The organism is Psychrobacter sp. 78a-MNA-CIBAN-0178 (assembly GCF_040309625.1).
GTDB classification, from domain to species: Bacteria; Pseudomonadota; Gammaproteobacteria; order Pseudomonadales; family Moraxellaceae; genus Psychrobacter; species Psychrobacter okhotskensis.
Window position 1 is genome coordinate 1 of the sequence record NZ_JBEOOZ010000009.1, and the last position, 57,671, is coordinate 57,671.

Here is a 57,671-nt window from a genome sequence, read left to right on the forward strand (position 1 = left end):
TTAGTATGCCGTGCGCTCAACATGGCCATTAAGAACAAAAGACCAAGCCAAGGACTGATTGTTCATTCTGATAGAGGCAGTCAGTACTGTAGCCACGCGTATCACAAGATTATCAAGCAACAGCAGTTTAAAGGGTCAATGAGTGCTAAAGGTAATTGCTTCGACAACGCGCCAATAGAAAGCTTCTGGGGCACATTAAAGAATGAGCTGGTATATCACCAAGACTATAAAACAAGGTTTGCAGCCATCAGTGATATCATTGGATATATCGAGCTGTACTACAACCAAACAAGGATTCAAAAGGGCTTGGGCTATAAATCGCCAAGACAGGTGTGGTTTGACTTCTATCGTCAGGCTGCGTAATTAAAATCTCCCAAGTTTGGTTCTACGGATTTGACGACAGTGGTCAGACTGGGGCAAGTTGGGAAAACTAGCATTTAATAAGATTGGCGGTGACGGAGGAAGCCGAACAGTAATCGTAAGTAACTGATTTTAAATTGTTTTTATTTGTAGATGAAGGGTATAGACCAACTAATAGACCAACACCTTTCAAGTATTGGATGCAAAGCGAATAACAGAATTTATGCTTTGATAGATTGTAACTAAATATGTCTAAGATACTATTTAGTCTCAAATATATACTATCACTAAAAAATCACTTCTAATAGTGTAGGTTTCTTTTTCTATTTAACCGCTTAAAACTTCTGATGCTATTTGTCATTAATGATTTTTAAATAATGAAGTAGTATCCCTAATCATATAAACTAAGACCGTTTTTTCCCATCTTTCAGCTGTTTACAAACTTCCAGATTCATTTTTACAAATCCGTCCCAGTCATACAAATGAGATAGATATTTCTCGTGATAATCTTCGATACGACAAATGATCGGACGCTGTTCGTAGATAGTACAAAGTAGACTTTTATCATCGAGATGACGACATGTGCCATCACCTCGGTCCAGAGAATTAGTATATTCGCTTAAATGGACATTTTTGCAACATTGGCCACAAGCTGTACATGGGAATGAGGTTTTAGACATATATTCTACTCTCAACTAGAGTGTGTCATCAATTGGTACAGTCATCTTAGTATAAGTTAACCAATCATTCCGTTTGTGTTATCCGCTTGCTTTTTATTCCTGTACGATTGATTTTTATTCCTGTGTGCTTGCTTTTTATTCCTGTACGATTGATTTTTATTCCTGTGTGCTTGCTTTTTAGTGCCTCCTCACTTAGTTGATGACATAACTGTGGCTTTAACCCAGCTTTGTAATTTTTCAAAGCCACTAACTGTGTTAAAAGCGCTATTCTATAGTGATCTATATCAAGTTGAGAGTCGGGTCCATTCTCTATTTTAGAAAAACCATTATCGATACTAAAATTTATTTGAGTTAGTTTTGCAGAGGCACTACCGAACAGTCTGCCTTGCTCATCAAGAATTGGTGTATCAATAGCAACCTTAAGAACTTGAAGTATTTTTACATTGCGTAAAACTATCATTTTTGCAGCATCATTGTATTGTGAAAAGTCGGTTCCTTGTGTATCAATTACTTCTTCAAGTTTATTCAAGTTAAGACTTAGGTGTTTACATAAAGTAGAAATGATTGCCGTCGCTTTGTCAGCCACTGCTCTAATGCCGTTTGTTAATGCTACCGCTTTATCTATATCAGCCGCAAACTCTTTAGCTTTAGCAATGTTACTATGAGCATCATTCAACTTAGTTTTCGCTTTACTACCCATATACCAGCCAGCAATGAGCAGACCAGGCCCTGCTGTCAGAGCCTGAAGAGCCAGTACACCACCAGCAATACCCATACCGCCCGTGGCTAAAGACCCACCACCCAACCATGCGAGGGTTGCATTGGTTGCAGCTATACCACCAAATGAACTGATAGCTGTACCGGTACTTGCAGTTGCAAACATCATCGTACCATTATAGGCGCCAAAAGCAGTTAGAGCTCCTCCAAGAGCTCCACCGCCAACACCTAAACCAGAATCGATAACGAATGACAATTCTTGTTTAAGCTCTGCGAGTACGACATTGCTAAAATCTTTGGCGATTAAGTTGCCTAGATCACCACTATGTTGAAAATCGATATTTTTAATTTTCTCAAAAGTAGTTATGAAAGAGGTAATAACACCTGTGAAAGTTTCAGCTTTCTTTGCACCTAATGTCGCTAGAGATTCTTGACATTGTTCACGAGATCTCTCTAGATTACGTTCTGCTCGTTTTGCTATACCTTGAGCAGTAGCATTTGCTTCTGAAGATTTTTTATTATCATACAAAGCTTTGCCTGTTTTCCCTGCTCCTACTAAGCCTGCGGCTATACCGATTACTAATGGAATTGGCATGATATTTCCCTTTTGTTATATTTACTGACTAAATATTAAATATCAACAATTTTTTCAATAGATAAAAAATCTTTGATATGTTTGCTTTGTGTACATTGTTTTAAATGACTAATGGTTCGTCAGAGATCATAGCGGCTTCAAGTTCAGCCATATTCTTAATAGAAATTTTTGTCCCAAGTTCTTCAGCAAAGCGATTCATTCTTAAACAAAACTCTTCAGGATCAATGTCAGGTGAGTCTATAGCATCGAACATATCGTTACTGTATATTTCTAGCTCTTTAATACGGTAGGTAAATAATTCCTTAATTTTTAACTCATATTCTTTTGAAAGTAGTCTTGCGGCTTCACATTGCATTTCTATAAGCTGTCTACGTTCGGTTGATAACTTAGCATCTTTCAAAACACTGAAGAAGCTTTGATAAACTGTATTGGTCAGGGCGTAACCAACCATACCGCCAATTAATGCACCCAAAACTGGAATAGGTATGGCGACTTGACCAATAGCAGCAAACATAGAAGATGACATCATGCCAGTAACTGATAAACCAACTTCTTGAGCAAGCTCCGCTTCATTAAGCTCACCGATAGCATACTTCTTTATACTTTTACCCGTTGATAGGCAAGCGGTTACCACCATCGCTGGCATATTGCTTTTTGAGATATTACGTACTATTTCCTTTGACGACTGTGCCATGTAAGTTTTTATAGCAGTACCTGAAGCCGCTGTAGCATAGCCAGTTGCCCCTGAAATAAGAGTGTCTTTACTTGTAGCCAGTACAGCTTCTGAGAACTCTTTATCTCCGGAATAAACAGCTATAATATTATTTACAGCAGAAATAGAGCCACCAATAGCCACACCAAACTTTAAACCTTCAACACCAGCTCTATGACTTACCTTAGCGATATCCTTACGAACCATAGCTTTAGGGTCGAGCCTATATTTAATTGCTTCTTCAGTCGTTAATCCGGAATCCGTTATTTTCTTTTCTAAAGCTTCATAGTTCTTTGCTTGTTTTAATGCTTTATCGGCTAGCTCGGTTTTACCTAAACTTTTAAGAATCTCACTTTGCTCAGTAAGTTTCTGAGCTTCGCTTCGACATATGGCTTTCATCTCACTAACTTGTTCGGTTGGTACTTCAAGTTTATCAACGCTAAGATAACGTGAAAAATCTTTCGTTTTACCTTCTCCACAAGCGATACTTTTTAGTAGATTTTCTTTGTTCGTGACAAACTTCATCTGTGAAGTAATTTCGGTTTCATCTAACAACTCTACGATGTCAACTACACTATGATTCTTACCATAGCCTACAGTATCTTCACTTCTAGCAAAGCGAGGCGCTTCCTTATTGATAATAGCGTCAGCATTACGTTTTGAAACGCTGGCAACTTCAGCTGAATACCCTGCCTGCTGTTTTATGTTCTGTTCATAATAATCAGGATTTAATTTCCCTTCAGCTATACTTAGCAGGCTTCTATCAAATTCTTTAGCAGTTTCATGATCAATACCGCGAAGACCAGTTAAAAACTGACTACCTGCTGTACCATAACGTTGAATCAGTTCGTGCTCTGCGCTTGCGATTGCAATATTTCGCAAGTCAGAATCTATGCTTTCTTGCTGCTTATACTCCTTAACTACAGTATTCATTATCAACCTCTTAAGTATCAGTTACTTCTCTTGATTTAATGGAAATTAATAGTAAAGCAGTCATCTCAATCTTTCTTATGAAACTTTCTACATAGACACATAGCTTTTTAAAACTTTCTCCATTTGCTCCTGAACAGTAGAAGGGCTGATAATTTTGATATGGGGTAGCCAATATTGCACAATCGGTGTGACCTCACGTGGGTGTACCTGACGACAAGCCAGCAATAGATCGCCATTATCCAGCTTACGAATCAATTCTTGATTAGGTAGTAGGTCTCGTCGCTCAAAATACCCTGCTACCTTAGCACTGACCTGCAATACAATCTCATTGATGTGATTATCAAAAAATAAGCTATCTGTGTTTATTAAACCTGCTTTAATTTGCTCATCACAGTCAAAGGTCTTGTCAGTGACACACAGATTAGATATTTGGGTAAAACAAAAATTACGCGTTTGTGCATCATGTCTACCTATCACATACCAAATACCATTTTTATTAAGCAGATGATAGGGTTCAAGATGATAGTGTTTTTTCGCATTTTCACTATTTTGCTGTCTGACTTTTTGATAATCAAAAGTAATTATTCGGCAATCCCTAATGGCTTGATTGATGAGATTAAATTCTTGAGTTCGTGCTTGAATATTTTCATAGTCAAAACCTTTTATCACAATACTCTGATTTAGCTTGTCATAAAAAAACTGTCGGTCAATCTTAGGCAGTAAGTCTTGCACACTTGCAAAATTTGCAAAGCGTTTAATCTCAGTCAAGTTCAAATATCCAACTCGATTGGGTGAAAGCTGATAAAAAACTGGACCTGAGTCACTAAAGTCCAGCATGGCTAAGCGTTCTTGAAAATCGCGTTTAAGCGTACGGGTACAGACATGATAGTCTTGGGTGAGCGTGTCAATGTTGAGACGCTCACCGTTGTTTAGGCGGATAATAATATCTGATAGCCGATAAGCCAAACGTTCGTGTTTTTTACTGCCCATCAACGTATATATCCTGTTTTGTCGCTATATATTATTTTTTATTACACGATTGTAATTATCTGCTTTTATACATTGGTGTCAATAGAAATAAAACAAATATTCAGTTGTTCGTATCATTGAGCCTACTTTTTCCTTGGTTTATGTTAGCAAGTATAAATGGTAGTGATGACAGGTTGTGTCCGACAATAGGTTAATAACATTCAATAACACTTAAACCATAAAAAAGCTCTCAACTAGTGAGAGCAATTATGAAGGTATGAAATGCCTAAAAGAGAGGGTTCTTAACAGACGTTCTTACACACAGCTATATCGTGTTATGAGTGTCTCATATTAAAAAATTAGCATTAGTAGTCCAAATATATTTTTGACAATTAGTTCTGATCGGTATTTATAAGAAATTAGTCGCGATAGTTAAGTTGGCGGCTAGCAGTTCAAACTATTATTAATAGGGTTTAGCACGTCGATACAAATGTTCAAATTTTATTTGATATTGCTATACTGATGCCTAAAATGAAAAAAAACTAACGACACCGATTGACGTATAGTGACTCTTATCTATAGATTTGCTACTACAACCATTTTATTATTGATTAAGTGAGCTATTCATTATGAGCTTCAATGAAGATTCCCGTGTAAAAATCCCAACAATCCTGCACTTGATGAAGCTAGGTTATCAATACTTATCGCTTAAAGACGCTCAATGGGATATCGATACCAACATTTTCCCTGAACTTTTTCATGATGCGATGATGCGAATAAATAAGGGTGTTAAAGATGATGAGGTTAAACGTCTATTTGATGATGTGAAGTTGCTCTTAGACAATGAAGACTTAGGGAACGCTTTTTTTGACAAGCTATCTGAGCGTTCAGGTACGAAGCTGATTGATTTTGAAGATTTTAATAATAATAGCTTTCACGTAGTCACAGAGCTGACTTGTAAAAATGGCGACGAAGAATTCCGTCCTGATATCACCTTACTCATCAACGGTATGCCATTAGTATTTATAGAGGTCAAAAAGCCGCATAATCGAGAAGGTATTATCGCTGAGAGAAATCGTATCAATACACGATTTGAGAACCATAAGTTCAAACGGTTCGTTAATATCACGCAGTTTATGATTTTTTCAAACAACATGGAATACGTGGATGGCGACCCTGAACCATTACGAGGGGCGTTTTACGCCAGTTCTTCTTACCATAAACCGATATTTAACTACTTCCGTGAAGAAGAGACGTTTAACTACACGTCATTACTAAAACCAATTACTGAAGCTGATGAGCTTAGAGTACTAAAGGATAACAACTTAGAAGTTATTCGAAATAGTTCAGAGTTTCAAACCAATAAGCAGCCAGAACGTCCTACTAATAGAATTTGCACCTCTTTACTCAGTCGTGAGCGGTTAGCATTTATTTTGCGTTATGCGCTGGTTTATGTAAATGAGACTAAAGGATTAGAAAAGCACATCATGCGTTATCCGCAGATATTTGCGACTAAGGCGATTGGTAACAAACTCGATGAAGGCATTAGAAAAGGCATTATTTGGCATACACAAGGCAGCGGTAAAACTGCCTTGGCTTTTTATAATGTGCGCTTCTTAACAGACTATTTTCAAAAGCAACGAATAACACCTAAGTTTTATTTCATCGTTGATCGATTAGACTTACTACAACAAGCACAGCGCGAGTTTACAGCGCGTGGTCTAAGAGTTCGAACTGTTGACTCCAGAGATGATTTTGCGCGTGATATTAAGGCAACCAAAGCCATTCACAATGATGCAGGTGTGCCTGAGATTACAGTGGTCAATATTCATAAATTCAAAGACGATCCTAACGTTGCTTCAACGAAGGACTATAACGTTGATATTCAGCGAATATACTTTTTAGATGAGGTACATCGTAGCTACAATCCTAAAGGCAGTTTCTTAGCAAACCTAAAAGAATCAGATCCTAATGCTATTAAAATCGGTTTAACAGGTACACCGCTATTGGGTGATGACTACAACTCAAGAGCCTTGTTTGGTGATTATATCCATAAGTACTATTACAATGCCTCTATTGCTGATGGCTATACTCTGCGACTGATAAGAGAGGAGATATCTACCAGCTATAAACTGATCCTACAAGAAGCACTTGCTAAAGCTAAGGTGCTGGTAGGCGATGTTAAGGGTGAGGACATATATGCTCATTCTTGCTTTGTTGAGCCGATGCTTGAATACATTGTGTCAGATTTTGAAAAAAGCCGTGGGGCGCTAAATGATGCGAGCATCGGTGGCATGGTTATTTGTGATAGCGCACCGCAAGCCAAGCATATGTTTGAGCTGTTTAATAAACTCTATGCTCAAGACGAAGCGGCTACTGACAATCAAGCGTCAGACTCGAATATTAAAACCTTAGCAGAAATTCGTTATGCAGAAATAAAGGTAAAGTCTGCTCAACTGATTTTGCACGATGTTGGTACTAAAGAAGAACGTAAGGACTGGGTAGAGGATTTTAAGGCTGGAAAGATAGATCTTTTATTTGTATACAACATGCTACTGACTGGCTTTGATGCCAAGCGCTTAAAGAAGTTATACCTTGGGCGTATGGTTCGTGCACACAATCTTTTGCAAGCGCTCACTCGCGTGAACCGTACTTACAAAGATTTCAGATATGGCTATGTGGTTGACTTTGCAGATATCAGTAAAGAGTTTGATGCGACTAACAAAGCCTATTTCGAAGAGCTGCAATCAGAGTTTGGCGATGAGATGGAGAGCTACTCACACCTGTTTAAATCGCATGAAGAGATACAGCAGGAAATCGAGCATGTTAAAGATGTACTGTTTCTTTACGAGACGGATAACATGGAGGTATTCAGCGATCAGATTAGCCAAATTCAAGATAGAGAAACGGTACTGAGCCTTAAAAAAGTGCTTGCTGATGCTAGAAGTCTATATAATCTGGTTCGGCTCCAAGGTGACTATGAATTCTTAGAGAAGCTTGATTTTAATAAGTTAAACGTTCTTTATCGTGAGACTAGTCATCATCTCGATCTGCTTAATACTAAGCAGAATCTAGAGCAGGGTATAGGTACGAGCAATTTGCTTAATCAAGCTTTAGAGGATGTAATATTTAAGTTTACTAAAATAGGTCAAGGAGAACTGGTTTTAGCCGATGAGCTCAAAGGCACGCTACGTAAGACTCGTGAAGCAATGGCTAGTAACTTTGATCAACAAGATCCTAAGTTTATAAGTCTAAGGGAAGAGCTAGAGCGAATCTTTCAAAAGAGAAAGCTTAGTGAAGTCTCACAAGAGCAGATGAATGCAAATATTGATGAGCTTACTAAAATTCATAAACGCATAAAAGAGCTTAATCGTACTAATGAGCAGATGCGGCAGAAATACAAAGGTGATGCTAAATATGCGCGAATACATAAGCGGTTAACTGAGCCTCAGCAGACGGATATAAATAGTTCCGAACGCACCATACATGAAGCACTAATGGCCGTAAAAAACGATGCGGATGAAAAGGTACTTAATAGTAGTCAGATTGTTAAAAACGAAAGCTACTTTGAGGGGCAAATGATGCCCATCGTCATCAAACGTTTTATGCAAGACCACAAGATCAAACTAAAACCTGACAGCTCACGCTACATCAATAAGCTGGTTGTCTCAGAATACATCAATGAATATAACGTTGGAGCAAGACCATGGTAGAGCTTGAGTTTAAAGCGAAAACCCAAGAATTAATCGACAGTTTAAAAAGTATTTGTGCCAATTATGGTCTAGGTAATGATGGTAATGAGTTTAAAATCATTACCCAAATATTCTTATACAAATTTCTAAATGATAAGTTTGCTTATGAAGCTAAGAAGATAGATGACGATATTGCTAAGGCTGATAACTGGGAAAAATCGCTTAGTAATATGAGTGATGAAGACTATGAGATGCTACAGCTACAAATGAGTGCAGATACTGCTCGTTTAGAACCTCATCACTTTCTTAGTTATTTATTCAGCCAGAGTAACGCGCCTGACTTTGCTAAGCTATTCGATGACACGCTCATCGACATTGCTACTAAAAATAATGAAATTTTTGCGGTAAAAACAGATGGTGGTGCAAAGGTTGTCCTGTTCGAGCGCCTTAGTACATTTATTGCAGATGATTCTAAGCGTGATGATTTCTGTCGTGCAGTGATCAATAAGCTTATTGAATTTAGTTTTGAGCGTATCTTCGATCAAAAGTTTGACTTTTATGCTGGTATTTTTGAGTATTTAATTAAAGACTACAATAGTAACTCAGGCGGTAAATATGCTGAGTACTTCACACCTCATGCGGTTGCTCGTATCATGGCAGAGATACTAGTACCACAAGCACAGCGCGGCATAGTAAAGAATGTCACTTGCTACGATCCATCAGCAGGGTCAGGTACGCTACTGATGAACGTCGCTCATGCTATCGGTGAAGATCGCTGTACTATCTATACGCAGGACATCTCACAAAAGTCATCGAACTTGCTTCGATTAAACTTAATCTTAAATAATTTAGTGCATTCGATACCTAATGTGATTCAAGGTAATACGATCCAGCATCCTTATCACAAAGATGATGAGAAGCTTAAGAAGTTTGACTATATCGTCTCTAATCCACCATTTAAGCTGGACTTTAGTGACTATCGAGACGCATTAGATAGTAAAGAGAATAAAGAACGTTTCTTTGCGGGTATTCCAAAGATCAAGCCTAAAAGTGCAGACAAGATGGAAATCTATCAGCTGTTCTTACAGCACATCATTGTGTCGCTCAAAAAAGGTGGTAAAGCAGCTGTGGTTGTCCCTACTGGCTTTATTACGGCTCAGTCGGGTATTGATAGGAAAATACGAGAAAAGCTAGTCGATGGAAAAATGCTTGCTGGTGTGGTTTCTATGCCATCGAATATCTTTGCCACTACGGGTACCAACGTTTCTATTCTATTCATCGATGATAATAATGATGGCGATGTCGTATTGGTCGATGCGTCAAATTTAGGTGAGAAGATTAAAGAAGGTAAAGCTCAAAAAACAGTATTAAGTGCTGAGGAAGAGCAGCAGATTGTTAATGTATTTAATAATAAAGAGCAAGTCGATGATTTGTCCGTAACAGTCAGCTACGATGATATTAGGGCAAAAAATTATAGCCTTAGTGCAGGACAATATTTTGAAGTGAAAATTGAATATGTAGATATTACTGCTGAACAGTTCGCTGAAAAAATGCAAGGCTTTACTGATAATTTAGATGACTTGTTTAAGCAATCGCATGAGTTAGAATTAAAAATAAAAGAGCAGCTGGCGGAGTTAGCCCTTAATGAATAAAACCTTAGAAGATGCTTGCCATATTAGAACTGGCAAACTCAATGCAAATGCGGCAGTTGAAGGTGGGGTTTATCCATTTTTCACATGTGCAGAGTATCCAGACGAAATAGACCACTATGCTTTTGATGACAGTGTCGTATTAGTAGCAGGAAACAACGCTAGAGGCAACTTCCATGTTAATAGATACGAAGGTAAGTTTAATGCTTATCAGAGAACCTATATATTAAGTGCTAAAGCTGGCTATAATATTGATTTCATCTATTATGCTTTGAAACTTGAATTAAAGCGCTTACGAGAAAAAGCACAAGGTTCTCAAACTAAATTTTTGACTATGCCTATTCTAACTAGTATATCTCTTAGAAATATTACATATGACGAGCAGTATGATATTGCAAATAAGTTGATAGCGATCGATAACAAAATCGAACTCAATAATCAAATTAACGTTGAGCTAGAAGCCATGGCAAAGACGCTGTATGACTACTGGTTTGAGCAGTTTGATTTTCCTGACGCAGATGGCAAGCCTTACAAATCGTCTGGCGGTAAAATGGTTTATAACGAAACTTTGAAGCGAGAGATACCAGAAGGTTGGGACGTAAGACCTGTCTCAGAAATAATTGAGGTTAGAGATGGAACACATGATAGCCCTAAACCATCTGAAAAAGGTGAGTATCTAATTACTTCAAAACATTTGCAGCCTTCAGGTATCGATTTTTCAAATGCTTACTTTATTTCTTATGAAGACTTTGAAGCCGTGAATAAGCGCAGTAAAGTCGATGAAGGCGATTTCTTAATATCAATGATTGGAACAATAGGGTTGTCTCAATGGGTAATGAAAATACCGACTCCATTTGCAATAAAAAATATCGGTCTTTTTAAAACATCTCAATCTCCTGAGTATGCAGACTATATATTTGTATCAGTTACTTCATCCTACGGTAAGGCTTACCTTCAGCAAAACCAGTCCACTGGAACATCCCAGCCATACGTTACTCTTGGAACTCTACGAGGTATACCAATAACTATTCCTTCGAAAAAGGTTTTTGATGACTTCAATATAAAGGTGAAGCCTATTCATAAATTGTTGTATGAAAATGCTACTGAGAATCAGAAGCTAGTTGAGCTCAGAGACTGGCTACTACCTATGCTGATGAATGGACAGGTGACGGTTAAATCCTAAAAACTATATATAGGAATCAATTTGATGATAGAAGAGCCATGGTTCAATCGTAGCCATCATGATGCAATCTATAACAAGTACGAAAACTATTATCGGTTATTTGAAGCGTTATTGCATCCAGATGGTCATGAAGTTTTGAGCTACGAGCTAAAGAATAAGTCATTTTCAGCATATGAGCTTGAGCTGATATTAATGCTACGCCAAACCTTTGACATAGATCGGTCAGATACTGACTGCGTAATAAATAGCTTTAATCAACTGGCTGAATGGTTTCATAACCTAGATCATGCCATAGCTGACTGTGACTATCTTTTCATCCAAGCCTATATAGCGCTTATTTGTGACCAAGTTAGAGGTTATTCTATCGCTAGAAAATTTAAAAAACAAACTCAAGAAAACTTAAATAATTTAGCGCAATTCTCTGTTGATATGGCTGAGTTCTATAGCAATAGAAGCACACAATATGATGATATTTGTTTGCCTCATATCGCATTAGAAGAGTATGTAGAAAAGCGGAATCATAATTTATATGAGCTACTATATTCGCTAGGCAGCTTGTCTACCAACACTAAAGACAAGCTGATTAGTGACATTATTAATACCATCAAAAAAGACTATCTTCAGCAGCCGTCTCTAGATGACGATGGCTTTGCTAACCTTTATGAGTATTTAGGTTATATCAATTACCATGGTGGGGATCATTTCTTGTACCAGACGGCAATTGATGAGCTAGATAATGATATTCATTGTGAGGTCTATCACTTGTCTTTACCTGATATGGTTACGCTCTTGGAAGACCATATATATGAAATTGTTGATAATGGTGACATGCAGGATATTGATAGTTGGAAAGACTTTGAACGTGGCATAGTAGAGAGTCATGAATTTCATCAGTTGCTACGAGCAATAAAAGAGGAGTTTATGCGCGGTGTGCCTGAGTATTTTCCTGAATAAATGCTTAGGATAGAGTCATATTGCATTAGAGAAAGTATGACTCTGAAAGCTGTTTCGATCTCAGTCTGTCTTATACTTTAGGCAGGATATGAGCTTTAGTTATTTTTAAACCTGTCCATACTGACTAATCGGAGTATAAATGAGTAAACCTAAGGCTATAGTCCAAGCAAGTATAATTCATCAAATCATTAAGGAACCTCATCAGAGTACTGTAACTCCCCCATTGATTAGGCAAAAGCTTCACGCCGATACCGTACAAGTCTACAAATTAATTGAATTTTTTGATGAACAGTTAGAAAAAAATGGGCTGGCCCATTCTCATGTTGAGACTTTTGAAAGCCCTGATACTTTAGGAGAAGTACTATCTAATTATCTATGTATCGTAAATCTGAAGCAGGAAAATTTTAAAAAATCTACTAACGCAGTTTTTCCTAATATATTCGCTTGGGAACTATTAGTGTCTGTGCCATCTGAACCTAATGAAGATGGGTTGGTATTAAGGCAGGAGTCGTCAGCACAAACAAGATATAGACGCATCACTAACCATCTTACTAAGGCTTTGCATAATCATGTATATGCAGAATCTATGACTACTGGTGACCATCTACCAATGATTTTTTATACAAAAGATGGCTTTGAGTACCTTGATATTGCTCTGTTAAGCTTGACAGATGCAATTACCATAAACGAAGAAACAGGGGAAATAATAGATACAAATCATATTGACGCTTCTAACTTGAAGATTGCTTGTCGGATCAATGTTACAAAACTTCAAGAGCATAGGTATAGAAACTCAGACAGTACTTATCAGGCTAGTAATTACATAGCGTGGATTCAAAAAGGAACTAGTAGTAAAATTCCTGAATATATTCAAGATTTTTTACCTGTAAGAATTAGACTTGATAATACAGTAGCAACGACTAAGCTAATGAGAAGCTTAATTAACTATCTTAAACAAAGTTCATTTAGTGAAGAAGCCAAAAAGGAAGTTCAGAGTGAGATTCTTACGTTACTAAGTTATAAAGCTAAGCATAAAAACAGTGTTAATATTGTTGATGAAATAGATCCAATATTAGCTACTAAAAGTACATTATCTAATTTGATTATAAAAGTTGAAGATAGTTTTAAAGCTTTTAGGGAAAATAACGGCTATGCGGCATCTGATAAAGATAATAGTAATATTTTTGCTCCAGCAGCAGAACCACTTAGAAATTACGAAATGTTTTCATTCGATCTTGGTGAAGAGGAAGTCGTTAGAGTGAGCGGTAGCCGTAGCTTACTTGGTGAAGAAATTAAGCTTAAAGAAAACGATAATGATGGAGCAGTCATCGAGATAAGGGTTAGCCCAGAGAATCTACCAACAATTAGAAAGATATTTAAATAGAGGTTCAAATGAACCAGCTACGTGAGAAAGTCCTAACGTTAGTGAAGCGAAGTCAGAACGTTAAGTTCACCAGCAATCGAATCACTGCTGAATTTATTCTTGAAAATAATGAAGATATTAAGCTAATTAGAGATCTTGCAGCTGGAGTTTTTTCGCAAATTTTGAGATTTAAGAGCGATGACAATTGCGATGAAGTAGGGCAAAAGATAAACTATCGATTAACTACTGTTGACACTGGCGATCAATATGCTTCATATGAAAGCTATATCGAACATGCTCTTGAATATGAGAGTCATGACACTAGCCCTGATGAAGTCATTGTCTATCAAGATAAATATGATTTTAAGGATAAGAACGATGATACTTTATTGCCTACCTTAGAGTTGATTTTTAAATTTATTAACTGCTTGAAAGAACAGTATTATTGCAAAGACAAACAAATTGTTATTTTTGCGCAGACTCACTGTGAGATTCCAACTAGGCCTAGAGACGCTCATCGATACTTAGATACTGCTAAGCTTTATCTAAGCTCAATAAATACTTCTAAACCTAGCAGCTCAGAATCTGGCAATCTGTGTACTATAATTGAAAAATTTACTAGCTGGTTAAACGCAGATATCAATAACGATGATGATGAAGTCAAAAAGTCACTTCTAGTTCACGAAACTGAAAGAAATACTATTGTTGCAAGTATAGTTATTGATAGTCTAGTCGGTGTAGATAAAGAAGATAGGGTTTTTTCATTACTCCAAAATTTAGAAAGTACGTACCAGTCCGTACTTTCTAAATATGCTCTCTACCTAGATGACTTTAAATTTTCGAAATTTAATGACAAAATTACCGAGCATTCTGAGAAATTCCTTGAAAAAGCTAACGATATAATCACAAACCTACAAACACAGATTTTGGCTATACCTGTAACCATTGCACTTATTTCAATGGCAAAATTTAGTGAAAAAATTAATAGTCTTGTAATTGGTTCAATCTGCGTCTACTCCGTTATGGTATTGTACGCGACGCTTCAACAGGGCTACAATCTATGGCATTTGAGATGTCAAATTAATAGATTTGTAGCAGAGAATAAGATACCTGCTGCACTGCTCAATAAATGGAAGTCCGAGATTACCCCTGTTAAAGTCAAAATAATCACACATGCTGGATATCTGTTCTTAGTATTTGCTCTCATTATTTTTGTGATTGTGAACTGCTTAGATTATTTTTATAACTGGGAGATGATCACACCATTAGAGCAATTACTATCAAGCACTAACCCTCCATCAAAATAGAATAATCAATATAGACCGTTAGAGCTTAATGGTATATTGATTGTCACTTTTATTAACTGATTATATTTTTCACTATGCCCAATCATTACCAAAGCCTTGTCTTAAGTCTAACTCAGCAGCCAACCGAGCAAGAATGGCTTGAGTTTAAGCTTAACTTTCACAGTCCAGATGAGATCGGCAAGCGGATCTCTGCGCTTGCCAATGGCGCGTGTTTGGCTGGTAAGAAATTTGGTTATTTAGTTTTTGGAGTAGAAGACGGCACGCATCACGTTGTCGGCACAAGCTTTAGCCCGAAGGCAAAAAAAGCTAAAGGCAACGAAGACTTAGAGCATTGGCTGGTTAGCCGTTTAAGCCCTAAGATTCATTTTACAATTCATGAGCTACAGATTGATGGTAAAGCGGTAGTACTGTTCGAGATCCCAGTAGCCACCGATACGCCCATTAGTTTTTTGCATGAGCCTTATATTCGTATTGGTAGTTTCACAAAACTGCTTAAACAATACCCAGATCAAAGCCGTAAGCTGTGGCAAAACCGAGCGGATGACTGGAGTGCTGAGATTTGTCACGATGCAACGCTTGAAGACCTTGACCCTAAAGCCCTTGCTGTTGCCAGACAAGTCTTTGCTGATAAAAACAAACGTTTGGCTGAAGACATTCGAGAATGGGATGACATTACCTTTTTGAATAAAGCCAAAATTACCATTCGTGGTCAGATCACCAACACAGCGATTATTTTATTGGGACGTTATGAATCCACAAGCTTTTTAAGCCCAGCGCAAGCGCATATTATTGGATTTTAAAGGGCGTTGACGGTATCGAAAAAGACTATGAGCATTTTTCACCACCATTTTTGTTAGCCTTAGACGAGGTATATAAAAAAATCCGTAACCTCAATTATCGCTACATGGCGTCAGATTCGCTGTTTCCTGAAGAGGTGCAGCAGTACGACCCTTATATCATTCGTGAAGCTTTAAGTAATGCCATTGGTCATCAAGATTACCGCCTAGGCGGACGTATCACCGTAGTAGAAAAAGAAGACTCAACGCTAATTTTTCAAAACAGTGGTGCGTTTATTCCTAAGACTATTGAGAATGTCTTACTAAAAGATGCGCCTGAAGCGAGCTATCGTAATCCATTTTTGGTTAATGCAATGGTTAATCTAAATATGATGGACACCATCGGTAGTGGCATCAGAAAAATGTATCAGATTCAGTACAAGCGCTTTTTTCCTTTGCCAGATTATGACTTAACCCGTGAAAGAGTGCTCGTAAAATTCACAGGTAAAGTACTTGATCAAGAGTATGCCGAGCAGCTAGCGACAGTCGACAACCTCACACTACACGATATTATAGCGCTTGATAAAGTGCAAAAAGGGCAGGCGATCACTGAAAGCGAAGCTGATGCGCTACGTAAAAAGTCATTGATAGAAGGGCGCAAAAATAGCTATATTATCGCCGCTGATGTTGCCAAGCATACTGAGCAGCAAGCAGAGTATATGCAGATGCGCGGCTTAGATGACATGCATTATCAAAGCTTGATTATAGAGTATCTCAAGACATTTGAGCGGGGTAGACTAGCTGACTTTGATAAGATGCTTGCTAACAAGCTACCGCAAGTATTGGACGATAAACAGCGTAAGAATAAGGTGCGTAATCTATTGCAGAAGATGCGCCGTGATGGTCTAGTGACATCCGAAAATCAAACTTGGTATCTCGTAGGTAGCTAAACCTAGCTAGAAGCGGCTAAATGTAGCTAGACCTAGCTAAAGGCAGCTAGCTGGGCTATTTTAAAAGTAGCCTAAGAGCTATCTGAGTCTATCGTTTCGCCAATCTTCGGCTTACTTATAAATATTAATTATCTATAATCATTCCACTTGACGCAGCTTAGGCAGACTCCTAGTAAATGGTATAAATATAAAAAAATGCTGATCTCTAGGGAGAGGATTAGACCCTTATTGCATAAGGGATAGAGGGTTTAAATAGTCTTTTTTTAATTGAAGATAATCATAATTGTAATTGTTAAATAGCTTCAATAATTAATCTGCCTTTCTAAAAATATCAAAAAAATGCATTGATTATGCAATGTTGCACGGGCTACGTCATACTGCCGAACATGATCGTAATGAAGGTTTTTAGAAAAGTTTAAGATTGTATTATGACAGAGCCTAACAAAAATATTTTTCGATAAATTGTCAAAAACATGCTTGAAATAATAGCTTAATCATCTGATACTACTTTCTTATTTAGTGACTATAAGGAAAGTATGATGAGTGATCCATATGATGATCAAAACGACGATGAGGATGATCAAAACGAAGATCCTGAGGTTACAAGAGAAAAAGCTAAGATTGGTTTATTCGGTGATGACACTGATGCGCCAGATAATACCTTTGTTCATAAAAATCCGTAAAATTATTTAAAATCTTTGAGTGGCTATGCTTACGAAGCGTTCACTCGATATATTATTTAAGGTTTTTGGGATTGTTATGACTCAAAAATCCGTTCAGAAAAATCACCATAAAGAAAGGCGAGTCATTTAGAGTGATTCGCCTTTTTTATCCTTGATCAGTGAACCCTAGCAGATATCTTACCTTTAATCCAATCAGCCACCTCGCTCTCAACCCATGCTACGCGTCCCTTTGTCATCTTTACTTGAACAGGGAAGGTCGGATCGTAACGATTGGATTTTTTGTCGAGCATGTCGTAAATTGTAGTACTGCTAAGCGCTGTATAGTGCACTACCTGCTTGAGCGGTAGCATGCGAGGTGTCTGTAAAGTGCTAGATGTTGATACGTTTTGCTGTGTGTTCGCATTTAAGAATTGCATGATTAGCTCCTTTGTAAGTTGATGAGAATCTTTCTTCTCATACAGTTACGGAGTCCCATATTTTTTTACGGCATCCCATGTAGTCCAACTATTAGCCTTACATGAAGCAATAAAAGAAAGAGCTGAATGATCAGCTCATTCTTATGCTGCATATCTGGCTTGATGGTTTTAGCTCACCGCCGTCACGCTTTGCCGTAGCCCTTGCTCGATGCTAGTTACGTTATGAGTGGCTAACCCGTTCTGATAATTCCCCTGCTGACTATTGCTAACGTCATCTGTCTCCATGGGATAAAACTCTTCAGCCATATCAAGCAGACCATCGTTATCAATTTCAAAGGATGAATTGACGTAACCCTGTTTTGCAGCCTGTTCTAGCGCGGCTTGATCAAAGCCGTGTTCACTTAGCTCGGTATCAATCGCTCTGGCATGTTGTACCGCATCTTTAAGCGTTACCCCATCCCGCAGCGTTAAATCAACAAAGTAAATCGGCGTCCGATAGCTTTGCGTCGTGCTTTTACCTCTTAGGGTTAATTGCAGGGGCAAACACGACAGCTTATTGCCTGACACCGCAGCAAAGTAGCTCAGCCGTGCGGCTAATGTACGAATACTATTAAAGCCTGTAGTGCGAAAGATAAACGTACCTAGCTCATCGTCCTCAGACAGATTAACGTACAAGCGACCATATGGTTTACAAGCACCGCCTTGCGCTAATGGGCAACGATCAGGGGATGGGCAAGGCAGTGTTTCCACGCCATTGTTTGTACGGCGTAGGCACTGCTCACCGTCACCTACGCATAGTGGGCGTCCAGTTTGCCTATCAAACAAAGTGTATTCAGCTCTCAGGTTTAGCGTCGGATCATTAAACAACATGCGTACCGGTATGTGTCTCAGCTTACCGTCATTATTTGCGCGTAGCTTTTCATCGAGTGGATGGTTAATCCACCCGTCTTTATTTTGAACTTGGCTGGTAATAGTGAATTGATCGTCCTTAGCAGGCAGACGCTTACCGTCCTTTTGAATGACACGTCCAATGCTGATACGACCTAAAACAGGTGGGGTTATGGTGAGACCTTTAATCATGGTGATAGTCCTTATAGGTTTAATAAAATGTGTTTAGCCATAAAAAAGCCCACCGATTAGGGTGGGCAGTTATGCGCTTGTTTTGGTTAAGTGTAGTAGGTTTCGGCTTAATCGTTCAAGATGACGAAGCGGCGACTACCATGCTTAGTTTTACTAAATTTAGCTAACAGCTCAGGATGCGCTGTGATAACGGCCTTGCTATCCAAACCGATACTGTCTTTCGAGCGCTTCCAAGAAATAGCGCCCATCGAAAACACAGCGACCTCATTATCGGCAATCAGTGTTTGCAGCTGGTGCTTGACTTGATCATGGCGCTGCTCAAGATCAGCTATTGAATTACGGTAGTTAAGCAATTTATCAAACAGCTTATTCGCACCGTCATCCTCTCGCAAATCAAGCTTGCTTGAGGACTTAGGTGTTGGATAAAGAAGCTTTAATGCTCTCGCTGCTGATTCAGAATGATCAGGCGTTGGTGGGGTGCCGGTCTGCACATATTGCCAGAACTGACGCTCGTGCTCCATGATGGACTCAATCAAGCGCTCATCACGCTCAACCTTATAAATCTTAGCCTCGTGTCCACAAAGCAGCACGCAGATGTGCGCTGCCTGTTTGCCAGTGACCGCCAGCTGATGCTGCACTTGGCAGGTGACGTATAAGGGCACGCCATGCTTCCAGAGCTTGGCACCATGTTCACCAGCGGTTTTGCACTCTAAAATCTGTACCTCCTCACTACCAGTAATGGCATAGTCTAAATTTGCTAGCATGAATGGCTGCTCAGGATGCTGTAAAATAGCATTCACGCGGCGTACCTTATTGCCTGTATGTTCTTGATAGTATTTAGCGACCATCGGCTCTAAGGTCTTGCCCCAGTATAAAGGCGAGTAGCCTTCAATACTTTCATCGATATCTGAGCTCATGCGTCCGGTCTTAATCATCCATAGCTCAAGCATAGACAAGTACGGATGGATACCACAAGCGGCAGCGGCATCACTACTGCCAATGCCTTGTTTGCGTACTTGTAGCCAGTCCTCACGGCTTAAATCTTTAGTATTAACCAAGCGCTTAGCAGTCGTTGAAGTATTAGATTGGGCAGGTTTATCAGCAGTATCATTTTGCTTGGTTTTCACTACTGATGGTTTAAACTTCACGGTGGCACGTTTGGCTTGTCTTGGCTGAGTAGTGCTGTTTAGTGCGATCATGTTCATGGCAGATTCCTTAGATAAATTGATTATTGGTATTAAATGAAATAAGCGGCATAAAAAGCCACGCTCGAAGGCGTGGTTGATTGTATTGTCAGGTTTTAAATGTGGCTGGTTAAGCCAGCATCAGTAGCGATTCCTCTAGACCCTTTTGTTTAAGCTTAGCGCCAGAGCCAAACCAAGCACCGTCTAATCGATGGTCTCTCGACATCGCCCGTCTTTCATGATCAACGTATTCAGTGATACTGCACAGCAGACCGTAAGCCGTATCACGAGCCGCATCAAGATCAGCGCCACGCCCTTGACCGTTAAACATGTTCATCACCTTATTCATCGCTTTAGCATTAGGAACCGCATCCTTTTCTTTCTTAGCACTGTTAAATAAAATGAGGTCATCATCCTGATTGTTGAACACACGGCTGAGATAATTAGCTGCCTCTGCCTGAGTGACACGTCGCTCTGATAGCTGCTTCATCTCATAGTTAAATTCATCCCACTGGCTCACGGATACGCCTAATTGCTGTTTTACCTTATTGGCATCAAAGGTGGTGCTATGCGGTACTTTCACCACACCGCCATTGCCGTTCGCAAGGCTTATCGCTAAGGTGTTATTACACACCACGCGAATATTGGTGAACTGTGCTGTGGTGGCAAGCGTACCATCACAAGCGGTTGCTAATAGCAGATAGCCATGACTGACATCACCGCCACGTAGTGTTGCTGATTGACCCGTACGTGCGAGAGCCCAGAACTTACGTCCTTCTTTAAGCACCCCTGCGGTTTCTAACTCAAAGTCCGCTTGTTCAGTCAGGTCACGATAAAACTCTAAGATCTCATTAGGCTGTACTTCTTGGTAGCGTTGACTCACCACTGATAACGGTTCCAAGGTATCACTGCGATACAGTACCTTGTTATTGTCATAAGGCATGATCAGGTTTTGACCTTTATCATTGGTTGCCATATAGCTCACGTCTGATGACTCAATACGCCAGTCCATTCCCGCCTCACGTGCCCAAACCTCAATTGGCTGTTTAGGGGATAGCTCGTTTCCTAGTCCATGCCAAGGGGTTTCGCCAACGTATGCCATGCTCTCGATTAAATGTGCCATGATATTGCTCCTTGATGATTCAATAGAATAATTGAGTAAAGTTAAAATAAATCACTGAGTAATGAAGGAAGTCAGACGCTAAAGGTATGCTGACAGGTACTGCATGAATAGCGTGGCAGGACAGCCACTCTTAATAGTGGTGGCTGCATCAGTCTTTGTTGTGCCAGATTGATCAAGGTGGCAAGTGCGCCACCTGCAACCATCCCGATCATGGGATTGATCCTGTAATACTTGCAGACGCTAACCCCAAGACTGACTAACAGCTTGGGTGAGCAAAGATGCTCTGACATGCTTTGCATACTGGTATCCGTATTTTCTATAACGTGTGCTGAGTGACATCTCGGACAGATGGGTTTCATAATATCTCCTTGATAGTGGTGCATAAAAAAGGCCTGCGATTAAGCAGACCTTGATGATACGTTTAGGGTTAGATGGATAAGAAAGCGGTGGCTCCTTATCTCATCTCATGGGGATACTGTATATCTGAGATTATTTTGATATATAACTGCGCTTATTCGGTTTGGATTTAATGAGCATCAGTCTTACTGAGTTATTGAATCATGCTTTGTCCAAACGTATTCATATTAGGTAAAGCCACTTTAAGACGTTGATAGCTACCATCACGCTTATCAGGACGGGTTAAATACAAGGCTGCCTCAACAGCATTCTCAACTTCTTGTAAGTTATTACGATGAATCATTCCAATACCAAGTTTGCCGTAGCGTGCAAGCGTCTCCTTATACTCTTTAGTATTGACGATAAAGCAATATCCGACCCCTTCAGTGATCTCTCGCCATTTTTGTCCAACCTGATCAGCCAAGTAGCTGTCTTTGTAATGCTTTGAGCCATCAAAGATCAGTAGCATATGGCAATGAAAGCCACCATTATCCTCACCCTGTTCTAACGACCATGCATAACCCAATAAATGCGTAAAACAAGTATCGCCATTATGAATAAAGTCTCTTAATTTTTTCATATGGAAGTCAAAATCACGAATGGTAATGTGACGACTATTTTCTTGTATATATTTTAAATCCACTCGGACAAATAATAATCTTGAGTAATTTGAGATTAGGGTTCGAATATTATTCTCTAAACGTTCGCTGTTTTTATTACCCTGATAACGCCACGCACTATAGTCTTTTTTAATGGCAATGTCATAACTTGACAATACCTTAATAAACTGCATCGTCTTTTCATCATCCCAAAATACATTGCAAGGATAATCACCAGCAATAATCGCATTGGTGCTTTCTATAAATGATTGGATTGGTTTTGAATATTTCGAATCAGAATCAAGGCTAATCATGAACGAGTGATAGAACTCGTTCAATTGACTTTTAATTTGTTGAAGATTGATGGTGCCAAACAGGATGTCTCTAACGAGTCTGTCGACGTTAGAGATAAGTTGTGACTGATTAACAGGTTGATAAATCATGATTACTTTCCTATGAATATGAAGACGAATGGGTGCTACATATATTCATAGGGTTGTATATTTTTTTACAGTTGAGTGCGGATATGATCTGCCTTAGTTAAGTAGTACTTAATGTAAGATATATTATCGTACCAACCTTTTGGCGGCATTCAGACAGCAGCTTTATCTAAGCTGTGCTTGGGTTTATGAAAAATCCAACACAGAAAATCCCTGTATTTCAGGGAAAGATAATGAGGATGGAGTTAGCTGATAGGATCTTTCGAAAATCTCTGGTGATAGACAGTTTTACAGTATATATTTGTTGGTACAGCATATATCCATACTAACGCTAAAATGATGGTTTTATGATGCGATAATGATGCAGTGTACATCGATATAATTTAATTCATTACGAAGAGACAATAATGCGACCAAAATTAGATAATAATGATAATCGTTCATTGATAGAAAAACTAGTTATGGGTTTCAGTGAATATGAAACTTATTGGCATATATATAACTATAGAATGAGTTATGAAAATTTCAAATATCCAGTCCCTAGAGAACCTAAATTCTACAAAGATACTTTGATTGAATTACTGGAGAATTCAGGTAAAAGTAAAAGAGACATCGAAGTTCTTCTGAAGAATACTCCACGTATTTTGACGCCTTTTGAGTACGTCGGTTGGATGTACAAAGATGACAGGATCTCGATATGGTTGAAAATAGTTTGTAATAGATTTATAAACATCACACCTCCAATCAATAATAAAAGTGATATTAGAAATTTTTTACATAACTTAATATACAATGCAAACATAGTTATAAAAAATAATATTATCTATTTTATAGATCCAGTTTATAAACAAAGAAAATTAGATAGCATAGAGTCTTTTAAAAGGCTAGAAAAGATCTACAGAAAATCAAAAATAGATAACAGATCGGTAGCGTTTTTACGTGATAATAAAAATGTAGAGCATGCATATAACTATATAAAAGATAAGGTGCCGACCGTACTTATACTTAAGGACACCCAAGATATTAGTTTTGAGTCAACAAGCGATAAGCTGAATTATGTTTTAGCTGTTCTCGATTATTGGAATTTTGAGAAAATATGGGGTAGCAATAATCTTACCCAGTTAAATGGTGAGGGTGATGAGCAAACGAGAGAAGGATTTATAAAGAAAGTAAAGGATGCTTGCAACTCGAAAAATTCTCGTGATAGAGCTAAGAAAATTAAAAAGACTGGCATAGAGCTTACGAAACAAAATAAAGAAAACCTGAGATATCTTGCCAAGAGGTGTGGCAAGACACAACGTGACGTTTTAAATGGGTTAATTGAATCAGCTTATATTCAGACACGAAATAAAGAAATTAAAATAAAACCGTATTTTACGAATAGAGATGCTTCTTTTGACAAAATACCACAAGCGCAGCCCTCCAGTTTGCAAAATAAACATGGTGAGGAAAAAACTGTATTTGAAGATATTGTGTTGAATAATAATAAAGAAGAGCTGAATAGTACGTATACTGAAGTATCAGCTGATTCACCGAGACATAATAGTGATGCTTTTTTCAATGAAATTTCTCTAGCACAGCCTTCCCTTTTGCCAAGTGGGCATAGTGAGAGAGAGGTCTTCTCTAAAGACATTTCGTCGCTTAAAGGTCAGAAAGAGCCAAGTCGCTCGTATGATACAGATTTAGCTATTTCATCGACATGCAATAATGAAAAGCTAACACCCGAACAGGAATTTATTTCACAACAAAAACTTCTTTTTGAAGGAAATTCTGGAAAAAAAATTGAAGAGGTAGCTGATGCTAAAACAGATGGGTTCCATAAATTATAACTCAAGATAGGGATGAATTTTTCTAGCTTGTTGTGCCTTCGCAGACAGAGGCGGCGTAAAATTCATCTCAATATCGCTGTATTTATTTTATAGTGGATTAACTATATAGCCTCGCAGCTCATCTGCTGTGACACCTTGAGCCAGCAACGCTTCAATCAGAGCTTGCTTATCAGCATTTTGTAATGAGTCAGGTTGCTGACTCGTCAACGATTTCTCAATCTGCTGACGAGCAGTTTGGAAGTCCACAACCTCGCCTTTATCTCTAAGTAAGTCTAAAAAATCGGCCCAGACCTGCATGATCTTACGGCGCTCTTCTAAATGCTGCGCGTGGTTATAAACCGCGCGGATGCTGCTTTTCTTATCATGCGCCATCTGCTTTTCGATTGCATCACCCATGTAACCAAGCTCGTTTAAGTTAGTTGAGGCGATGTGACGGAAGCCATGCCCAGTCTGTTTGCCCGCATAGCCAATTATGTCTAGCGCATTATTAATGAACTCTGCGCTATAAGGCTGATGCATGCCAGTATTGTAGAACACGTATTCATATTGTCCTGTAATCGTTTTCATCTCTTCTAGCACTTTGAGCATCTGATCAGATAAGGGAACGACGTGCTTACGCGCGACCTTGAGATTGTCGACGTCAACACGCCATAAGCGGTTAGGTAAGTCGATATGCTCCCATTTCATCATCCTAAGCTCAATGGTACGACAGAAGGAGTAAGCTAGGAACTTCATCGCTAGGCGCGTCTGATCATGACCATGATAGCTTTCTATGTCCTGAAGTAGTTTAGGAAGCTCTTTAATATCAACGTGCTTCATATGCTTAGTTTTAGCTCTTGGATAAAGCTCTTTAAGCCCTTCCGTATGAATGGTATCTATCAGACGCTCCATTTTAGCACGCCTAAGAATGTTAGAAATTAGGTCAATCGTACGTCTAGTAACTTCTCTTGGAGGTGTACCTTCATCAGTTGTTCTGCTCTCGATCTGATCAGCTATAAATTTACAGTCTTCAAAGGTCACATCTTTTAAAGCAATACCCTCAAAACTAGGTATAACGTCTTTGTGCATACGGTTATGATCTTGCTTATAGGTGCGAGGCTTTACGTTGCGCTTTCGTTCCTCTAACCAATCAAGCGCATAATCGTTAAACATTTGTGCTTGTTCGTTTTTAAGCTTTTCTTGACGTTTTTTATTTTTTGGGTTGATTCCTTCAGCCACTAAAGCCTTGATGTCAGAATTAGCTACCCTAGCTTCTGCTAAGCCCATCTGAGGGTATGTACCCAAAGTGGTCTTTTTCTGCTTACCATCTAAGCGATAAGCACTTACCCAAGTTTTTGTCCCTGAACTACGCACTAATAGTTGTAAGCCTTGTTGGTCACTGTATTTGTCTGGACGAGAAGGAGTGCAACTTTCGGTTGGCTTTAGCTTACGAACTTTAATATCACTTAACATGTTGGTCTATTCCCTGTATCTAAGGCTCATGTTCTTTAAGGCATTCAGACTATATGTTGGTCTAAAGCATAATTAGAACAGGTTCATGGTTGGTCTATTGGAGGTGTGGTTAGATAATAGACCAACAAATAGACCAACACAATACATGGATTAAGTAGGGTAGTGTCGGTTGCAGTGGGAAAACGATAGACATAAAAAAAACGCTAGAAGCGTTATGTGTCAATGGTTTCAGGAGTATTTAGGAATGTTTAGGATAAGATAGGAAAACTAGCATTTGATAAGATTGGCGGTGACGGAGAGATTCGAACTCTCGATACGCTATGAACGTATACACACTTTCCAGGCGTGCGGTTTCAGCCACTCACCCACGTCACCGTTTTGATATAGCAGACAGTTTTGCTTGATTATTATTAAAACGAAAAATAATCAGTTGTCCGTACATTTTAGACCGCCTAGTATAGCGGATAGCATTTAAAATGTCACGGTTTACGCCTTATCTTTCTTTATTGTTGGCTGCCTGCTAGGATAGCGCATACGTAATAACAAGCACAGATGGTTGAAAGTTGAATGATAAGTTTTGCTAGGCTTAAATGCAGCCTTAAAAGTAGCGCAATAGTGACAGTAATGGCTGTCGTGGTCGGTATTACTTCAGCGCAGGCCGATGACTTTACCCAGTGTAGCCAATCTTTTTATGGTGGTATTTATCCCGAATTTACCAATACCAAGCTCAGCAATAACACCCAAGCATTATGCATGGACGGTTTTGCCACTATGTATTCGGGCGTTTCGCGTACACCGCTGTGGTCAGCTGAGCATCTGACGCGCAAGCGCTTAAATCAAGCCAAAGAAATCGATCGTGAAGACAGCTTTCATGAAGAGAGTCGACTACCAAAATCCGCACGTGCCTCGCTGTCTGATTATTCAGGCTCTGGCTATGATCGTGGCCATATCGCCCCTAATGCCAATATGGCCACGCGCAGCCAACAGTATGATAGTTTTAGTCTCGCTAATATTGCCCCGCAATCTCCACGCAATAACCGCTATATTTGGCGTAATATAGAGTCGGCGACCCGCTATTTGACCCAGCAATATGGTGAGGTTTATACCGTTACTGGTGTGGCGTTCACGAATAAAAAAACCAAACAGCTTGCTGACCGTGTACTCGTACCCAGTCATTTTTTTAAAGCGGTTTATATTCCCGCAACCAATCAAGCAGGGGTGTACTATGCGCCAAATGATGAATCAGAGCGTATAGAGATTATAAGTATTGACCAATTAACTGCCAAAACAGGCATCGATGTCCTACCAGTGCTCGATTCTCAAACCAAAGCAGAGGCGTTTGATCTGCCACTAAAGGCTGGTGAAAGTTCGGATTTGCCCGATGTATCTGCTGAAGAACCTGCTTGGATGCTATTTGTCTGGGCAATTCTCGAATGGTTAATTGCCCAATTACAGGCATAACTCCTTTAAATGTAACTAAAAGTGTACGCTATTGAAAAATCACGTAAGATGCTGTTAATAGAAAGGAGACTCAAATGATTGAACCATTTGCTAATAATCACCAAAGTATGCAAATCGGTGAGCTAGTCATCGAAAATCAAAAAGATAAAATTATTATCTATGGTGATATTGATTTGACGCCTGATAGCGCTGGATATGAGCAAGCACAACGCTTACACGAGCTGACGACTACGATTCTGCAAGCTTTTGAAAGTAATGTCGAATACAACAATAATGACGGCAAGTCAAAAGAAAAAGATGACCAATTGGACAAAAATATAGACAATCCTTTCTTGTAACTGTTTGATATAGTTCTTTTTTTATAGAAATAATAAACTATAAAAAAATTACTAGGCAAAAGCTTAAAATTGCTTATAATGGGTCAAGACATCGCTTATGTCGTTTAAGTTTTTAATGAACAGCTTATTTACCATTACATTCGACCACTATCAAATAGTAGTTAACTGTAAAGCTCGGAATAAAGATTTTAGCGAAGGATAAGCATAGGAGATCAGAAACATAACGTTTCGAGTAATCATTGTATGAAGGGAGTCAGTCTATGAAATTATTTACAAAAACCACTTTAGCAGTTGCAGGTATCGGTATAGCAAGCATGGCATTCGCCGCTGATCCTTTAGCCAATACCACTTGGCAGACTTATGATGAAGGCAAGCCAAAAGGCACAGTAAAAATCACTGAGTCAAATGGCGTGTTGACAGGTAAGCTCATTGCTACCAACTCAGCCAAAGGTCAAAAACACGTTGGTACAACTATCATCAAAGGCCTCAAAGCTGACGGTGGTGGTAAGTATAGTGGCGGTACGATTACAGATCCTGAAAAAGGTAAAGATTATCGTATGACTGCACAACTGAGTGGCAGTACATTGAAGCTAAAAGGTTATATCGGTCCATTCTCACGAAGTCAAGAATGGAAAAAGAAATAAGCTAGGGTGAATCAAACTAGGTTATTACTTGCTTTATAAAAAGTTAACTTATAAATAGAAAACCCATTTATAAAGCACAAAAAAATCCCGCATTACCGAAAGGTGTTGCGGGATTTTTTATGCTTTAATTTTATGCAAATACTAACTGATTATCTGACGAACTCTGGATATGCTTCCATACCGCATTCAGCGATATCGCCACCTTCATATTCATCTTCTTCCGAGATACGCAGACCCATCACTACTTTAATGATTGACCAAACGATCAGGCTGGCAATAAATACCCAAGCAAAGATAGTAGCTGCACCCGCAACTTGACCAACGAAAGTAGTCGCTGGATTGGTAATAGGAACAATCAGTAGACCGAATAGCCCAACCACGCCGTGCACCGAAATAGCACCGACTGGATCATCAATTTTCATTTTATCTAAAGCAAGAATGGCTAAGACAACGATGACGCCTGCAATTAGACCAAACAGTGTTGCTTGTAGCGCAGAGGGTGTAGAGGGTTCTGCAGTAATGGCAACCAAACCTGCCAATGCACCATTGAGGAGCATGGTCAAGTCAGCCTTGCCAAAGATAAGTCGCGCTACTAATAAGGCACCTATCGCTCCGCCTGCTGCGGCAGCATTGGTATTCAAGAACACCATGGCGACAGAGTTGGCACTGGCGATATCGCCGAGCTTGAGGACAGAACCACCGTTAAAGCCGAACCAGCCCATCCATAAGATAAGGGTTCCAAGTGCTGCTAATGGCAGATTGGCACCAGGAATAGCACGTATTTCACCTTTAGGACCGTATTTGCCTTTACGAGCGCCCAATAGCAAGACACCAGCCAGCGCCGCCGCAGCGCCTGCTAAATGTACGATACCAGAGCCTGCAAAATCAGAAAAGCCTAAATCACCTAAGCTAAATAGACCAAAGACGTCTTTGCCACCCCATGTCCAACTGCCTTCAACAGGGTAGATCACACCTGTCATGACCACCGCGAATAGCAGAAAAGCCCATAGCTTCATACGCTCAGCGACCGCGCCTGAGACGATAGACATACAGGTTGCGACGAATACCACTTGAAAGAAAAAGTCAGAGGCTGCCGAATAGACGGAATCACCGCCAAAGCCATTTTCTGCTGAGGCTGCTAGAGCGTCTGCTACCAAGGTCTCACCGCCTGCAATACCGCTCAAAAACAGATTGCCATCATACATAATGGCATAGCCGCAGATCATATACATAGTACAAGCAGTGGCAAATAGCGCGATATTTTTGGTTAAAATCTCGACCGTGTTTTTTGAGCGCACCAGTCCAGCTTCCAGCATCGTGAAGCCCGCTGCCATCCACATGACCAGCGCCCCACACATTAAAAAGTAAAACGTATCAAGTGCGTACTGGAGCTCAAAGATTTGATTTTGCATGTTAATTCCCCCTTGAATATATGCAATATAGATATCGGTATGTCCTATAAATCTGTGTTTATAGGTGGATCTGCGCGTTAGATAGCGTCAGGACCCGTCTCTCCCGTACGAATACGAATGACTTGCTCAAGAGCGGTCACGAATATTTTACCGTCACCAATTTTGCCGGTGCTAGCGATGCGAGTGATGGCTTCGATAGCAGGTTCAACCATCTCATCGATAACGGCCACTTCAACTTTCACTTTAGGTAAAAAGTCCACCACGTATTCTGCGCCGCGATAGAGCTCAGTATGACCTTTTTGACGACCGAAACCTTTGACTTCGGTGACGGTGACACCTTTGACACCGATGTCAGAAAGCGCTTCACGTACATCATCGAGCTTAAACGGTTTTAAGATCGCAGTGATTAACTTCATAAAAAATTCCTTATATGGGTGATGTCGCAGGTTGATATAGACATTGCGGTGCATCGTATGACTGTCGTGCTTACCTTAAGTCATTCAAGAACTGTGCCAAACCTACTCAAGGGGGTAGGTAGGATTCGGCTGATAGGTTCAAAAGTGGCTTAGATATTGACAATAAATACGGCTTATAGGACAACGATAACGAGCATCATTATCAGCATAAGCAGAGTAGATCAACCTTTAACGTTGCAGTAACGAAAACTTTATTATAACCAACTTTTTAAGCGCTTGGGGAGGCTATCACTTTATTTCATGTGATGATTTGATAAAAGTGTATCGCGAATAAGTAGAGAGTAAAAGTAGGTGGGAGGGGCAGAGACGGATACTCTGCCCGCAAATGGCACGTTGGGGTTATGCTTTAGGGAAGAGTAGGTATGGGGTCTTAGTGCTGCCTAGTAGCTTTTTGGTGTCACTGCCTTTAAGCAGTTCATGCAAACGAGATTGACCAAAAGCACCTGTCATTAGCAGACCAATATTATGCTCATTTTGATAATAATTTAAGGCGGCTGTCACATCACGGCAGTCTAGCAATGCCTTTTTAGACTTAATACCGGCTTGCTTCAGACGGGCATAAGCTTCACGTAGTGCATCGCAGTTTTCTGAGTTGTCTTTACCGACCATGACGATATGAATGGTTAGTGCGCGAACGAGTGGCGTTTTACATAGCCAATTAAGCAGCTTATGAGAAGTGGCTGAGTTGTCGAAAGCAAATAAAGCGGTCGTAGGGGGCAAAAATGGTGCATGAGTCACCAAAATGGGGCAGTGGCTTAAGCGAATAAGCTGACTCAACGTTGCTTTGCAGGTCACATGATGACCAATAACAATCAATTGCGCCTTGTTATCGACATAATCGATACTCTCATTGAGATTTTCGTGGCGATGCAGCGTATAAGTCTTTAGTTTTTGGCGCTGCTGCTCGCAATAGGTAGTGGCTTGATGCAGCAACAGCTTGCCTTGGGCTTTTAGCTCACAGTTACTCAAATGCTCTTTGGTGGTAAATTGATCCAATAAAGCGCTTTCGTCATCGATATTGAGGCAGCCAGAATAATCGACTGCTGCTTTTTGCTGCAAGCTTGGTACTGAATGCAACAGACCGATAGGAGCCTGCAAACGAGGGGCTGCCCACATGCTCGCCTCTAATACGGCTTGTACATGATCCGGACAGTCTAAGCAGGCAATCACGCTATCTGGCTTTAAGTTACTCATAAGGCCACCACATCATCTTATAATTAAAATACCGTCAAGCGGGTCAATGTATTTGTGATGACCCTAACGCTTGAGCTGGTATGCCAATATAATAGTTTATTTACAAACCATGAATTAACGTCCGTTCAATAACGCAGACGCAGTGTTTGGTCATCTAATTCCTTAATCCAACAAGCCAATATCTCGGCGATCGTGGATAGAGAAGCGGTCAATCAAGGTGCGGCTTGCACTGTTGAGTCCTACCACTTTGACATCAATCCCTTCACGTTGCAAGCGCATGACCAGCTTGTCCAAGGTGTCTACGGCACTGACGTCCCAAAAATGCGCTTGGCTGACATCGATATGGATGCTGTCCAAGGCTTCTTTGGTATCAAAGCTATGCAAGAACTGCGTCGTTGAGGCAAAGAATACTTGGCCTTGGACGTAGTAATAACGAGTATTGCTACTGTCGTCATACTCACTAAATATCGTTAAGAATTGTCCAATCTTATTGGCAAACGCTAGCGCCGATAACAGCACGCCGACACCCACGCCATACGCTAGATTATGCGTAAAGACCGTGGTCAAAACGGTCGCTAGCATGACAATGTTAAACGACATCGGATGGGTCTTAAACTCGCGAATAGATTGCCAATTAAAAGTACCGATAGAGACCATAATCATCACAGCGACCAGCGCTGCCATCGGTATCAGACTGACCCATTCACTTAAAAACACCACCATAATGAGCAGTACCACACCCGCCATCAAGGTAGACAGACGCGTACGTCCGCCTGATTTGATGTTAATCATTGACTGACCAATCATCGCACAACCTGCCATACCACCGAAGAATCCTGATACCACGTTGGCAATACCTTGACCACGACACTCGCGGTTTTTATCGCTCGGCGTATCGGTTAACTCATCCACAATCGTCGCCGTCATCATCGATTCTAATAACCCAACGATGGCCAGCGCGATAGAATAAGGCGCAATGATTAAGAGCGTCGTTAAATTTAGTGGAATATCTGGCAGCAAAAACACTGGTAGAGAATCGGGCAAATCACCCATACTCCCAACGTTACGAATATCGAGATTCATATACATCGCGACTGCGGTTAAGCCGACAATACAAATGAGTGGTGAAGGAATCACGCGACCGATTTTTGGAATGAGTGGAAACAGATAGATAATCGCCAAGCCCGCTGCGGTCATGATATAAACGGTCATCCCGACACGCTCAGTCATCGGGTTGAGCTCGGGGAGCTGCGCGGCAAAGATCAAAATCGCTAGCGCATTGACAAAGCCAATGACCACCGAGCGCGAGACAAAGCGCATCAGGTTGCCAAGCTTTAGAATACCCATAACGACCTGAATGGCCCCGCACAGTAAGGTGGCGGCCAGCAAGTACTGCAAGCCATGATCAGCCACCAAATCCACCATCACTAGCGCCATCGCTCCTGTCGCTGCCGAAATCATACCTGGACGACCGCCGACGAAACTAATCACCACGGCGATACAGAATGAGGCATACAAACCGACTTTTGGGTCGACGCCTGCGATAATAGAAAAAGCAATGGCTTCTGGAATCAGGGCCAGTGCGACCACCAAACCTGATAAAACGTCACCGCGAACATTGGAAAACCACTCGTCACGTAAGCTATCAAAAAAAGATGTCATAAGTAAACTGCATAGAGTTAAAGGCAAAAAAAGTAATCATTACTCAGTGATAAAATGATCGCGTTGTTATAAGTCGTTATAATCAGTGCTATTAAACGTTTTTGTATGCTGCGGTTGCGCCATTATCTGCGGATGATGGTGTAGCAACGCGCTCATCGATTTATTGACGGGTATCGCTAATACGCTCACCAATAGCCAATACGATGACAATGCCTAAAATATAGTGTATTAAAATACAGTGTCTAAAATAAAGTATAAGAGCCGCCATGGGGCAACGCGGTAGAAGGAGATAAATAATCTATCAGACAAAAGCGCATAAGTAGATCGCAGCTAGGGTCTGCCACCTCATGACCGCGATATGAATCGTTGCGGAAGAAGCGTGACAATAGCGCGATAAATGTGACAACATGCTAAACTAAAATACTTAGCTAAAACCCTCAGCCCAAATATCTGTTTAGACTGATATTATAGCATTAGCTAGTCAATATAAAAACAGCCGCATAATAGCACAAAGTCATAAAAAACCAGTACCGAAATCTGAACGATACCGTTATGATGATCTTCATTTTAATAGCATCATGCAGACGGCTAAACCACGCGCGTGCTTGATGCCATTTTGTTCGTCCAATAAGAGGAAGAGATATGACCACCCTTAACGCAACAGAAACCTTACTTCATAAGGGCAGTGGTCTACAAGTTGTGGTCGGTTTGGGACAGTCAGGGCTGTCAGTCGCGAACTATCTTACCAAGCAAGGCTACCGTGTGGCAGTCACTGATAATCAGTCGCAGCCTACCTTAGCCTACCAGTTGCCAGCAGCCGTTGATATTCGTCAATTTGGGGCTATAGATGCAGAATTGCTGCAGCAAGCGGCACGGATTATTATTAGCCCAGGCATTTCTTTGGATACCGATGCGGTTGCCGCTGCCCGTCGCGCCAATATTCCAGTGGTCAGCGATATTCAGCTGTTCTGCGAAGCCTGTACCGTACCGATCGTTGCTATTACTGGCTCTAATGCCAAAAGCACGGTGACGACTTTGGTCGGACAGATGGCGGCAGATGCCGGTGTCAATGTGGGCGTCGGTGGTAATATCGGCGTGCCAGCCCTTACTCTCCTTGCCAATCCTGGCATGCAATTGGCGGTGCTTGAACTATCCAGCTTCCAGTTAGAGACGGTGAGCAATTTGGGAGCGCAAGTGGCAACAGTTCTTAATATGTCGCCCGATCACCTAGATCGCCATGGGGATATGCTTGGTTACCATCAGGCCAAGCATCGTATCTTTCAAGGTGCCAAATCGGTGGTAATCAATCGAGAAGATGCGCTGACTCGTCCGTTAGTGGCTGACAATTTGCCACGGCTGAGCACGGGTATCCATGCTCCTGATAAAGGTCACTATGGCCTCATCACCGATCCAGAGGGACAGATTTATCTTGCACGCGGGACCGAGCGCTTACTATCAGCGGACAAACTGCCAATTAAAGGTCGTCATAATCTGTTGAATGCACAAGCGGCTTTGGCGCTGGGTGAGCTTGCTGGCTTACCGCTGGATAGCATGCTAAATACCTTGCAGCAGTTCACAGGTCTCGAGCATCGCTGCCAATATGTCGCTACTGCGGCGGGTATTGATTATTTTAACGATTCAAAAGGCACCAATATTGGCTCGACCATGGCCGCTATCGAAGGGTTAGGTGCGGTCTATGCACCAAAAGACGGCAAGCTGTTGTTAATCTTAGGTGGGCAGGGTAAAGGTCAACAATTTGGTGAATTGACGCCCTTTATCAATCAATATGTCAGCCAAGTGCTGTTTATTGGTGAGGATGCCAAGCAGATTGAGCAGCATCTACGCGCGGCTAAATTAAGCGATGAAGTGGCGCTGCATCAATGCCAGACCTTAGAAAATGCGTTTGCCACTATTCAGCAAGTCACTATAAGCAGCTTGTCACAAGTGCAAGCCGTGTTATTATCGCCAGCCTGTGCCAGCTTTGATCAATTTAGTGGTTACGCCGCTCGTGGTGAGCATTTTAGCCAGCTGGTCAGCCAGTTAGAGAAAGGCATTTAAATAGCATAAGCCAAATATTTGGCAACTACATAGCCCTACGGACACCGCAGCGAATAACCAATCGCATTTTGTTGATAAATGATTGTTTTGCTTATAGATTACTGCTACTGTCAATAATAATCAGTCAGGCAAGTTGTCGATTTTATTATTCAGTTGATAATAAGTCGATGATTCTAGGATAGACGGCAAGATAGGCGTCGTCTTTCTAGGGCGTGTTCTCTGAAGACACGCCCTAATAGTAATTTATGAATGAGCTGTTTTCTAGTATAAGTGGCTGTTATGGTCCGTGCGGTACGATCTACTTTATATTTTTTATACGGTGGCGTTGCATAAACGCCGTGTTTTTTCGTTTGTTAGTGTATATAAAATTATGGCCCTCTCCTCTCTTTTTCGTTCGTCTCCCTCATCGCAGCAAGCTTCTGGCTCAGATGGCATTCTTTCTATGCCATCAGCGCGAGCAATTTTAATATCGAGTGTCGGCTGTATGCTGGTGCTCAGTCTGCTGATGGTTGCTTCTGCCTCTATTCCCTTCGCGCTCAGTCGCGGCATGACAGAGCTGCATTTTTTTAGAAATCAACTGCTCTATATGGGAATTGGCCTAATCGCCGCTGCTTTTCCTTATTACTTGGTGTCCCTACGAACCTTATATAAGACAGAAACCCAGTTTATCCTGTTAGCGATTACCGGAGCCTTGCTGTTTTTAACTTTGTTTGGCACACCGATTAATGGCTCTAAGCGCTGGTTAAATTTAGGATTTTTGAACTTTCAGGTCGCAGAATTGGCCAAACTGGTCATGATTGTATTCGTATCTGACTTTGTCGTGCGCCGATCTTTTGAGGTTCGTAATGGCTGGGATGGCTTTTTACGGATATTTTTAGTGGTCGGCATGATTACGCTATTACTGTTATTGCAGCCAGACTTTGGCTCTTTGGTCGTCATTGTGGGTACTGTTTTTGCGATATTTTATATCGCTGGCGCACCTTACAAGCAGTTCTTGGCATTGGGCGGCTTGGTGGCTGGGTTAGCAGTACTGGCAGTGACGTTGGTACAGTATCGCTTGGTACGTGTGATGTCGTTTTTGGATCCCTTTGACGATGTGCAAGATACCGATTATCAGCTCGCGCGCAGTTTGATTGCCTTTGGTCGTGGTCAGTTTACTGGCGTTGGTTATGGTGAAAGCGTACAAAAACTGTCGCATTTACCTGAGGCGCATACGGATTTTTTATTAGCGATTACGGGTGAAGAGTTGGGTTTTGTGGGGGTCGCGATGGTGTTGCTGCTTGAGGCGCTCATTATCGGTAGCGCAATGCGGATCAGTTATAACGCGCTCAAGCGTCGTCAGATGCGTATGAGCTATACCGCCTTTGGTATCGGTGTGGTCTTTATCGCGCAAACAATTATTAACGCGGCGATGAATATGGGTGCGATTCCGACTAAGGGTTTGACCATGCCATTTTTCAGCTACGGTGGTTCATCCATGCTCATCAGCTTAGTGATGGTTGCCTTGCTGCTAAAGATTTACAAAGAAAGCCCTGAGATCGAAAAAAGCCAGTGCCGTTATTATTAGTCGCTTCGGTAATTAGCAAGTTAAAAGAATTTTCATGATTAATGTTTGATGACCACTATTTGACAAAAAGCGTCGCCAGCAGCGGCGCTTTTTGTTTTTTAATAATGAGGCAGATTAAGCACGCTTTTGCCCTGTAGCGGGGTATGATCCCATTGCGCAATTGCTTGCGCTAGCATACGGGTTGGTGTATCTCTATCGACCGCTGGCTGCTGTAATAACTCAAGAGCGGTCTTTAGCAATTGGCTTGGATCGCGAGTATCAATCGGTTGTGCAAGGTTCTGCTTGGAGAGCTTTTGTCCATCAGGATTGCATATCAAGGGCAGATGATACCAGTGATCGATAGCCGGTAAATTAGCTGCCTGCATGATACTAATCTGAGCCGTGGTCATGGGTAAAATGTCCAGTCCACGCATAATATGAGTGACTTGTTGTAGCCCGTCATCGAGGCTGGCGGCTAAGATATAATTGATCATGCCGTCGTTGCGGCGCACCACCATATCCCCTAAGGTCTGTTGTGGATTGTCCCACTGCAAGCCCTGAATAGCATCATTAAAGCCAATGCTATAGTCTGGCAGTTGTATGCGCAGCTTGTGTTGCTGACGATCGAGATTGGCATTGAGGCAGCAGCGTGGGTAGTGTTGTCTATTGGGTAGCAGTTGCTTAATATCCGTAGCATTCAAATCTGCTGGTAGAGGCTCTAGGTTTTGAGTCGTCGAAGATGGCTGTGCTTGCTGAGACCAGTAGCGCTCCAAGTCCTTACGTGAGCACTGACAGCCATAAGTTAGTGGTAGCAGGTCTGATGATAAATAGTCGTTATAGATATCAATACGCTCAGACTGATAAATGACATCTCCATCCCACTGTAGCCCGAGCACTTCTAGATCTATAAGAATCTGCTCAGTGAACTGTCTGTCACAGCGTTCCGTATCAGTATCTTCGATACGCAGCAGCCATCTACCACCGAGCGACTTGATATGGCAAAAGCTGGCAAGCGCAGTGGTCAAGGAGCCAAGATGCAGCTCACCCGTGGGTGAAGGCGCAAAGCGGCCGATAGGAGGGGGTAGTGGTTGCTGATGGGGCATATGAATACGAGTCGTTTGCAAAGTAGAAAGTAGGGGTTATCAAGGTAATTACTCATCAAAGCAGTAGAATGTAGCTATAGTCAGTGAAAAGTAATATCGAACCATCACGCACTGCTAATATTAATTCTTCTGGCTTGCTGTACTTTTGCAGACAGAGGCGATAAAAAATTGATATCAGCAATAGCGTCGCGTCTTTAGGATATTTTGACTATAGAATAAAGAAGAACAGAGTAAAAAGATATTTATTAAATGGGCTTATTTTGTCAGTAAACTAAAAAAGCTATCTATAGAACGGAATTTATAAAACGCAACGAGCGACCAATAAATGGTCGCTCGTTATTATAGAGCCTGTCAGCACGCATTTATCTGCACTGACATAAGGGCGTGTTTAGGTATGACCTTGGTTTTGACGCTCTTTGATCTCTGATAACGTCTTGCAGTCGATACATTGGGTTGCCGTTGGGCGAGCCTCAAGACGGCGCAAGCCAATCTCTACCCCGCAAGTTTCACAAAAACCATAGTCATCGTTTTCAATTTCTGCCATAGACTTATCGATTTTGCGAATGAGTTTACGCTCACGGTCACGCGTACGTAACGTCAAGGCAAACTCTTCTTCTTGAGTCGCGCGGTCGTTGATATCTGGCATGGCGCTAGACTCATCTTGGATATAAGTCTTGGTGCGATCTGCTTCGCCAATCAGTTGCTGCTTCCAATCCAACAAAATAGCCTTAAAATGCTCTAACTGCGCATCAGACATATACTCTTCGTCTTTGGCAGGCACATAAGGAGTAAACTTAACATCACTCGGATTCGTGGTCACGGTGCTCATATGGGTATCCTACTTTTTCAAATTAATTCAATAAAACGACATATCAAAAGACAAGACGTTATAAGTTTAACAAACGCTATAAGTTGTCCCTTTATAAAACGTTTTACCACTTGGTAACACAAGTAACACAGCTGAACTCATCGTACGGTTATATTGATATGTTTATATCAATGGTCAGGTATATTGTTATGCATATTTTTATTTAAATGGCTGGGTCTAAATAATGCGACAAATGACTGACTGTGAAAACTTAGCTTGTGGTCAATGTAGCCATCCTAGCTATTATAATTTTGCTGATGATTAATCGCGTTACCGTTCTAACGCGGTTTGGTTTTATCAGTATCGTTATTCACTTATCATAAAGCAAAGTTTGATTTTGCCAACCATATGGACGAAATTTTTTGTATTAAATCAAACATATGGACAAGGGCAATCATGGTGTTTTTGACGCCGATAAAACTGGGCATCAAGTATCCAACCTTTTAACCCAGCTTGCAACCTCTCCATTGTTGGCTAATTGCAACCAACGATAACCGGGGCGCGCGTTTTCATCGTAAGCAAAATCGTCTCTATAAGGCTTAAATTGATAGCAAGTCGACGGCGTGCTATAAACGCTGACCCCTTGACGATGGCGTACTTGCGCTTGATGGGTATGACCGCTAATGATTACTTTTAATTGGTCAAACGGAGCCATATGCTGCCAAAAAGCCTCGGTATTCTTTGCCATATGGATATCGATCCAGTCAGACTCTACTGGGATAACGTGATGGTGCAGGGCGATGAGCGCAGGCTTATTACATCCTTGCAGCTGCCTACACAACCAGTCGATATCGGTCGCGGTCACTTCTCCTGCCACCTTGCCAGAAATAGAAGAATCCAGTAATAGTAATTGCCAGTGCTCCGTCTCAATAACGTGTCGGCTGAGCAAACGCGCATCGGTCGGCTGGGCGACGAGTTCGCGCTGAAAAAACGGTAAATCGCTACCGATCTCATCAGTGACATCATGATTGCCCGCAATACAGGCAAAAGGGATGTTGGTCGCTTGCAATACCTCAAAAATATGATCGTAAATAGTGGGCTGTACTTGATTGACCAAGTCGCCAGTCACCACGATCAAGTCACAGCGGATATCTTCACTCAATGCTTGTTCGATGATTTTTTCAAAACTGTGCTGACAAACAAATATATCGGAACTATTGTCGATGTCTTCATCCGCCAGCGCAGAGGTGGGTGTTGACAGGTGCAAATCCGTGATTTGTAACACATTTAGCTGTTGATCTGGCGTACTGATGTTATTGGCAGGATAGCTTAGCATTGGGTCAGTCCCTTATCGAATCAAAACAAGTACTGCTGTTAAAACGAGTATGGATAAATCGGTCACTGTTATTGATGACACACTTTAGTATGTTTATAGCGTCTATTTATCATTAATAACAGCATTCTACTAACTATCGCGCTAATAGCATCAGGGAAAGTTTATATCATAAAGCGAATGAAAGCTCTAGCATATTGATGAAATAAAGTTGGATAAAGGGATAATGATTCGCTAAAGACTATAGAAGTCTCTACTACAAAGTTTTAAAGAGCCTCTCTACTGGCGCATCGTCCAAAATTTTGCCGTTAGCACCTTTGATAAAATCAGCGCTACAAAGAATAAAATAGCCAATATCAGTACGATAGACAGACCAGTTTGAATATCTAGCCAAATACTGCCCCAAACACCTAGCGTCACGCCAAGCTGAGCGATAAGCAGCGCGATAACCACCATTTGCTTTGGCGATGCTGACCATAAACGTGCCGTTAAAGCCGGTAGTACCAGCAAGCCACTGATTAATAAGCTACCCACCGCTTGCAGGGCAATGGCACAAAACCCTGCCAATAAACCCATAAAAAATAGCCGCTGGCGTGTTGGGTTGACGCCTTGAATCCGTGCTAACGCTTCGTGAGTAGCAAGCTTAATTTGTGCAGGCCAAATATAGGCGAGTAAACCTAATCCTACCAGTACACTACCGCCTATTAAGGGTAAGTCTGCCCAATCAAGCTCGAGCAAATTACCAAACAAAAACCCCAGCACGTTGGCTTGCTGATCGGTCAGTTGGGTCAGCGCTAACAGCCCCAAGCACAGCAGCGACACCGCAACCACCGCCAGTACGGAATCGACGGGCAAACGCTCATCATCTATGAGCACGAGTCCTAGTACCACTATCACGCTCACCAAAGCAATACCAATGCCCATGGGCAACTGCCACCACACGGCCAAGGCCACGCCTAGCAAAGTACCATGCGCCAAGGCATCGGCAAAAAATGCCATGCGTCGCCACAATACCAAACAACCGAGGGGCGCTGATAGCAGTGCTAAGATACTGCCAGCAATCCAAGCAGGCGCAATAATGGCTAACCAAGCACTCATAATGTGTATCCAATAAACGGTTTATAAAATAAAGATCGTAAAGCAGCTTTTTGCTTTGGTCGGTTGGTTTCGATGATTACAACTCGCTTGGCGCGTGATGTTCACAGGCGTGCGGCTGGTGGACATAAGGCTGCTCATAATGATGACCAAACAGCTTTTGAAACTCACTACTAATGGCAAGTTCGCTTGGTTGTCCCTCGCAGCAAATATGCTTATTTAGACAAATTACCCGTCGGCTGCCTTTCATTACCCAATGCAAATCGTGTGACACTACTAGCATGGCACAGCGTAAGAAATCTGGCAGCTCATCAATGAACTGATAAAGCCAAACTTCGGTATCAGGATCAAGTCCTTGCATCGGCTCATCTAGAATCAATAAATTGGGCTTATCTAGCAAGGCACGGGCCAATAGAACTCGCTGCGTTTCACCACCTGACAGGTGCAACATCTGCCGTGATAGCAAGTGCGTCAATGATAAATTATCAAAGATAAACTGGCGTTGCTCAGCCGTTAAGCGTTTCTTATCGGCCTGCGCCAATAAGTCGCAGACTCGTAATGGCAATATCGGCGGTACCGCAAAGCGCTGCGGCACATAGCCAAGCTGTAACTGATGATGGGGCGTCATTTGCCCTTTAGTTGGCTCAATCAACCCTAAAATAAGCTTAACCAACGTCGATTTACCAGCGCCATTTGGCCCAATAAGACTGACTGTCTCGTTAACGGCAATATCGATATTAATATGTGATAACAAGCGTTGCGAACCAATGTCATAGCTGATATCGCTTAAGCTCAGCAGCTGGTTAGTTTGGCTGGTCTTATTATCCAGACTAATAGAGGCAGACGATTGCTCTGATGATGAAGTGGGTAGGCTCATAGGCTAGTGACTAATATATTGGTAAATGATAAATGGCTGAATACTTAATGCTAAATACTGAATAATAAGTACCTAGATCAGTACTTAATAAAAAAATACAGCAAGCTTTACTGGCATGCTTGGCAACGACCACTGAGCTCAATGACGCTACGAGCGACGATAAAGCCCACATCTTGCTCCGCAAAGCTCATCATTTCTTGTACTGGTAAGCTGCTACATTCTTGCACCCGCTGGCACTGATCGCAGATTAAAAATGCGGCAGTATGCTGGGCGCGTGGGTGACAGCAGGGCACATAAGCATTGATGGAGGTCAGTTGATGTATCAAACCTTCGCTCAACAAAAACTCCAAGCTGCGATAAACCGTCGGCGGTGCGACGTTTTTTGGCGTCTGATTGGTGAGAGCCGAATCTTGTGTATCCGGTTCTGACAAGCGCATTTGCTGCAATTGCGTGATCAAGTCGTAAGCACCAACCGGCTTATTGGCAGCCAATACTAACTGATATATCTGCTGGCGCAGTAGCGTAAAGCGTACACCACTTATGCGGCATTGTTCTTTTGCCGCCGTCAAGCGCTCGGTTACATCATGCGCGGTGAAGTGTTGCACATCATGCAAATGTTCGCATGTCGATGAAGTAGTGGACATAGGACAAACTCCTAAAAAATATGACGCCTTTTTATGATGGCGTTTTTCATTGTTATAGTATAACATAATGAAATACAAAACAGGCAAGTCGCCTTCACTTAATAATAAAGACCCTACTATGAATGTATTTTTCAGCTATTTTTTACGCTCATTCATTATACTACAACGATTGCTCATTACTGGGATAGTCGCGTTAAGCTGCTTGACGTTAAGCGCTCAAGCAGCCACCGTTAGTGTGAGTAATTATCCATTATTCTTGTTGAGTCAAGCTGTGACTGATGGTGCGCCGCCTGCCAAGCAATTATTGCAAGCAGGGGAGGTGGGGCATCACGGCAGTATTAGTCCGGGCGACATAAAAGCCATTCAAGACAGCAAGTTTGTGGTATGGTTTGGCGAGCCACTAGAGAACAATCTGGCCGCCAGTCTCAATAGCGCGCCCAATGCCATTGCCTTATTCAAGTTTGACGCCTTTAACCGTCATCCACTGCGCGATATCAAAGGCAAGCCTATCGCTGGCACGCTAGATCCACATATTTGGCTCGATCCTCAAAATGCCAAAGCCATCACCCGTGCGCTGGCGGTGATTCATAGCCATGCCAATCCTGAGTATAAAAAGCTCTATCATGCCAATGCGCAAAAATTTGCCCAGCGACTGGATAAAGAAGTGCTTGCCACAAAGCAGAGCACAGCGTCAAAAATATTGCCTTATTGGGCATATCACGATGCCTATCAGTATATGGAGGACAGCTTAAAGCTACAGCTCATCGGCAGTCTTAGCACCGATCACCATTTAGCGCCAAAAGCCAGTCAGTTGCGCTGGCTAAATGAGCAGCGTCCTGCCAAACAAATGTGTTTGGTTAGTCCAAGTGCACCCGCTAAAGGGTTGCTCGCTAAGCTACAACCGGTAAAGAGTACCGTGCAAGCTGAAGACATGAGTAACAGTCAAGACTTTGTTAGCGGCTGGCAGACGATGGCGCAGCAAATCCGTCAATGTATCGCATAGCTATTTTTAGCCCACTTAGACTGTTATCAGTTGAATGGAGGACATGCCATAGCTAGGCTTTACTAAGTTTTTAGAGGGAGCGTTAGCGCTAAACAATCAAATGCTTGATAAGACGCATATTTTACTTGCTAATCGCGCGCGCGCTCCCTATAATAAGTGGCGTTTTATTTTGGTTAAAAGGCAACGTCTGTATAGTGACTTTTCATGCATAAAGTGGTCATGGATAAACTGGTCACGGATAAAATCGTGGCAAATATGCGACATTATCCCAATACTATAGGATAGCTGCTGATGACCAAGCCTGCCAAACGCACGCAAAAAGATGAGATTGGCATCTACCTGAAACGCCAAGCATGGATTTTATTTATCCTGATTATTATTGGTTGGGTAGTAGATGTGACCTGGCTCTACAGTGGGCTGATAGTAGCAAAAAGTACCGCGATCGGTGCGCTACTTAGTTATGCCACACAAGCCGTCTTTGCAAATTTTATCTTTTGGCATACTGGATATCGCGCGCGCCGGCATATTGTCAGCCAGCTATATCGAGGTCAGATGGTCAAATGGCTACTGACAGTGTTTGGTTTCGCACTAATTTTTATTACCGTACAACCCCTAGCAGCGCCTGCGTTGTTCATCGGTTTTATGGTAATGCAAATTAGTCACAGTTGGATGTTGTGGCACATACGCTAGTACTCTTTACGATCAGTATTGACGTGAGTAAGTATCTATTAGCGTTAGATAAGTCATCCTGCCGTCCAACTTCTCTATGGCTAGCTTCACAAAGCCAAAAGAATGACAAATAACTGATTTGACGTTAAGGTATGGACTTATAAGTTACTGCTATAAGTCGTTGAAATTACCGTAAAAGGTAAAAATAGTGTTATAGATAATAGATAGTTTGGTTAATTGCTATTACTTATAATTTTATTTTTACATTTTAACGAATGATGCAAACCCATGCCACCAAAGGTCAATAGCCGCTAACTGGTTCATACAGCGGATAAAAAAGTCATAATAGACTTTACACGAATACAACGCTGCATTAATATAGGCAGCTAACTGCTTTGTTTCTGGACGCCATATTGAGCGTTTGCCTGAAAAGATCGGCAGAAGCAGACACCTATTCGATATAAACATTAAAGGGCTATTAATGAATAATCATAAGCCCTTTTTTGATAGCTAAAATTTATCCATGACTATCAAATTGAGCCGCCGCAATAAAAAAATTGGTTATTCCGCTTAATTATTTAAGAATAACAGAGTAGTTATAGAGCTATGGGTTGGATGTTATTGGTTACATGAGCGTGTTAGCATGATTCATTTGCCTGCTTTGTTACAAGGCAGATAGACATACTACAATCTCATCAGATGACAACCATATTTTTTGGTAGTTGATTAAATCGTTGATTAATAAGAAGCTTACATTATGGCATCCGAGCAAGCATCATCAGAATATATCTCTCACCACTTAACGAATTGGACGTACGGCTATCTGCCGGGCGAAGGTTGGAAAGTTGCCTATACTGCTGAAGAAGCAGGGTTAATGGGTTTTAAAGCTATCCATCTTGATTCCATGTTATTGTCAATCGGTCTGGGTATTTTATTTTGTGCCATCTTTTGGATGGTTGCCAAAAAAGTTACTTCAGGCGTTCCCGGCAAAACTCAAGCAGCGGTTGAGATGATCGTTGAGTTTGTTGATAACAACGTTCGCGATTCTTATAGTGGTACGTCAAAATTGATTGCGCCGCTAGCGTTGACCATTTTTGTGTGGATTTTCTTGATGAACTTGATGGATTTATTGCCTATCGACTTCATTCCAAGTCTAGCAGGTCAAGTTGGCGCTGCGATGGGTCATGATCCACATCACGTGTTCTTCAAGATTGTACCAACGACTGACCCTAATATCACCCTAGGCATGTCATTTTCTGTCTTTGCGTTGATTATTTACTACAGTATTAAAGAAAAAGGGTTGGGTGGTTTTATCGGTGAGTTAACACTGCATCCGTTTAGCGCCAAAAACCCTATCGTACAAATTATTTTAATACCCATCAACTTTATCTTAGAGTTTGTTACTTTGATAGCCAAGCCAATCTCTTTAGGTTTGCGACTATTCGGTAACATGTATGCTGGTGAGTTGATTTTCATACTGATTGCCCTAATGCCATTTTGGATTCAATGGGCGTTATCAGTACCGTGGGCTATTTTCCACATCTTAATTATTACACTTCAAGCGTTCGTATTTATGATGTTGACGATAGTTTATATGTCGCTTGCATCATCAACTGAACATTAATTAGACATTCAATAGGTAAATGAGGATACATCCATGGATCCAGTATTAGGTGGTTACACAGTTATCGCAGTAGCACTACTTATCGGTTTAGGTGCACTAGGCACAGGTATTGGTTTTGCTATTCTAGGTGGTAAATTCCTAGAAGGTGTTGCGCGTCAGCCAGAACTTGGTTCACAGTTGCAAACTCGTATGTTCATCGTAGCAGGTCTTCTTGATGCTATTCCGATGATCGGCGTTGGTATTGCTATGCTATTGTTGTTCGCTAACCCTCTAGCAGGTTAATCAGAAAGCTCAGTTGTAAATGTTTGGTAGTCGAATTTTGTATCTTAACCATAGCCAAAGTTTGGCTATCAAATATGATCAATGAAACTGATTTTTCATTAACAAAGAGGTGATCACGTGAATATCAATTCTACCCTCATCGGTCAAGCCATTGCTTTTGCAATCTTTGTGATGTTCTGCATGAAATTCGTGTGGCCACCACTTATCGGCGCTATTAATGACCGTCAGCGTAAAATTGCTGAAGGCTTAAATGCCGCAGAAAAAGCAAAAGCAGATTTGGCGACCGCGGAGCGAGATGTCCAGCAGGAGCTTGATCTTGCAAAGACCAAAGCTGCTGCTCTAATTGAGCAAGCGAACAAGAGCGCCAACCAGCTTGTTGAAGATGCCAAAACGCAAGCCCAAGTGGAAGGCGAGCGCATTCGTCAACAAGCGCAAGCGTCTATCGACCAAGAAATCAATCAAGCACGCGAATCATTGCGTGCCCAAGTTGCTGAACTGGCTGTACTTGGTGCAGAAAAGATTTTGCAAGACAAAGTCGATGTGCAAAAACATGCCAGTATGTTAGACCAACTGGCGGCGAAGCTGTAATTGTGAGGATAAAATGGCTGACTTATCAACCTTAGCACGACCGTACGCTAAAGCCGCGTTTGACTATGCCAATGAAAACGGGGTAGTAAATGAGTGGGAAAACTTCTTATTTATTGCCAGTACCATTGTTAATGACAAGTCATTCAGTACTTGGCTAGACAATCCAGCTGTTTCTGCTGAGCATAAGTCAGCTGCTTTGATCGATCTTTATGATACACAAGTAGCTAGCGCTGATGATTCTGCTTTTAAGCAGTTACTAGGTGAGGCCCAAGCGGCTCGCCCAGACAACAACGCCAGCTATCCAAAAGTATCAGTAGCACTTAGTAACTTCGTTAAACAGTTATCAGAACAAGAGCGTCTGGCACTGCTTCCTGAAGTTTATGCGCATTATCGCCGTCACAAGGCAACCAGCTTAAAGCAGCTTGATGCATACGTGACCTCTGCCTATCCATTGACCGATGCACAGCGTGACATGCTCCAAACACGTCTTGCCGCCTCGCTAAATGCTAGTGTGGTGATTCATGAGTCGGTTGATCCTAGTCTTTTGGCTGGCGCTACGATCAAAGTCGGTGACAAAATCATTGATGATTCGATGCGCGGCAAGTTACAACAGTTAAAAACACAGCTAACTGCCTAATGCCATTCATCAACGCAGCCGTATAAAAACTGCGTGATAGTAAGAGCATTTAAGTCAGTGGGCGGGTTATCATAAATTAAAGGAAACAAGGCAATGCAACAATTGAATCCAGCGGAAATCAGTAATCTGATTAAGCAGCGTATTCAAGACCTTGATGCGGGTGCAACTGCAAAGAATGAAGGCACGATTGTCAAAGTATCTGACGGTATCGTGCAGATTCATGGTCTTGAAGATGCCATGTACGGCGAAATGATTGAGTTTGAAGGTGAAATCTACGGAATGGCGCTTAACTTAGAGCGTGATTCTGTTGGTGCAGTAGTATTAGGCGACTTCCTAAAACTACAAGAAGGTCAAAAAGCCTATTGTACTGGTCGCATTTTGGAAGTACCCGTAGGTCCTGAGTTGCTAGGCCGTGTTGTTGATGCTTTGGGTAACCCTATTGATGGCAAAGGTCCTATCGATGCCAAGATGACTGATAAAGTCGAAAAAATCGCCCCAGGCGTTATCGACCGTCAATCAGTAGATCAGCCAGTAATGACTGGTTATAAAGCCGTTGATACCATGATTCCAATCGGTCGTGGTCAGCGTGAGCTTATCATTGGTGACCGTCAGACGGGTAAAACCGCAATGGCTATCGATGCGATCATCGCGCAGAAAGCTTCTGGCATTAAATGTGTATACGTCGCAATCGGTCAGAAACGTTCTACCATCGCGAACGTCGTACGTAAGCTTGAGCAGACTGGCGCATTAGAATATACCACGGTTGTGGTTGCATCAGCGTCAGAGCCTGCAGCACTTCAGTATATCGCACCGTACTCAGGTTGTACGATGGGCGAATACTTCCGTGACCGCGGCGAAGATGCACTGATTGTATTTGATGACTTATCAAAACAAGCGGTTGCTTATCGTCAAATCTCACTATTGCTACGTCGTCCGCCAGGTCGTGAAGCGTATCCTGGTGACGTATTCTATTTACACTCACGCCTACTTGAGCGTGCATCACGTGTAAACGCTGATTACGTAGAAAAGTTCACCAATGGTGAAGTGAAAGGTAAAACGGGTTCTTTAACTGCACTACCAATCATTGAAACACAAGCTGGTGATGTATCTGCATTCGTACCAACTAACGTGATTTCGATCACTGATGGTCAGATCTTCCTAGAGTCTAGTTTATTCGCCTCAGGTATCCGTCCAGCAGTAAACGCTGGTATCTCGGTATCTCGAGTTGGTGGTGCCGCTCAGACTAAGATTATCAAAAAGCTATCTGGTGGTATTCGTACCGCTCTAGCTCAGTATCGTGAACTAGCAGCATTCGCTCAGTTCGCATCAGATCTTGATGACGCAACTCGCGAGCAGCTAGATCATGGTGAGCGTGTGACTGAATTGATGAAGCAGAAGCAGTATCAGCCGATGTCAATCTCTGAGCAAGCAGCCGTTATCTATGCTTCAAACGAAGGCTTCTTAGCTGACGTACCTGTCGAAAAGATTGGTTCTTTCGAAGAAGCGTACCTACGTTATATGCATGATGAGCAAAGTGAATTGATGCGTGAGATTGATGACACTGCGAACTACAACGATGATATCGCAGGTCGTTTAAAGTCATCTTTAGAGACCTTTAAACAAAATCACAGTTATTAATTTAACGGGTTAAGCCGATTTGGTTACCGCTCTGATTCAGAGCGTATAAGGTGGCGCGTTGTCTGATAAGCATTTTGCTAAGACAGGCGCGCCATTGTGCTAACCATTGATGGTATTAGATCGCGTCATGCACAAGGTATAACGATTATTCTTTAAGATCGATGTTATATGTTAAATAATTGTCGCATGCGCCAATGCTTTTTAACCCTCTTATATTGGAATCATTATGGCAAGCTTAAAAGAGATACGTGCCAAAGTCACCAGTATTAAAAGCACCCAGAAAATTACTCGTGCTATGCAAATGGTAGCGGCAAGTAAAATGCGCCGTGCGCAAGAGCGCATGGAAGTGGGTCGCCCGTATGCTGATAGTATGCGCCGGGTTATTTCACATTTGGTGCATGCTTCATCAGACTACAAACATCCGTATATGGTATCGCGTCCAGTCAATAAGGTTGGCTATATTGTCATTACCTCTGACCGTGGCCTAGCGGGTGGTTTGAATGTAAACTTATTCAAAGCCTTATCTAAAAGTATCCAGCAATACCAAGACCAGTCTGTGCAAACTGAATTTGCAGCTATCGGCGCTAAAGGCGTAAGTTTTTTCAAAAACTTCGGCGGTAAAGTGACCTCAGCTGTGACCGATTATGGCGATAAACCAACGTTTGAGCAGTTGAATGCACCTGTGCAGGCGATGCTTGAGGATTATAGTAACGGTAATATCGACCGTATCTATGTGGTATATAACAAATTCGTTAATGCCATGACTCAAAAGCCAACGGTCAATCAGTTAGTACCGCTACCTGAGGGCTCATTTGGTGACGAAGAGAGCGGCATACAGACAGAACTTAGCTGGGATTATATATACGAGCCTGACATCAAGACGTTAATTGATGAATTGCTTGGTCGCTATATTGAGTCGATTGTTTATCAAGCGGTAATGGAAAACATTGCCTCTGAGCAGTCTTCACGTATGGTTGCGATGAAAGCGGCAACAGATAATGCTGGTGACCTTATTAACGATTTACAGTTGGTTTATAACAAGCTGCGTCAAGCGGCGATTACCCGAGAAATCTCGGAAATCGTTGGCGGTGCTGCTGCTGTTTCATAATTGACTACACCTATATATAGAAGTTCAAGGAGAACGCAATGAGTAGCGGTCGTATTGTACAGATTATTGGCGCGGTTCTTGACGTTGAGTTCAACCGTAATGAAGTTCCTCAAATTTTTGATGCCTTGCAAGTAGACGGTACCGAAACTACCCTAGAAGTACAGCAACAGCTGGGTGACGGTATTGTACGTACTATTGCAATGGGTTCAACCGAAGGTTTAAAGCGTAACCTACCTGTTACTAATACTGGTGCACCTATTTCTGTGCCTGTAGGTACTGGTACGCTAGGTCGCATCATGGATGTTCTTGGTCGTCCTATCGATGAAGAAGGTCCTGTTGTTGCTGACGAAAAATGGTCTATCCACCGTGAAGCGCCAAGCTACGCGGATCAGTCAAACAGCACTGAGCTACTAGAGACTGGTATTAAAGTTATCGATCTACTTTGCCCGTTTGCTAAAGGTGGTAAAGTTGGTCTGTTCGGCGGTGCCGGTGTTGGTAAAACCGTTAACATGATGGAGCTGATCAACAACATCGCTCTAAAACATGAAGGTTTGTCAGTATTTGCTGGTGTTGGTGAGCGTACTCGTGAAGGTAACGATTTCTATCACGAAATGCAGGAAGCTGGCGTCGTAAACACTGAAGACTTTAGTAAGTCTAAAGTAGCAATGGTATATGGCCAGATGAATGAGCCACCGGGTAACCGTTTACGTGTTGCACTGTCTGGTTTGACCATGGCTGAGTACTTCCGTGATACCAAAGATCCTGTTACTGGCAAAGGTCGTGATGTACTATTGTTTGTTGATAACATCTACCGTTATACACTAGCGGGTACAGAAGTATCAGCACTACTTGGTCGTATGCCATCAGCGGTTGGTTATCAGCCAACACTCGCTGAAGAGATGGGCTTACTACAAGAACGTATTACGTCAACTCAGTCAGGCTCTATTACTTCAGTTCAGGCGGTATACGTACCTGCGGATGATTTGACCGATCCATCACCTGCTACAACGTTTGCTCACTTGGATGCAACAGTTGTACTAAGCCGTGATATCGCATCACAAGGTATCTACCCTGCGGTTGATCCATTGGATTCAACATCACGTCAGCTAGATCCACAAGTAATCGGCGAAGAGCATTACAATGTTGCTCGTGGTGTTCAGGAAGTTCTACAGCGCTATAAAGAACTAAAAGACATCATCGCGATCTTGGGTATGGATGAGTTATCAGAAGAAGATAAACTGGTTGTTTATCGTGCTCGTAAGATTCAGCGCTTCTTGTCACAGCCATTCCACGTTGCTGAAGTCTTTACTGGTGCACCTGGTAAATATGTACCACTACGCGATACCATTGCCAGCTTTAAAGCAATCATTGCTGGTGAATACGACGATCTACCAGAGCAAGCATTCTACATGGCTGGTAGCATCGAAGAAGTAGTCGCCAAAGCAGAGAAAATGAAATCTACTGCAGCGTAAGTTGTGTTAGCAATCGCTAAACGGCAGGTAGGCTATAATAAGTCTATTTGCCAGTAGGTAACGCATCGCAGTTTTGATTGTAAGGAGTTAAGTATGGCAACGTTACAGTGTCGCGTCGTAAGTGCTCGTGAAGAGTTGTATTCAGGCGAAATTAGCATGTTAATAGCTACGGGTACCGAAGGCGAAATTGGTGTATTGCCAGGTCACACACCGCTTATTACTTTGCTAAAACCGGGTGCGATGCGAGTGCAAACACCAAACGGTGAAGAAGAAGTGATTTATGTCTCAGGCGGCGTGTTAGAAGTACAACCGAAGATGGTTACCGTGTTGGCTGATACTGCTATGCGTGCACATAACCTTGACGAAAGCAAAATCGTTGAAGCACGCAAAAAAGCTGAGCAAATGCTGGTCAATCAATCTGATACTGTACAAACCAATGCGGCATTAGCGTCATTGGCTGAATCAGTCGCCCAGCTGCAGACTATTCGTAAATATAAAAACCGCGCCTAGCACATTGTTACGCTTTAGTTTTTGTTATAAACATAAAAACAGTCCATGAGGGGCTGTTTTTTTATGCTTGTTCTTCTAATAGTTAGCTTTCTAGTAGTTAGCGTTTAATATTTGCCATAGCTCAGACATTTACTATAGTGAGTGAAAAGTAATATCAATACAGTACGCACTGCTGATATCAGTTTTTCTTGCTTGCTGTGCCTGCGCAGACAGAGGCTACAAAAAATTGATATCAGCAATACCGTCACGTTTTTAGGATATTTTGACTATATTTGAAAATCTCCTAAGTTATGCAATATTTATCAAAAACTAAATCGAAAACTAAACTGATTTTCATAAAATGATGGAAAAGTGACTAGCGGCAACGCTGATATATGGTTATATTAGAGAGTAGCAACCACATTTTTTATTTTAAAAGTCCAGCAGTTATTTGGCGTCATTCAATAACATTTAATGTTTGAGCTTTTAAAGCGTTGGTTCGATATAAGACCAGTAGAATGATTAAATAAATTTATCCTATGCCTTTTAAAGTTAGTAAAAGGTATAATTTTTGGACGCAAACTAACGTTTTAAATGACGTAGTTTATAGGTTTTGTTACTAACTATAAGCTATAGTATAGGAAGCTGTGTGTTTAATAGTATACTGTGCTACCAAGTTTGTAACCGTGTTACGGTCACTGCCTGTATTGGATTACAAATTGATTGAGTTACGATGCTATTAATTTACCGCTCTTATTTTCACCGCTTTTAAATAAGATGTATTAGAGGATATAACAATGACAACGAATGAAGAAGACAACACCCCCCGAATCTTGATTGTTGAGGATGACGAGCGCTTAGCCATGTTGACCCAAGATTACTTGGTTAAAAATGGTTTAGAAGTGGCAATTGAAACCGATGGTAATCGCGCCATTCGCCGTATTGTCAATGAACAACCAGATTTGGTCGTACTTGATGTCATGCTTCCTGGTAGCGATGGCTTGACGGTATGTCGTGAAGTACGTCCACACTATCAAAATCCTATTTTGATGCTGACCGCGCGCACAGAAGATATGGATCAGGTTTTGGGTCTTGAAATGGGCGCTGATGACTATGTCGCTAAGCCTGCACAGCCACGCGTATTGCTTGCCCGTATCCGTGCTTTACTACGCCGCTCAGAAAATGCGCCATCGGAAGATGTGCCGCAGCGTCTTGAGTTTGGTGAGTTGGTTATCGACAATGGCGGTCGCTCAGTGAACTTGGGTGACGAATTGGTTGATTTCACCAGTGCCGAATATGACTTATTATGGTTACTTGCGTCTAACGCTGGTCGTATCTTGTCACGCGAAGATATTTTTGAGCGTCTACGCGGTATCGAATATGACGGTCAAGATCGCTCAATCGACGTACGTATCTCACGTATTCGTCCAAAAATTGGTGATGATCCAGAAAATCCTAAACGCATCAAAACCGTGCGTAGTAAAGGTTATTTGTTCGTTAAAGAAGGCAATTAACAGCGAATTGTTAATGCAATTCTCTTTACTAAAATACTTTTTAATAAAAAACCAGCGTAAAGCTGGTTTTTTTATGGTCTAAATTTTAATTTTTAAACTTAAATGCTGCGTTATGTGGTTTAATTGAGCGATAATTATGGACGCTAGATTAATAGTATAGTGAGTGAAAAGTAATATCGATACATCACGCACTGCTAATATCAATTTTTCTTGCTTGCTGTGCCTGCGCAGACAGAGGCTACAAAAAATTGATATCAACAACACCGTAGCGTTTTTAGGATATTTTGATTATATGAGATAAATTGCGCAGCAAGAATTTCTCTTCTTCCTTTATCAATAATTTTTTATTAGGTTGGTCACGGCACGTATGTCATTAGTTTCTTCTCTTAAACACAGTATATTTGTTCGTATTTATGCTGGACTGCTCATTGTCTGTTTGTGTGTGGCATTATTTGCCCAGCTGTTGATGGATACGATCAATAAAGAACGCGTCCAATCTTACCGCGAAAACATGGCCACGGGTGCTTTTCATATCGTTGCTGAAGGCATTGCCCATCAAGAAAGCGAATCGCAGCGTGAATATTGGCTGTCTGATGCCAGTAGTTTATTTGGCGCAGAATTTAACATTGTGCCTATTAACGAGGTCGATTTTAATGCCAGTGAGCTGCGCCGTTTTGAAAAAGGCAACACCGTCGTTCGCTATGTTGCCCAGCCTATTTATGCCGATGTTTATTATCGCTTACCGGACAACGAGAGCGTTTTAACCGCACGTATCTCGCAAGTAACCGAGCAGCAAGTACGTGCCATCGCGGTATTTTTGCTTGATGATTTGTCCTATTACGCGACTTTATCCGATAAGCGTGCGCGTTTGGCTCAATTGGAAGAGAAGTTTTCTTTTCCATTAGAGTTTAGAGCGATCAATACTCTTAATTTAGACCCCGATCAAATGGCACGCTTGCGCCGCGATGAGGTCGTCATCTTATTACAAGATACCAATACCAGTAAAAGTAATTCGTCGATTAAAGTGGTCGTGCCGTCTGAAATCAATGATATGGCGATTTTAATCGGGCCGGTACCTTTGTTTAACTGGTTCCCGCTCAATCTGATTGTCAGTATGTTTTTGATCAGTATGTTTTTGATCAGCTTGGGCGTCTATGCACTTATTTTCCCACTTGAGCGTAAACTGCAGTTGATTCAAGTCGGTGTCAATGAGGTGAGTCAAGGTAACCTTGATATTCAAGTACAGGTCATTGGACAAGATGAAATTGCTCGTTTGTCAGCGACTTTTAATGCGATGACCGCGCATATTAAGCGTTTGATTGAGTCGCAGCGCGAGCTGACGCGCGCAGTATCGCATGAGCTGCGCACGCCAGTGGCACGTATACGCTTTGCCGTCGATATGTTGGCTGATACCGATGATGAAGACTCGCGGTTTATGCAGCGTGATTATATCGATGAGGATATTGAGTCGCTTAACGGTCTCATTGACGAGATTTTGACTTACGCTAAGCTAGAAGAAGGGTCACCAAAACTCGATCTAGAACCGGTAAATCTCAAAGAGTTGCTCGAACAGATTGAGCGTGAAACCAATGCCTTGGGCAAACCTATCAAGATAGTGACCAACTTGCCCAACGCTAAAGTAACGGCGGTTGCCGATAGACGTTATCTACACCGTGTCATTCAAAACCTTGCGGGTAATGCTTTACGCTATGCAGAAACCACGATTATCATCAGTGCGGGCATCAGAAAAGGCAACGCTTTCGTCAGTGTAGAGGATGATGGCCACGGTATTCCAGAAGCCGATCGCGAAAAAGTTTTTATCCCATTCTCACGCTTGGATGATAGCCGTACACGGGCATCTGGTGGCTATGGCTTAGGGCTGTCGATTGTGTCGCGTATTGCTTTTTGGTTTAATGGTAGTATGAAGGTCGATGAAAGCCGTGAGCTTGGTGGTGCCAGATTTGTCATGACATGGCCTATCAAACCCTTGACTCAAGTACTTGCCGCTGACCAGTTAACCCAAGAAAAGAGCGATCGTGATTTTGGCACTGAATAAGGTAAAATGCTATTTCATGTCCGCAGCATGAAAAATACTTTCGCCAGTACAAAACAGATTAAGCGCTCAATATATAACGGATTAAGTTGAGAAACATTGGTTTGAACAGCCAATTTTTAATATTCAGTCTTATAAGTTGGAAACTAGAGGAGGGCAGAGGATGCCATATTTATTTGGCGGTTTGGTAGTACTGAATGCGTTGACGCTGGGTTATTATTTATTCTTGCAGCAGCCAACCATGACTCAAACGCTAAAAGCCGCGCAGGATGACATTACTCAGCCATTAGCGTTTACTAATAGCGCTGCGTACATTCCCCCCGTTATCGGTGCGCGTGAATAATTGTCATTGCTTAAATAATGAGACAGTTAAATAGTTACAGCGACTTTAAAGACGATTTTGCCATCGTCTTTTTTCAGCTTCTTTATTAGGTATATGATCTGCCATTTTTGCTTTGTCTGAATGAGCTGCTTCTATATTTTCTGTTAGTGTTTGCTCTCCTGCCACTTTGGATAACAGGGGAATACGCACACAGACTTGTAGGCCGCCATCAGGATGATTGATGGCCTCAACCGTACCATGATGCAAGCGGGCGATACGATCAACAATAGCCAGACCTAGACCACTACCTTGCGTGGTTCGCGCTGTTTCACCACGTTCAAAGGGCTGCATGATGCGCTCTAATTGATCTTCTTCTACTCCATCACCGCAGTCCCGTACACATATCATCAGCTGCTCTTGGGCTTGCTTATTAACTTCATTTTCAGACACCACGTCGCTGTCTTCTACGTCAGCTGTTTCTATGAAAGTCGGCACGACCGTTGCTGATAAATAAATAGGCGGCTTGCCATAACGATTGGCATTGTTGACCAGATTAATGACCAAGCGCTTAATGGATAAAGGACGCACTGGCACAACCTTGTGACAATCCGATTGATAAATAAATTCCATGGGCGCGAATTGCACCATAATTTCATTAAATATAGTGTCCAAATTGGTCAGGTGCACTGGCTCATCGGAACCGTCTTTCATAAATGAGATAAACTGCTCCAAAATGGCATCCATATCCTCAATGTCATAAATCAACCCTTCACGAAAAAAATCGTCCGGTAGCATTTCAGCGGTCAAGCGCATACGAGTCAACGGTGTACGCAGGTCATGTGAGATACCAGCAAGCATGATGGTACGTTCTTTTTGCGCTTGATTGAGCGTGGTAAATAAGCGGTTGAATGCCATATTTACCTGACGTATCTCTGTAGGCCCTTTTTGCGTTGGTAAGGATGTTGCGTGACCCAGTCGAATATAGTTGGTGGCCGCACGCTGTAAATACCTTAAAGGACGGTTTAATTGCCGTGCTAACAAAATAATGGTTAGCAGCGATAATATAGGTAATCCAATGAGGAATAGTACTAACAATCCTGGACTATATTGCGAATAATAAACCACGGGTTCGCGAATCCAAAAACTGGTGTCACGACTGTCTTGTACCCACAGCTGCGGGGTTGGTTTGAACTTGAAATACACTTCCACTGGTCGACCTAACTGTGCCCCTATTTCGCGTTGTAATACATCGGTAAAAACACCCGCAAAGGCTTTATCTGCTACTTGCGGGAAGTCACTGGGGTTATCAACCACCACCACGTGCGAATGCTGATATATCCATTGCCGCACCTCGGGGCTATCCTGCCAGTCTTTATTGACGCTATTCATCAAACGTAGCTCGCTGGTCAGATAGCGCGCATGATTTTTGAGCTCTGGCAAATAAAGACTGCGCCAAAAGAACACAATCGATAAGCCGACACTGATAATGACAATAAAAGCCACCATTAAGGTAGTCAGCCAACTGTTGGAATAAGAGCGTGGCAACCAACCTTTACGAGGTATTTTAGGGTTTGGGGTG

The 57,671-nt window shown here is 41.6% G+C and carries 51 protein-coding genes and 1 tRNA gene (1 of these 52 running past the window's edge); 29 read left to right on the plus strand and 23 right to left on the minus strand.

All coding sequences use genetic code 11. The features are described 5' to 3' along the window. Positions 1-363 (plus strand): DDE-type integrase/transposase/recombinase (locus AAEY80_RS07135; RefSeq protein ID WP_350588107.1); only part of this gene is annotated, 363 nt, incomplete at its 5' end. 401 nt (positions 364-764) lie between these two features. Here AAEY80_RS07135 and AAEY80_RS07140 read toward each other — a convergent pair. The 4 genes from AAEY80_RS07140 to AAEY80_RS07155 all read right to left on the minus strand — a co-directional run bounded on the left by AAEY80_RS07140 (position 765) and on the right by AAEY80_RS07155 (position 4,987). After that, a complete protein-coding gene (locus AAEY80_RS07140; protein ID WP_350588108.1) occupies positions 765-1,040 on the minus strand; it encodes a YkgJ family cysteine cluster protein in 276 nt (91 codons plus the stop codon). 64 nt (positions 1,041-1,104) lie between these two features. Beyond that, complete coding sequence (locus AAEY80_RS07145) at positions 1,105-2,352, minus strand: hypothetical protein (protein ID WP_350588109.1); 1,248 nt, start codon at positions 2,350-2,352, stop codon at positions 1,105-1,107. 100 nt (positions 2,353-2,452) lie between these two features. Continuing rightward, positions 2,453-3,997 (minus strand): hypothetical protein, encoded by a 1,545-nt coding sequence (locus AAEY80_RS07150; protein ID WP_350588111.1) that lies wholly within the window; start codon positions 3,995-3,997, stop codon positions 2,453-2,455. An 87-nt stretch (positions 3,998-4,084) separates the two neighbouring features. Continuing rightward, a complete protein-coding gene (locus AAEY80_RS07155) occupies positions 4,085-4,987 on the minus strand; it encodes a helix-turn-helix transcriptional regulator (RefSeq protein ID WP_350588112.1) in 903 nt (300 codons plus the stop codon). A 608-nt stretch (positions 4,988-5,595) separates the two neighbouring features. On the opposite strand from AAEY80_RS07155, the gene AAEY80_RS07160 reads away from it, so the two are divergent. The 9 genes from AAEY80_RS07160 (at position 5,596) to AAEY80_RS07200 (ending at position 17,523) form a co-directional block, all read left to right on the plus strand. Beyond that, positions 5,596-8,679, plus strand: a complete 3,084-nt coding sequence (locus AAEY80_RS07160; RefSeq protein WP_350588113.1) for a type I restriction endonuclease subunit R — start codon at positions 5,596-5,598, stop codon at positions 8,677-8,679. Next, positions 8,673-10,310 (plus strand): HsdM family class I SAM-dependent methyltransferase, encoded by a 1,638-nt coding sequence (locus tag AAEY80_RS07165; RefSeq protein WP_350588114.1) that lies wholly within the window; start codon positions 8,673-8,675, stop codon positions 10,308-10,310. Before AAEY80_RS07160 ends, AAEY80_RS07165 begins: the two co-directional genes overlap by 7 nt. Further along, a complete protein-coding gene (locus AAEY80_RS07170; protein WP_350588115.1) occupies positions 10,303-11,490 on the plus strand; it encodes a restriction endonuclease subunit S in 1,188 nt (395 codons plus the stop codon). The genes AAEY80_RS07165 and AAEY80_RS07170 overlap by 8 nt, the downstream gene beginning before the upstream one ends. 24 nt (positions 11,491-11,514) lie before the next feature. Beyond that, positions 11,515-12,444, plus strand: a complete 930-nt coding sequence (locus AAEY80_RS07175; protein WP_350588116.1) for a hypothetical protein — start codon at positions 11,515-11,517, stop codon at positions 12,442-12,444. 139 nt (positions 12,445-12,583) lie between these two features. Further along, a complete protein-coding gene (locus tag AAEY80_RS07180; protein WP_350588117.1) occupies positions 12,584-13,828 on the plus strand; it encodes a nucleoid-associated protein in 1,245 nt (414 codons plus the stop codon). Between the two features lie 8 nt (positions 13,829-13,836). Further along, on the plus strand, positions 13,837-15,114 hold the full coding sequence (locus tag AAEY80_RS07185; protein WP_350588118.1) for a hypothetical protein: 1,278 nt from the start codon (positions 13,837-13,839) through the stop codon (positions 15,112-15,114). A gap of 74 nt (positions 15,115-15,188) precedes the next feature. Next, positions 15,189-15,914, plus strand: coding sequence for an AlbA family DNA-binding domain-containing protein (locus AAEY80_RS07190; RefSeq protein ID WP_350588119.1), 726 nt, complete (start codon positions 15,189-15,191; stop codon positions 15,912-15,914). A gap of 104 nt (positions 15,915-16,018) precedes the next feature. Continuing rightward, a complete protein-coding gene (locus AAEY80_RS07195; RefSeq protein ID WP_350588120.1) occupies positions 16,019-16,840 on the plus strand; it encodes an ATP-binding protein in 822 nt (273 codons plus the stop codon). Positions 16,841-17,379: 539 nt separating this feature from the next. Continuing rightward, complete coding sequence (locus AAEY80_RS07200) at positions 17,380-17,523, plus strand: hypothetical protein (protein WP_201563342.1); 144 nt, start codon at positions 17,380-17,382, stop codon at positions 17,521-17,523. Positions 17,524-17,678: 155 nt separating this feature from the next. Here the strand turns inward: AAEY80_RS07200 and AAEY80_RS07205 are convergent, their stop codons facing one another. The 6 genes from AAEY80_RS07205 to AAEY80_RS07230 all read right to left on the minus strand — a co-directional run bounded on the left by AAEY80_RS07205 (position 17,679) and on the right by AAEY80_RS07230 (position 22,764). Next, entirely contained in the window at positions 17,679-17,939 is a 261-nt protein-coding gene (locus AAEY80_RS07205) for a helix-turn-helix transcriptional regulator (protein ID WP_350588121.1), read from the minus strand. Positions 17,940-18,107: 168 nt separating this feature from the next. Then, positions 18,108-19,019: a recombination directionality factor gene (locus AAEY80_RS07210; RefSeq protein ID WP_350588122.1), complete on the minus strand. Its 912-nt coding sequence runs from the start codon at positions 19,017-19,019 to the stop codon at positions 18,108-18,110. Positions 19,020-19,126: 107 nt separating this feature from the next. Continuing rightward, complete coding sequence (locus AAEY80_RS07215) at positions 19,127-20,224, minus strand: YqaJ viral recombinase family nuclease (protein ID WP_350588123.1); 1,098 nt, start codon at positions 20,222-20,224, stop codon at positions 19,127-19,129. Positions 20,225-20,333: 109 nt separating this feature from the next. Continuing rightward, complete coding sequence (locus AAEY80_RS07220; RefSeq protein ID WP_350588125.1) at positions 20,334-21,326, minus strand: DUF932 domain-containing protein; 993 nt, start codon at positions 21,324-21,326, stop codon at positions 20,334-20,336. A 71-nt stretch (positions 21,327-21,397) separates the two neighbouring features. After that, on the minus strand, positions 21,398-21,685 hold the full coding sequence (locus AAEY80_RS07225) for a hypothetical protein (protein WP_350588126.1): 288 nt from the start codon (positions 21,683-21,685) through the stop codon (positions 21,398-21,400). Between the two features lie 191 nt (positions 21,686-21,876). Further along, positions 21,877-22,764 carry a YagK/YfjJ domain-containing protein gene (locus AAEY80_RS07230; protein WP_350588127.1) on the minus strand — a complete coding sequence of 296 codons (888 nt, stop codon included), beginning with the start codon at positions 22,762-22,764 and terminating at the stop codon, positions 21,877-21,879. Positions 22,765-23,168: 404 nt separating this feature from the next. Here AAEY80_RS07230 and AAEY80_RS07235 point away from each other — a divergent pair, with 404 nt between their 5' ends. After that, positions 23,169-24,590, plus strand: coding sequence for a hypothetical protein (locus AAEY80_RS07235; protein ID WP_350588128.1), 1,422 nt, complete (start codon positions 23,169-23,171; stop codon positions 24,588-24,590). Positions 24,591-24,677: 87 nt separating this feature from the next. Here the strand turns inward: AAEY80_RS07235 and AAEY80_RS07240 are convergent, their stop codons facing one another. Both AAEY80_RS07240 and AAEY80_RS07245 read right to left on the minus strand, forming a co-directional pair. Then, positions 24,678-26,042: a tyrosine-type recombinase/integrase gene (locus tag AAEY80_RS07240; RefSeq protein ID WP_350588129.1), complete on the minus strand. Its 1,365-nt coding sequence runs from the start codon at positions 26,040-26,042 to the stop codon at positions 24,678-24,680. A gap of 284 nt (positions 26,043-26,326) precedes the next feature. Then, positions 26,327-26,417 (minus strand) — tRNA-Ser (locus tag AAEY80_RS07245). A 249-nt stretch (positions 26,418-26,666) separates the two neighbouring features. On the opposite strand from AAEY80_RS07245, the gene AAEY80_RS07250 reads away from it, so the two are divergent. The 3 genes from AAEY80_RS07250 to AAEY80_RS07260 all read left to right on the plus strand — a co-directional run bounded on the left by AAEY80_RS07250 (position 26,667) and on the right by AAEY80_RS07260 (position 28,485). Beyond that, positions 26,667-27,503 carry a DNA/RNA non-specific endonuclease gene (locus AAEY80_RS07250; protein ID WP_227502404.1) on the plus strand — a complete coding sequence of 279 codons (837 nt, stop codon included), beginning with the start codon at positions 26,667-26,669 and terminating at the stop codon, positions 27,501-27,503. Between the two features lie 74 nt (positions 27,504-27,577). Next, complete coding sequence (locus AAEY80_RS07255) at positions 27,578-27,841, plus strand: hypothetical protein (RefSeq protein WP_025651455.1); 264 nt, start codon at positions 27,578-27,580, stop codon at positions 27,839-27,841. Positions 27,842-28,101: 260 nt separating this feature from the next. Next, entirely contained in the window at positions 28,102-28,485 is a 384-nt protein-coding gene (locus tag AAEY80_RS07260) for a DUF2147 domain-containing protein (protein ID WP_025651454.1), read from the plus strand. A 149-nt stretch (positions 28,486-28,634) separates the two neighbouring features. On the opposite strand, the gene AAEY80_RS07265 is transcribed toward AAEY80_RS07260, so the two are convergent. From AAEY80_RS07265 to AAEY80_RS07280, 4 genes are all read right to left on the minus strand, one after another. Beyond that, entirely contained in the window at positions 28,635-29,897 is a 1,263-nt protein-coding gene (locus tag AAEY80_RS07265) for an ammonium transporter AmtB (RefSeq protein ID WP_025651453.1), read from the minus strand. 77 nt (positions 29,898-29,974) lie between these two features. After that, positions 29,975-30,313 carry a P-II family nitrogen regulator gene (locus tag AAEY80_RS07270; RefSeq protein ID WP_010197981.1) on the minus strand — a complete coding sequence of 113 codons (339 nt, stop codon included), beginning with the start codon at positions 30,311-30,313 and terminating at the stop codon, positions 29,975-29,977. A gap of 399 nt (positions 30,314-30,712) precedes the next feature. Beyond that, on the minus strand, positions 30,713-31,567 hold the full coding sequence (locus AAEY80_RS07275) for a putative universal stress family protein (RefSeq protein WP_025651452.1): 855 nt from the start codon (positions 31,565-31,567) through the stop codon (positions 30,713-30,715). A gap of 162 nt (positions 31,568-31,729) precedes the next feature. Further along, a complete protein-coding gene (locus tag AAEY80_RS07280) occupies positions 31,730-33,229 on the minus strand; it encodes a SulP family inorganic anion transporter (RefSeq protein ID WP_101211251.1) in 1,500 nt (499 codons plus the stop codon). A gap of 642 nt (positions 33,230-33,871) precedes the next feature. Here AAEY80_RS07280 and murD point away from each other — a divergent pair. Next, positions 33,872-35,287, plus strand: a complete 1,416-nt coding sequence (murD, locus tag AAEY80_RS07285) for a UDP-N-acetylmuramoyl-L-alanine--D-glutamate ligase (protein ID WP_201566428.1) — start codon at positions 33,872-33,874, stop codon at positions 35,285-35,287. Between the two features lie 370 nt (positions 35,288-35,657). Beyond that, positions 35,658-36,854: a putative lipid II flippase FtsW gene (ftsW, locus tag AAEY80_RS07290; protein ID WP_198551964.1), complete on the plus strand. Its 1,197-nt coding sequence runs from the start codon at positions 35,658-35,660 to the stop codon at positions 36,852-36,854. A gap of 98 nt (positions 36,855-36,952) precedes the next feature. On the opposite strand, the gene gluQRS is transcribed toward ftsW, so the two are convergent. The 6 genes from gluQRS to AAEY80_RS07320 all read right to left on the minus strand — a co-directional run bounded on the left by gluQRS (position 36,953) and on the right by AAEY80_RS07320 (position 42,693). Further along, positions 36,953-37,936, minus strand: a complete 984-nt coding sequence (gene gluQRS / locus AAEY80_RS07295) for a tRNA glutamyl-Q(34) synthetase GluQRS (protein WP_201566427.1) — start codon at positions 37,934-37,936, stop codon at positions 36,953-36,955. 388 nt (positions 37,937-38,324) lie between these two features. After that, positions 38,325-38,765, minus strand: a complete 441-nt coding sequence (gene dksA / locus AAEY80_RS07300) for an RNA polymerase-binding protein DksA (protein WP_173240364.1) — start codon at positions 38,763-38,765, stop codon at positions 38,325-38,327. A 466-nt stretch (positions 38,766-39,231) separates the two neighbouring features. Further along, positions 39,232-40,080, minus strand: coding sequence for a metallophosphoesterase (locus AAEY80_RS07305; protein WP_201566425.1), 849 nt, complete (start codon positions 40,078-40,080; stop codon positions 39,232-39,234). Positions 40,081-40,356: 276 nt separating this feature from the next. Beyond that, positions 40,357-41,175, minus strand: a complete 819-nt coding sequence (locus tag AAEY80_RS07310) for a metal ABC transporter permease (RefSeq protein ID WP_025651444.1) — start codon at positions 41,173-41,175, stop codon at positions 40,357-40,359. 76 nt (positions 41,176-41,251) lie between these two features. Next, positions 41,252-42,049 (minus strand): metal ABC transporter ATP-binding protein, encoded by a 798-nt coding sequence (locus tag AAEY80_RS07315; protein WP_025651443.1) that lies wholly within the window; start codon positions 42,047-42,049, stop codon positions 41,252-41,254. 107 nt (positions 42,050-42,156) lie between these two features. Then, entirely contained in the window at positions 42,157-42,693 is a 537-nt protein-coding gene (locus AAEY80_RS07320) for a Fur family transcriptional regulator (RefSeq protein ID WP_025651442.1), read from the minus strand. 118 nt (positions 42,694-42,811) lie between these two features. Between AAEY80_RS07320 and AAEY80_RS07325 the strand changes: the two genes are divergently transcribed. From AAEY80_RS07325 to AAEY80_RS07385, 13 genes are all read left to right on the plus strand, one after another. Beyond that, positions 42,812-43,696, plus strand: a complete 885-nt coding sequence (locus tag AAEY80_RS07325; protein ID WP_227675041.1) for a metal ABC transporter solute-binding protein, Zn/Mn family — start codon at positions 42,812-42,814, stop codon at positions 43,694-43,696. A gap of 291 nt (positions 43,697-43,987) precedes the next feature. Next, entirely contained in the window at positions 43,988-44,386 is a 399-nt protein-coding gene (locus AAEY80_RS07330; protein ID WP_350588130.1) for an ATP synthase subunit I, read from the plus strand. Positions 44,387-45,122: 736 nt separating this feature from the next. Next, positions 45,123-45,989 (plus strand): F0F1 ATP synthase subunit A, encoded by an 867-nt coding sequence (gene atpB, locus AAEY80_RS07335; RefSeq protein WP_350588131.1) that lies wholly within the window; start codon positions 45,123-45,125, stop codon positions 45,987-45,989. A gap of 33 nt (positions 45,990-46,022) precedes the next feature. Next, a complete protein-coding gene (atpE, locus tag AAEY80_RS07340; RefSeq protein WP_010197960.1) occupies positions 46,023-46,271 on the plus strand; it encodes a F0F1 ATP synthase subunit C in 249 nt (82 codons plus the stop codon). Between the two features lie 117 nt (positions 46,272-46,388). Next, positions 46,389-46,859 (plus strand): F0F1 ATP synthase subunit B, encoded by a 471-nt coding sequence (locus AAEY80_RS07345; protein WP_173240358.1) that lies wholly within the window; start codon positions 46,389-46,391, stop codon positions 46,857-46,859. Positions 46,860-46,872: 13 nt separating this feature from the next. Further along, complete coding sequence (locus tag AAEY80_RS07350) at positions 46,873-47,496, plus strand: F0F1 ATP synthase subunit delta (protein WP_101211244.1); 624 nt, start codon at positions 46,873-46,875, stop codon at positions 47,494-47,496. Between the two features lie 93 nt (positions 47,497-47,589). Continuing rightward, complete coding sequence (atpA, locus tag AAEY80_RS07355) at positions 47,590-49,134, plus strand: F0F1 ATP synthase subunit alpha (RefSeq protein WP_201566423.1); 1,545 nt, start codon at positions 47,590-47,592, stop codon at positions 49,132-49,134. A 226-nt stretch (positions 49,135-49,360) separates the two neighbouring features. Continuing rightward, positions 49,361-50,242, plus strand: coding sequence for a F0F1 ATP synthase subunit gamma (gene atpG, locus AAEY80_RS07360; protein WP_101211242.1), 882 nt, complete (start codon positions 49,361-49,363; stop codon positions 50,240-50,242). A 38-nt stretch (positions 50,243-50,280) separates the two neighbouring features. After that, positions 50,281-51,714 (plus strand): F0F1 ATP synthase subunit beta, encoded by a 1,434-nt coding sequence (atpD, locus tag AAEY80_RS07365; protein WP_201617077.1) that lies wholly within the window; start codon positions 50,281-50,283, stop codon positions 51,712-51,714. 93 nt (positions 51,715-51,807) lie between these two features. Beyond that, positions 51,808-52,224 carry a F0F1 ATP synthase subunit epsilon gene (locus tag AAEY80_RS07370; protein WP_021812807.1) on the plus strand — a complete coding sequence of 139 codons (417 nt, stop codon included), beginning with the start codon at positions 51,808-51,810 and terminating at the stop codon, positions 52,222-52,224. A 776-nt stretch (positions 52,225-53,000) separates the two neighbouring features. Then, on the plus strand, positions 53,001-53,717 hold the full coding sequence (locus tag AAEY80_RS07375) for a response regulator (protein WP_021812806.1): 717 nt from the start codon (positions 53,001-53,003) through the stop codon (positions 53,715-53,717). Between the two features lie 367 nt (positions 53,718-54,084). Continuing rightward, positions 54,085-55,773: an ATP-binding protein gene (locus AAEY80_RS07380; protein WP_350588132.1), complete on the plus strand. Its 1,689-nt coding sequence runs from the start codon at positions 54,085-54,087 to the stop codon at positions 55,771-55,773. 160 nt (positions 55,774-55,933) lie between these two features. Then, a complete protein-coding gene (locus AAEY80_RS07385) occupies positions 55,934-56,113 on the plus strand; it encodes a hypothetical protein (protein ID WP_025651493.1) in 180 nt (59 codons plus the stop codon). A 45-nt stretch (positions 56,114-56,158) separates the two neighbouring features. Here AAEY80_RS07385 and AAEY80_RS07390 read toward each other — a convergent pair whose 3' ends face one another. Then, positions 56,159-57,671, minus strand: partial view of an ATP-binding protein gene (locus AAEY80_RS07390; RefSeq protein ID WP_350588133.1) — the 3' portion only. Its footprint extends 5 nt past the window's final position; the window shows 1,513 of its 1,518 coding nt (coding positions 6-1,518); its start codon lies off the right edge, out of view; its stop codon occupies positions 56,159-56,161.

Coding starts and splice junctions, on each gene's coding strand:
- AAEY80_RS07140 (WP_350588108.1), bottom strand. CDS start 1,040: ATGTCTAAAACCTCATTCCCATGTACAGCTTGTGGCCAATGTTGCAAA.
- AAEY80_RS07145 (WP_350588109.1), bottom strand. CDS start 2,352: ATGCCAATTCCATTAGTAATCGGTATAGCCGCAGGCTTAGTAGGAGCA.
- AAEY80_RS07150 (WP_350588111.1), bottom strand. CDS start 3,997: ATGAATACTGTAGTTAAGGAGTATAAGCAGCAAGAAAGCATAGATTCT.
- AAEY80_RS07155 (WP_350588112.1), bottom strand. CDS start 4,987: ATGGGCAGTAAAAAACACGAACGTTTGGCTTATCGGCTATCAGATATT.
- AAEY80_RS07160 (WP_350588113.1), top strand. CDS start 5,596: ATGAGCTTCAATGAAGATTCCCGTGTAAAAATCCCAACAATCCTGCAC.
- AAEY80_RS07165 (WP_350588114.1), top strand. CDS start 8,673: ATGGTAGAGCTTGAGTTTAAAGCGAAAACCCAAGAATTAATCGACAGT.
- AAEY80_RS07170 (WP_350588115.1), top strand. CDS start 10,303: ATGAATAAAACCTTAGAAGATGCTTGCCATATTAGAACTGGCAAACTC.
- AAEY80_RS07175 (WP_350588116.1), top strand. CDS start 11,515: ATGATAGAAGAGCCATGGTTCAATCGTAGCCATCATGATGCAATCTAT.
- AAEY80_RS07180 (WP_350588117.1), top strand. CDS start 12,584: ATGAGTAAACCTAAGGCTATAGTCCAAGCAAGTATAATTCATCAAATC.
- AAEY80_RS07185 (WP_350588118.1), top strand. CDS start 13,837: ATGAACCAGCTACGTGAGAAAGTCCTAACGTTAGTGAAGCGAAGTCAG.
- AAEY80_RS07190 (WP_350588119.1), top strand. CDS start 15,189: ATGCCCAATCATTACCAAAGCCTTGTCTTAAGTCTAACTCAGCAGCCA.
- AAEY80_RS07195 (WP_350588120.1), top strand. CDS start 16,019: ATGGCGTCAGATTCGCTGTTTCCTGAAGAGGTGCAGCAGTACGACCCT.
- AAEY80_RS07200 (WP_201563342.1), top strand. CDS start 17,380: ATGAGTGATCCATATGATGATCAAAACGACGATGAGGATGATCAAAAC.
- AAEY80_RS07205 (WP_350588121.1), bottom strand. CDS start 17,939: ATGCAATTCTTAAATGCGAACACACAGCAAAACGTATCAACATCTAGC.
- AAEY80_RS07210 (WP_350588122.1), bottom strand. CDS start 19,019: ATGATTAAAGGTCTCACCATAACCCCACCTGTTTTAGGTCGTATCAGC.
- AAEY80_RS07215 (WP_350588123.1), bottom strand. CDS start 20,224: ATGAACATGATCGCACTAAACAGCACTACTCAGCCAAGACAAGCCAAA.
- AAEY80_RS07220 (WP_350588125.1), bottom strand. CDS start 21,326: ATGGCACATTTAATCGAGAGCATGGCATACGTTGGCGAAACCCCTTGG.
- AAEY80_RS07225 (WP_350588126.1), bottom strand. CDS start 21,685: ATGAAACCCATCTGTCCGAGATGTCACTCAGCACACGTTATAGAAAAT.
- AAEY80_RS07230 (WP_350588127.1), bottom strand. CDS start 22,764: ATGATTTATCAACCTGTTAATCAGTCACAACTTATCTCTAACGTCGAC.
- AAEY80_RS07235 (WP_350588128.1), top strand. CDS start 23,169: ATGCGACCAAAATTAGATAATAATGATAATCGTTCATTGATAGAAAAA.
- AAEY80_RS07240 (WP_350588129.1), bottom strand. CDS start 26,042: ATGTTAAGTGATATTAAAGTTCGTAAGCTAAAGCCAACCGAAAGTTGC.
- AAEY80_RS07250 (WP_227502404.1), top strand. CDS start 26,667: ATGGCTGTCGTGGTCGGTATTACTTCAGCGCAGGCCGATGACTTTACC.
- AAEY80_RS07255 (WP_025651455.1), top strand. CDS start 27,578: ATGATTGAACCATTTGCTAATAATCACCAAAGTATGCAAATCGGTGAG.
- AAEY80_RS07260 (WP_025651454.1), top strand. CDS start 28,102: ATGAAATTATTTACAAAAACCACTTTAGCAGTTGCAGGTATCGGTATA.
- AAEY80_RS07265 (WP_025651453.1), bottom strand. CDS start 29,897: ATGCAAAATCAAATCTTTGAGCTCCAGTACGCACTTGATACGTTTTAC.
- AAEY80_RS07270 (WP_010197981.1), bottom strand. CDS start 30,313: ATGAAGTTAATCACTGCGATCTTAAAACCGTTTAAGCTCGATGATGTA.
- AAEY80_RS07275 (WP_025651452.1), bottom strand. CDS start 31,567: ATGAGTAACTTAAAGCCAGATAGCGTGATTGCCTGCTTAGACTGTCCG.
- AAEY80_RS07280 (WP_101211251.1), bottom strand. CDS start 33,229: ATGACATCTTTTTTTGATAGCTTACGTGACGAGTGGTTTTCCAATGTT.
- murD (WP_201566428.1), top strand. CDS start 33,872: ATGACCACCCTTAACGCAACAGAAACCTTACTTCATAAGGGCAGTGGT.
- ftsW (WP_198551964.1), top strand. CDS start 35,658: ATGGCCCTCTCCTCTCTTTTTCGTTCGTCTCCCTCATCGCAGCAAGCT.
- gluQRS (WP_201566427.1), bottom strand. CDS start 37,936: ATGCCCCATCAGCAACCACTACCCCCTCCTATCGGCCGCTTTGCGCCT.
- dksA (WP_173240364.1), bottom strand. CDS start 38,765: ATGAGCACCGTGACCACGAATCCGAGTGATGTTAAGTTTACTCCTTAT.
- AAEY80_RS07305 (WP_201566425.1), bottom strand. CDS start 40,080: ATGCTAAGCTATCCTGCCAATAACATCAGTACGCCAGATCAACAGCTA.
- AAEY80_RS07310 (WP_025651444.1), bottom strand. CDS start 41,175: ATGAGTGCTTGGTTAGCCATTATTGCGCCTGCTTGGATTGCTGGCAGT.
- AAEY80_RS07315 (WP_025651443.1), bottom strand. CDS start 42,049: ATGAGCCTACCCACTTCATCATCAGAGCAATCGTCTGCCTCTATTAGT.
- AAEY80_RS07320 (WP_025651442.1), bottom strand. CDS start 42,693: ATGTCCACTACTTCATCGACATGCGAACATTTGCATGATGTGCAACAC.
- AAEY80_RS07325 (WP_227675041.1), top strand. CDS start 42,812: ATGAATGTATTTTTCAGCTATTTTTTACGCTCATTCATTATACTACAA.
- AAEY80_RS07330 (WP_350588130.1), top strand. CDS start 43,988: ATGACCAAGCCTGCCAAACGCACGCAAAAAGATGAGATTGGCATCTAC.
- atpB (WP_350588131.1), top strand. CDS start 45,123: ATGGCATCCGAGCAAGCATCATCAGAATATATCTCTCACCACTTAACG.
- atpE (WP_010197960.1), top strand. CDS start 46,023: ATGGATCCAGTATTAGGTGGTTACACAGTTATCGCAGTAGCACTACTT.
- AAEY80_RS07350 (WP_101211244.1), top strand. CDS start 46,873: ATGGCTGACTTATCAACCTTAGCACGACCGTACGCTAAAGCCGCGTTT.
- atpA (WP_201566423.1), top strand. CDS start 47,590: ATGCAACAATTGAATCCAGCGGAAATCAGTAATCTGATTAAGCAGCGT.
- atpG (WP_101211242.1), top strand. CDS start 49,361: ATGGCAAGCTTAAAAGAGATACGTGCCAAAGTCACCAGTATTAAAAGC.
- atpD (WP_201617077.1), top strand. CDS start 50,281: ATGAGTAGCGGTCGTATTGTACAGATTATTGGCGCGGTTCTTGACGTT.
- AAEY80_RS07370 (WP_021812807.1), top strand. CDS start 51,808: ATGGCAACGTTACAGTGTCGCGTCGTAAGTGCTCGTGAAGAGTTGTAT.
- AAEY80_RS07375 (WP_021812806.1), top strand. CDS start 53,001: ATGACAACGAATGAAGAAGACAACACCCCCCGAATCTTGATTGTTGAG.
- AAEY80_RS07380 (WP_350588132.1), top strand. CDS start 54,085: ATGTCATTAGTTTCTTCTCTTAAACACAGTATATTTGTTCGTATTTAT.
- AAEY80_RS07385 (WP_025651493.1), top strand. CDS start 55,934: ATGCCATATTTATTTGGCGGTTTGGTAGTACTGAATGCGTTGACGCTG.